At 41.5% G+C, this 56,359-nt stretch carries 60 protein-coding genes, 1 rRNA gene and 1 other RNA gene (1 of these 62 cut by a window edge); 23 read left to right on the top strand and 39 right to left on the bottom strand.

The window, feature by feature from the left end:
• From JWG45_RS10115 to JWG45_RS10050, 14 genes are all read right to left on the bottom strand, one after another.
• Nucleotides 1–1,036 carry the 5' portion of a suppressor of fused domain protein gene (locus JWG45_RS10115; RefSeq protein ID WP_205279626.1) on the bottom strand. The gene continues 98 nt to the left of window position 1, outside the view, so the window shows 1,036 of its 1,134 coding nt (coding positions 1–1,036); it begins with the start codon at nt 1,034–1,036; its stop codon lies off the left edge, out of view.
• A 254-nt stretch (nt 1,037–1,290) separates the two neighbouring features.
• A complete protein-coding gene (locus JWG45_RS10110; RefSeq protein WP_205279625.1) occupies nt 1,291–1,545 on the bottom strand; it encodes a hypothetical protein in 255 nt (84 codons plus the stop codon).
• A gap of 560 nt (nt 1,546–2,105) precedes the next feature.
• Complete coding sequence (locus JWG45_RS10105; RefSeq protein ID WP_205279624.1) at nt 2,106–2,336, bottom strand: hypothetical protein; 231 nt, start codon at nt 2,334–2,336, stop codon at nt 2,106–2,108.
• Between the two features lie 77 nt (nt 2,337–2,413).
• Complete coding sequence (locus JWG45_RS10100) at nt 2,414–2,716, bottom strand: hypothetical protein (protein ID WP_205279732.1); 303 nt, start codon at nt 2,714–2,716, stop codon at nt 2,414–2,416.
• 247 nt (nt 2,717–2,963) lie between these two features.
• Nucleotides 2,964–4,487, bottom strand: a complete 1,524-nt coding sequence (locus JWG45_RS10095; RefSeq protein ID WP_205279623.1) for a thiolase family protein — start codon at nt 4,485–4,487, stop codon at nt 2,964–2,966.
• Between the two features lie 39 nt (nt 4,488–4,526).
• On the bottom strand, nt 4,527–4,958 hold the full coding sequence (locus JWG45_RS10090; RefSeq protein ID WP_205279622.1) for a MaoC family dehydratase: 432 nt from the start codon (nt 4,956–4,958) through the stop codon (nt 4,527–4,529).
• Nucleotides 4,959–4,975: 17 nt separating this feature from the next.
• The gene (locus JWG45_RS10085; RefSeq protein WP_205279621.1) at nt 4,976–6,601 is read right to left on the bottom strand and encodes an acyl-CoA dehydrogenase family protein; all 1,626 of its coding nucleotides are present in this window, start codon (nt 6,599–6,601) and stop codon (nt 4,976–4,978) included.
• A gap of 1 nt (nt 6,602) precedes the next feature.
• A complete protein-coding gene (locus JWG45_RS10080) occupies nt 6,603–8,498 on the bottom strand; it encodes an AMP-dependent synthetase/ligase (RefSeq protein WP_205279620.1) in 1,896 nt (631 codons plus the stop codon).
• Nucleotides 8,499–8,996: 498 nt separating this feature from the next.
• On the bottom strand, nt 8,997–11,042 hold the full coding sequence (gene ligA, locus JWG45_RS10075) for an NAD-dependent DNA ligase LigA (RefSeq protein ID WP_205279619.1): 2,046 nt from the start codon (nt 11,040–11,042) through the stop codon (nt 8,997–8,999).
• Nucleotides 11,043–11,060: 18 nt separating this feature from the next.
• On the bottom strand, nt 11,061–12,032 hold the full coding sequence (locus JWG45_RS10070) for a M23 family metallopeptidase (protein WP_205279618.1): 972 nt from the start codon (nt 12,030–12,032) through the stop codon (nt 11,061–11,063).
• 44 nt (nt 12,033–12,076) lie between these two features.
• Nucleotides 12,077–13,462, bottom strand: coding sequence for a cytochrome P450 (locus tag JWG45_RS10065; protein ID WP_205279617.1), 1,386 nt, complete (start codon nt 13,460–13,462; stop codon nt 12,077–12,079).
• A gap of 221 nt (nt 13,463–13,683) precedes the next feature.
• Complete coding sequence (locus JWG45_RS10060; protein WP_205279616.1) at nt 13,684–14,007, bottom strand: hypothetical protein; 324 nt, start codon at nt 14,005–14,007, stop codon at nt 13,684–13,686.
• 19 nt (nt 14,008–14,026) lie between these two features.
• The gene (locus JWG45_RS10055) at nt 14,027–14,536 is read right to left on the bottom strand and encodes an RNA polymerase sigma factor (RefSeq protein WP_118966840.1); all 510 of its coding nucleotides are present in this window, start codon (nt 14,534–14,536) and stop codon (nt 14,027–14,029) included.
• Nucleotides 14,537–14,543: 7 nt separating this feature from the next.
• Nucleotides 14,544–15,098 carry a Spy/CpxP family protein refolding chaperone gene (locus tag JWG45_RS10050; RefSeq protein ID WP_205279615.1) on the bottom strand — a complete coding sequence of 185 codons (555 nt, stop codon included), beginning with the start codon at nt 15,096–15,098 and terminating at the stop codon, nt 14,544–14,546.
• Nucleotides 15,099–15,263: 165 nt separating this feature from the next.
• Between JWG45_RS10050 and JWG45_RS10045 the strand changes: the two genes are divergently transcribed.
• Entirely contained in the window at nt 15,264–15,956 is a 693-nt protein-coding gene (locus tag JWG45_RS10045) for a SanA/YdcF family protein (RefSeq protein WP_205279614.1), read from the top strand.
• 142 nt (nt 15,957–16,098) lie between these two features.
• Complete coding sequence (locus JWG45_RS10040; RefSeq protein WP_205279613.1) at nt 16,099–16,440, top strand: DUF4180 domain-containing protein; 342 nt, start codon at nt 16,099–16,101, stop codon at nt 16,438–16,440.
• Between the two features lie 33 nt (nt 16,441–16,473).
• Here JWG45_RS10040 and JWG45_RS10035 read toward each other — a convergent pair whose 3' ends face one another.
• Nucleotides 16,474–17,430: a GDP-mannose 4,6-dehydratase gene (locus JWG45_RS10035; RefSeq protein WP_205279612.1), complete on the bottom strand. Its 957-nt coding sequence runs from the start codon at nt 17,428–17,430 to the stop codon at nt 16,474–16,476.
• Between the two features lie 84 nt (nt 17,431–17,514).
• On the opposite strand from JWG45_RS10035, the gene JWG45_RS10030 reads away from it, so the two are divergent.
• Genes JWG45_RS10030 through JWG45_RS10015 form a run of 4 tightly spaced genes read left to right on the top strand, consistent with a single transcriptional unit; the run spans nt 17,515 to nt 21,908 of the window.
• A complete protein-coding gene (locus tag JWG45_RS10030; protein ID WP_205279611.1) occupies nt 17,515–18,519 on the top strand; it encodes an LIC_10202 family protein in 1,005 nt (334 codons plus the stop codon).
• Nucleotides 18,516–19,574 (top strand): glycosyltransferase family 4 protein, encoded by a 1,059-nt coding sequence (locus JWG45_RS10025; RefSeq protein ID WP_205279610.1) that lies wholly within the window; start codon nt 18,516–18,518, stop codon nt 19,572–19,574. The genes JWG45_RS10030 and JWG45_RS10025 overlap by 4 nt, the downstream gene beginning before the upstream one ends.
• Nucleotides 19,571–20,620 (top strand): glycosyltransferase family 4 protein, encoded by a 1,050-nt coding sequence (locus JWG45_RS10020; RefSeq protein ID WP_205279609.1) that lies wholly within the window; start codon nt 19,571–19,573, stop codon nt 20,618–20,620. Before JWG45_RS10025 ends, JWG45_RS10020 begins: the two co-directional genes overlap by 4 nt.
• On the top strand, nt 20,604–21,908 hold the full coding sequence (locus JWG45_RS10015) for a glycosyltransferase family 4 protein (RefSeq protein WP_205279608.1): 1,305 nt from the start codon (nt 20,604–20,606) through the stop codon (nt 21,906–21,908). The genes JWG45_RS10020 and JWG45_RS10015 overlap by 17 nt, the downstream gene beginning before the upstream one ends.
• A 424-nt stretch (nt 21,909–22,332) precedes the next feature.
• Here the strand turns inward: JWG45_RS10015 and JWG45_RS10010 are convergent, their stop codons facing one another.
• On the bottom strand, nt 22,333–23,148 hold the full coding sequence (locus JWG45_RS10010; protein WP_205279607.1) for an inositol monophosphatase family protein: 816 nt from the start codon (nt 23,146–23,148) through the stop codon (nt 22,333–22,335).
• Nucleotides 23,145–23,459 (bottom strand): YkvA family protein, encoded by a 315-nt coding sequence (locus JWG45_RS10005; RefSeq protein WP_069609023.1) that lies wholly within the window; start codon nt 23,457–23,459, stop codon nt 23,145–23,147. The genes JWG45_RS10010 and JWG45_RS10005 overlap by 4 nt, the downstream gene beginning before the upstream one ends.
• Before the next feature lie 75 nt (nt 23,460–23,534).
• On the opposite strand from JWG45_RS10005, the gene JWG45_RS10000 reads away from it, so the two are divergent.
• Genes JWG45_RS10000 through JWG45_RS09985 form a run of 4 tightly spaced genes read left to right on the top strand, consistent with a single transcriptional unit; the run spans nt 23,535 to nt 27,021 of the window.
• Nucleotides 23,535–24,401: a 5'-methylthioadenosine/S-adenosylhomocysteine nucleosidase family protein gene (locus JWG45_RS10000; protein WP_205279606.1), complete on the top strand. Its 867-nt coding sequence runs from the start codon at nt 23,535–23,537 to the stop codon at nt 24,399–24,401.
• Nucleotides 24,373–25,410 carry an SPL family radical SAM protein gene (locus JWG45_RS09995; RefSeq protein ID WP_205279605.1) on the top strand — a complete coding sequence of 346 codons (1,038 nt, stop codon included), beginning with the start codon at nt 24,373–24,375 and terminating at the stop codon, nt 25,408–25,410. Before JWG45_RS10000 ends, JWG45_RS09995 begins: the two co-directional genes overlap by 29 nt.
• Complete coding sequence (locus tag JWG45_RS09990) at nt 25,407–26,156, top strand: SDR family NAD(P)-dependent oxidoreductase (RefSeq protein ID WP_205279604.1); 750 nt, start codon at nt 25,407–25,409, stop codon at nt 26,154–26,156. Before JWG45_RS09995 ends, JWG45_RS09990 begins: the two co-directional genes overlap by 4 nt.
• A 22-nt stretch (nt 26,157–26,178) precedes the next feature.
• Nucleotides 26,179–27,021: a carbon-nitrogen family hydrolase gene (locus JWG45_RS09985; RefSeq protein ID WP_205279603.1), complete on the top strand. Its 843-nt coding sequence runs from the start codon at nt 26,179–26,181 to the stop codon at nt 27,019–27,021.
• Here JWG45_RS09985 and JWG45_RS09980 read toward each other — a convergent pair.
• Entirely contained in the window at nt 26,990–27,928 is a 939-nt protein-coding gene (locus JWG45_RS09980) for an RluA family pseudouridine synthase (protein WP_205279602.1), read from the bottom strand. The two genes, JWG45_RS09985 and JWG45_RS09980, sit on opposite strands and share 32 nt — an antisense overlap.
• A gap of 137 nt (nt 27,929–28,065) precedes the next feature.
• Here JWG45_RS09980 and loa22 point away from each other — a divergent pair, with 137 nt between their 5' ends.
• The gene (gene loa22 / locus JWG45_RS09975; RefSeq protein ID WP_205279601.1) at nt 28,066–28,653 is read left to right on the top strand and encodes an OmpA family outer membrane lipoprotein Loa22; all 588 of its coding nucleotides are present in this window, start codon (nt 28,066–28,068) and stop codon (nt 28,651–28,653) included.
• A gap of 369 nt (nt 28,654–29,022) precedes the next feature.
• On the opposite strand, the gene JWG45_RS09970 is transcribed toward loa22, so the two are convergent.
• The 4 genes from JWG45_RS09970 to JWG45_RS09955 all read right to left on the bottom strand — a co-directional run bounded on the left by JWG45_RS09970 (nt 29,023) and on the right by JWG45_RS09955 (nt 30,833).
• The gene (locus tag JWG45_RS09970; RefSeq protein WP_205279600.1) at nt 29,023–29,604 is read right to left on the bottom strand and encodes a hypothetical protein; all 582 of its coding nucleotides are present in this window, start codon (nt 29,602–29,604) and stop codon (nt 29,023–29,025) included.
• Nucleotides 29,605–29,802: 198 nt separating this feature from the next.
• Complete coding sequence (locus tag JWG45_RS09965) at nt 29,803–30,132, bottom strand: hypothetical protein (protein ID WP_205279599.1); 330 nt, start codon at nt 30,130–30,132, stop codon at nt 29,803–29,805.
• Nucleotides 30,129–30,362 (bottom strand): hypothetical protein, encoded by a 234-nt coding sequence (locus tag JWG45_RS09960; RefSeq protein ID WP_205279598.1) that lies wholly within the window; start codon nt 30,360–30,362, stop codon nt 30,129–30,131. Before JWG45_RS09960 ends, JWG45_RS09965 begins: the two co-directional genes overlap by 4 nt.
• 168 nt (nt 30,363–30,530) lie before the next feature.
• Nucleotides 30,531–30,833, bottom strand: coding sequence for a helix-turn-helix domain-containing protein (locus JWG45_RS09955; RefSeq protein ID WP_205279731.1), 303 nt, complete (start codon nt 30,831–30,833; stop codon nt 30,531–30,533).
• Between the two features lie 507 nt (nt 30,834–31,340).
• Here JWG45_RS09955 and JWG45_RS09950 point away from each other — a divergent pair.
• Entirely contained in the window at nt 31,341–31,508 is a 168-nt protein-coding gene (locus tag JWG45_RS09950; RefSeq protein ID WP_205279597.1) for a hypothetical protein, read from the top strand.
• Here the strand turns inward: JWG45_RS09950 and JWG45_RS09945 are convergent, their stop codons facing one another.
• On the bottom strand, nt 31,509–31,907 hold the full coding sequence (locus JWG45_RS09945) for a helix-turn-helix domain-containing protein (RefSeq protein ID WP_205279730.1): 399 nt from the start codon (nt 31,905–31,907) through the stop codon (nt 31,509–31,511).
• Nucleotides 31,908–32,310: 403 nt separating this feature from the next.
• Here JWG45_RS09945 and JWG45_RS09940 point away from each other — a divergent pair, with 403 nt between their 5' ends.
• From JWG45_RS09940 to JWG45_RS09900, 9 genes are all read left to right on the top strand, one after another.
• A complete protein-coding gene (locus JWG45_RS09940; protein WP_205279596.1) occupies nt 32,311–32,613 on the top strand; it encodes an LIC13344 family protein in 303 nt (100 codons plus the stop codon).
• Nucleotides 32,610–32,834 carry a hypothetical protein gene (locus JWG45_RS09935; RefSeq protein ID WP_232380623.1) on the top strand — a complete coding sequence of 75 codons (225 nt, stop codon included), beginning with the start codon at nt 32,610–32,612 and terminating at the stop codon, nt 32,832–32,834. Before JWG45_RS09940 ends, JWG45_RS09935 begins: the two co-directional genes overlap by 4 nt.
• Complete coding sequence (locus JWG45_RS09930; protein WP_205279746.1) at nt 32,824–33,006, top strand: hypothetical protein; 183 nt, start codon at nt 32,824–32,826, stop codon at nt 33,004–33,006. Before JWG45_RS09935 ends, JWG45_RS09930 begins: the two co-directional genes overlap by 11 nt.
• The gene (locus JWG45_RS09925; protein WP_205279595.1) at nt 33,003–33,227 is read left to right on the top strand and encodes a hypothetical protein; all 225 of its coding nucleotides are present in this window, start codon (nt 33,003–33,005) and stop codon (nt 33,225–33,227) included. Before JWG45_RS09930 ends, JWG45_RS09925 begins: the two co-directional genes overlap by 4 nt.
• Nucleotides 33,228–33,233: 6 nt before the next feature.
• A complete protein-coding gene (locus JWG45_RS09920) occupies nt 33,234–33,647 on the top strand; it encodes a hypothetical protein (RefSeq protein ID WP_205279594.1) in 414 nt (137 codons plus the stop codon).
• 171 nt (nt 33,648–33,818) lie between these two features.
• Nucleotides 33,819–34,415, top strand: coding sequence for a host-nuclease inhibitor Gam family protein (locus tag JWG45_RS09915; RefSeq protein ID WP_205279593.1), 597 nt, complete (start codon nt 33,819–33,821; stop codon nt 34,413–34,415).
• Nucleotides 34,412–34,648: a hypothetical protein gene (locus JWG45_RS09910; protein WP_205279592.1), complete on the top strand. Its 237-nt coding sequence runs from the start codon at nt 34,412–34,414 to the stop codon at nt 34,646–34,648. Before JWG45_RS09915 ends, JWG45_RS09910 begins: the two co-directional genes overlap by 4 nt.
• Nucleotides 34,632–34,817, top strand: coding sequence for a hypothetical protein (locus JWG45_RS09905; protein WP_205279591.1), 186 nt, complete (start codon nt 34,632–34,634; stop codon nt 34,815–34,817). Before JWG45_RS09910 ends, JWG45_RS09905 begins: the two co-directional genes overlap by 17 nt.
• A gap of 37 nt (nt 34,818–34,854) precedes the next feature.
• Complete coding sequence (locus tag JWG45_RS09900; protein WP_205279590.1) at nt 34,855–35,295, top strand: hypothetical protein; 441 nt, start codon at nt 34,855–34,857, stop codon at nt 35,293–35,295.
• A 308-nt stretch (nt 35,296–35,603) separates the two neighbouring features.
• Here JWG45_RS09900 and fumC read toward each other — a convergent pair whose 3' ends face one another.
• From fumC to JWG45_RS09835, 13 genes are all read right to left on the bottom strand, one after another.
• Nucleotides 35,604–36,998: a class II fumarate hydratase gene (fumC, locus tag JWG45_RS09895; protein ID WP_069605798.1), complete on the bottom strand. Its 1,395-nt coding sequence runs from the start codon at nt 36,996–36,998 to the stop codon at nt 35,604–35,606.
• 103 nt (nt 36,999–37,101) lie between these two features.
• Entirely contained in the window at nt 37,102–39,177 is a 2,076-nt protein-coding gene (locus tag JWG45_RS09890; RefSeq protein WP_205279589.1) for a hypothetical protein, read from the bottom strand.
• Between the two features lie 102 nt (nt 39,178–39,279).
• The gene (locus JWG45_RS09885) at nt 39,280–40,542 is read right to left on the bottom strand and encodes a malic enzyme-like NAD(P)-binding protein (protein ID WP_205279588.1); all 1,263 of its coding nucleotides are present in this window, start codon (nt 40,540–40,542) and stop codon (nt 39,280–39,282) included.
• Between the two features lie 47 nt (nt 40,543–40,589).
• Nucleotides 40,590–41,960 (bottom strand): tRNA uridine-5-carboxymethylaminomethyl(34) synthesis GTPase MnmE, encoded by a 1,371-nt coding sequence (gene mnmE, locus JWG45_RS09880; RefSeq protein ID WP_205279587.1) that lies wholly within the window; start codon nt 41,958–41,960, stop codon nt 40,590–40,592.
• Complete coding sequence (gene jag, locus JWG45_RS09875) at nt 41,953–42,663, bottom strand: RNA-binding cell elongation regulator Jag/EloR (protein WP_069605794.1); 711 nt, start codon at nt 42,661–42,663, stop codon at nt 41,953–41,955. The genes mnmE and jag overlap by 8 nt, the downstream gene beginning before the upstream one ends.
• A 33-nt stretch (nt 42,664–42,696) precedes the next feature.
• Entirely contained in the window at nt 42,697–44,580 is a 1,884-nt protein-coding gene (gene yidC, locus JWG45_RS09870; RefSeq protein WP_205279728.1) for a membrane protein insertase YidC, read from the bottom strand.
• A complete protein-coding gene (gene yidD, locus JWG45_RS09865; RefSeq protein WP_205273598.1) occupies nt 44,580–44,810 on the bottom strand; it encodes a membrane protein insertion efficiency factor YidD in 231 nt (76 codons plus the stop codon). Before yidD ends, yidC begins: the two co-directional genes overlap by 1 nt.
• Entirely contained in the window at nt 44,807–45,097 is a 291-nt protein-coding gene (rnpA, locus tag JWG45_RS09860; protein WP_332476469.1) for a ribonuclease P protein component, read from the bottom strand. Before rnpA ends, yidD begins: the two co-directional genes overlap by 4 nt.
• A gap of 40 nt (nt 45,098–45,137) precedes the next feature.
• Nucleotides 45,138–45,299 (bottom strand): 50S ribosomal protein L34, encoded by a 162-nt coding sequence (rpmH, locus tag JWG45_RS09855; protein ID WP_205273597.1) that lies wholly within the window; start codon nt 45,297–45,299, stop codon nt 45,138–45,140.
• A 244-nt stretch (nt 45,300–45,543) separates the two neighbouring features.
• A 5S ribosomal RNA gene (rrf, locus tag JWG45_RS09850) occupies nt 45,544–45,660 on the bottom strand.
• A 94-nt stretch (nt 45,661–45,754) separates the two neighbouring features.
• On the bottom strand, nt 45,755–47,506 hold the full coding sequence (locus JWG45_RS09845; protein WP_205279586.1) for an FG-GAP-like repeat-containing protein: 1,752 nt from the start codon (nt 47,504–47,506) through the stop codon (nt 45,755–45,757).
• A gap of 286 nt (nt 47,507–47,792) precedes the next feature.
• Entirely contained in the window at nt 47,793–50,132 is a 2,340-nt protein-coding gene (locus JWG45_RS09840; protein WP_205279585.1) for a hypothetical protein, read from the bottom strand.
• Between the two features lie 89 nt (nt 50,133–50,221).
• Nucleotides 50,222–51,475 (bottom strand): valine--pyruvate transaminase, encoded by a 1,254-nt coding sequence (locus JWG45_RS09835; protein WP_205279584.1) that lies wholly within the window; start codon nt 51,473–51,475, stop codon nt 50,222–50,224.
• Nucleotides 51,476–51,673: 198 nt separating this feature from the next.
• Here JWG45_RS09835 and JWG45_RS09830 point away from each other — a divergent pair, with 198 nt between their 5' ends.
• Nucleotides 51,674–53,566, top strand: coding sequence for an adenylate/guanylate cyclase domain-containing protein (locus JWG45_RS09830; RefSeq protein WP_205279583.1), 1,893 nt, complete (start codon nt 51,674–51,676; stop codon nt 53,564–53,566).
• A 20-nt stretch (nt 53,567–53,586) separates the two neighbouring features.
• Here the strand turns inward: JWG45_RS09830 and JWG45_RS09825 are convergent, their stop codons facing one another.
• Entirely contained in the window at nt 53,587–54,237 is a 651-nt protein-coding gene (locus JWG45_RS09825; RefSeq protein WP_205279582.1) for a DsbA family oxidoreductase, read from the bottom strand.
• Between the two features lie 289 nt (nt 54,238–54,526).
• Nucleotides 54,527–54,877, bottom strand: a transfer-messenger RNA (tmRNA) gene (gene ssrA, locus JWG45_RS09820).
• A gap of 173 nt (nt 54,878–55,050) precedes the next feature.
• On the opposite strand from ssrA, the gene JWG45_RS09815 reads away from it, so the two are divergent.
• Nucleotides 55,051–55,272: a hypothetical protein gene (locus JWG45_RS09815; protein WP_205279581.1), complete on the top strand. Its 222-nt coding sequence runs from the start codon at nt 55,051–55,053 to the stop codon at nt 55,270–55,272.
• A gap of 41 nt (nt 55,273–55,313) precedes the next feature.
• Here the strand turns inward: JWG45_RS09815 and JWG45_RS09810 are convergent, their stop codons facing one another.
• Nucleotides 55,314–56,216 (bottom strand): hypothetical protein, encoded by a 903-nt coding sequence (locus JWG45_RS09810; RefSeq protein WP_205279580.1) that lies wholly within the window; start codon nt 56,214–56,216, stop codon nt 55,314–55,316.
• Between the last annotated feature and the right edge of the window lie 143 nt (nt 56,217–56,359).

The raw sequence follows: 56,359 nt of genomic DNA, 5'->3' as shown, positions 1-56,359 counted from the left end.
CTTTTTCTTCTTCCGCAACCGGTATCAAGGATAAGAATCGAATCTGCCTTCCATTTTCGGAAATCAAACCGGTTAAATCGGGTGCTTCCGCATCGGAAGAAAATGTTTCCAGATCTCGAAATAGAATCGAAGTGAAATTGAGATACAACGCTTCCGGATCTTTACGAGACATGGAAATCGTATGACCGTTACCGAACCATTTCGCCATATTCCATGGAAAACGAATGAGCTCGCCGATGAGATGCGGAACCCACGATTCCGATCTTTCTAAACCTTCAGAACCGATTTTAACGGCTAATACCAGCTCTATACGTGCATAGTCCTCGTAATCCTTGTGAAAAAGCTCCACGGAGGGCATATTCTGAGCGCTCATTCCGATCGTAGAATAAATCCATAGGTCAGGATTTTTGGGTGAACGAAAACGAACGATCCCGAGTTGAGGATACTTTCCACCATCCGCCGACCAATATTTGTCGTGTTTGCCGAGTTTTGATTCTAAAAAGTGAAGACGTTTCTCTTGAATTTCTTTCCAGGCCCCTTGTTTGGAACGTGCTTCCCAAAAATTACGAGACGCTTGGACCCGATCGGGAATTACACCGAACTCAGAATTCCCCAGAGGATAAGCGGTTAAAGAATCCACTTTTGCATGAATCGAATAACCGTGAAATCCTTTGATTCCGGACCAGGGAGGAAGAAAGGCGTATAACGTCTCCTTGTAAAATAGAGCGACCCCGTCGCCTTCTTCCGTCCAGATAAAGTAAATATCTTTCTCTTCCAAAGCAGCGTGCGGTCTAGACTCGAGTACTTCCGTTTTCAGAAGAAGAGGCGCGAATCCGTCCGAAAGATCTTCTCGATTTCTGATCTCCGGAGCTTCGACCCGATTGCAGACCCAGACCGACTTGATTCCAAATTCGGGATTTTGTTCTCCTTGAAGATAAAGATAAACCGTTCTTCCGTCGTCTTCTAAAAACGCCGTGAAGGTTCCGTAAGGATTGGCCTCTTGATAAATAACTTTTGGTTCCATCGTCTGATTCATTGAATAACCTTATCTACAAGTTGTGAATCTTAAGAAAAACTTGTCGGAACTACGACAAGGCTTCTGTAAAAGTCGCGCGCTCCACCCTGATTTAGGGTGGAGGGGCGGGTGGTGGAAAAATTCCGGAGATTTTCCTCTATCACAGAATCATAATTTTGCAAGCACAAATCCCCTCGTAGGAACTCCTACAAAACCCCTTCTAGTAAAACGATTCTCGTTGCAGTTCCTCTCGACTTGTAGGTAAGGATATGGATTCATTGAATGGGGATATCCACGATTCTTTTTTTAAATTTTTCGAGGAGAATTTGGATTGCGGCCTCGGATCGATATTCGTTTAAAACTTCCGGCTGATAAAAGGAAGCGTTGAGAAGTCCGGTGAGTTCGATTTCATTCCAGGTTTTAAAAGAATCCAAGACCATCACGACTTCGTCTGAGATCGGTTCCTGGTTCTTTTTAGAGCGGATAAAAGTTTCTACGGCTCGGGTCGGAGTCATTGGTTTCTTATACATGCTTTCCTCGGTCTTTGGACAAGGTTCTAGCGGAATAAGAATGTTTCAACTCTCTAAAGAAGCGGTTCTACAAGGAGACTCGGAAAAAGGGCGGGTTGAAAAAATGAAAAACCGGGAGCACAAACACATTCCCGGTTCAAAATTACTCAAAAACTAACGATGGACGTATTGTTTAAGAGCACGAATTGGAATTCGTTCCCGGGAAACCCTGGTTTTATACTGCTCGAATAGAATTAAGAAGAGTAAGGTGATCAGAAATAAGTTTTCCATACTTACAGTTGACTACGATTCCTAAAAAAAATCGAATCTTTTTGGAAATTTTTTTCCAAAAAGATTTTTTCGAACCTTTATTTTTTGGAAATAAATTGACTGCTTTTAAAAAAAAGAAATATATTTTGGCACACTTTTTAAGCGAGAATTAAAAACCAACGAAGCAGATAAGGACGGCGAAAGAATTCCTTTCTTTTTTCAGATTCGGCATCAATTCTAAAAATATAAACCCTCGAATCTACGCTGAAAACAAAATCGCTTTTATGAATATTGCAGAGCGCAGATAGAATTTAGTTTCCTTGAAGAATCCGTTTCGCCGCAGACTTGATTGAATTTTTCAATTTTGTCCGATTGCCGGACGATAGCTTTGCCATAATTTCAATCGTCTTCACAAATTCCTCGGCGGCGAGATCTACCATATCCGAAAGACGGATATCGTTTTTTTTTACGGAGGAAGATAGAGGAGCTCGTTTTTTTTTCGGAGCCGCTTTTTGGATTTTGGTCTTTTTCTTTTGGACCATGATGAATTCCCCTCGGAAAAGAATGGTGGATACGGATTCTATTTATATGTTGGATCGAATCCAGCAGAAAGTGAATCTTATTCCAAAAATATTCCCATTACGCGATAACAGTCCATTTTGCTTTCCGAAATTTCGATCACGGAGCCGTCGGGACCGAATTCCTGCAATTTGATCTTATCCGGAAACCCGGTTTTAGAGACAGAATCGGAAACGACGAAGAATGTTGAATATTTTCGGAGATTCAGACAATTCTCGACCTTTCTTCCATGAAGGAACATGGTTCCGCTTTGTTCATTGGAAGAATCCGGAATTAAGATCAAATCCGAGCCGTTAAAGATTCGAATCTGGCCTGTCTGAATATTCTCAGCCTTAATATGCATAGTTCGATCCATTCCTGAGAGAACCTTCTCCCATCCATCCTTGGTTCGAATTAGCGAGTATATATCTGAAGAATGCTAAAAAGTAACCAGTCCGGAAATCTGAATAATAAAGTTCCACAATTGCATTTGAATTTAGAATTAGCTTTTCGTTTTCGATATCCGCAAAGGACAATACCCTTTTGACTGTTTTTTCTTTGCAGATTCTTGGAAAATATACTGACTTATGATCTTGAAAATTTCTTTCAATTCAAGATAAAATTCCTTTTAAAAAGCCGTTTTCATTTACAATTTTTAATTTCGAACGATCGATTTCCAGAGTTTGATCCGTTTTTAAGAGTTCTCCATTCTTATTATATGCGTTTACCATCACATATCTGCCCGATTTCATTTTTACAATCGCCAAAGAATAAGGCGCTTTCGTAAAGGAGCCGGGATTCAAGTTGACCGTTGTGGAAGAAAAAACCGTCCCTATCTCGTTCTCTTTCGCGCCATTTTGATTTAAAAAAAGTTTAGGACGTTTTACTGACTTTGCCTTCAGTTTAGAAGGTTTCGAAGAAAAGATCGCGACAGAATTGATACTATCCACGCCTCCGTTTCCACCCAAGAGGGATTTTTCAGGTCGTGTCACTTTGATATTGGGAACTTCTCGAGAATACAATCCATAGTGAGCCGCGAGATCAATGAGTCCTGTTGCCGCAGACATAGACATAGCAGCTTGATAATTTAAAATTCCGCCCATTTCATTGATCTTAATCTTTTTACCATTCTTCAGTTGCAACTCCCCGTTCTTTAGAGTTTCTGCAACTTCCTTCTTCGATAATCCAAAATACTCGGAGGACTGAAGAATAACCATTCCTGTAAAACAATCATAGATCCAAGCGTAATCGATATCTTCTCTTTGAATTCCGGCGGATGCGAAAGCGATTTCACCGGCCAATCCCGCCGGTGTCGTGAAGTCGCCTTTGAGCATAAAATATTCGGAATGCGCCGCGTGACCTGCACCGATGAGATACATCGGATCCAAATCTTTTTTTAGCTTTCCTTGTGTTTGGAGTTTCTTCGCTTTTTTTTCGGACATGAGTAAAGTTGCAAAGCCATGATCGGTTACGATCGCGATCATAGGAGTGGAATACGGATCGGCAATCGTACGAGAGATTTGTTTTTCGGTAATCTCTTGTTGATAAACGCTCGCTCTTTGATTGGAGATAGCATTGGATCGGAATTTTCTGGTGATCTCTTCCAGATCTCTTTGAACGATGCCGTGTTCGAACATCATTCTTTTCATAAGAAGTCCGTACATTGCGATTAATGTCGCGCCATAGTTGAGTTCGAAGATCGGATGACAAACGGTTTCGTTCAATCGTTTCAAATCGGAAACTTGTTTGAAGGCCGATTTAGGTATGTCCGCGGCCGCGACCAGAACCACCGCTTCCGGATCGGATTGAAGAATCATCCTTGCCTGTCCGATGGCACCCGTTACGCTCGCTCCACCCAAATCGATCAAATGGGAACGAAAACCGGTGTAACCAAGTTCGTTGGCGATTCGAACGCTATGTCCGTAACCGGACTTTCCCAAAGACGCAGGTTCGATGCTTACAAAATCCGTTAAATTACTCTGAAGAATCTCCGGTTTCATCTCTAAAAATTGAAGAAGATCGGATATTGATTTTTTATAATGTTCTAATACTTTCTTTTCACCGGACCAATCTTTATATTCTTCCGAAAAATCGCCTGCGATCGAATCGCTAATACCTAACAAAACAGGATTCATGAATTTGCCTTTTTGGATTTGTTTTCAATCATTCTAAGATTAAGAATTCGATTCGGGCGGAAGAACCTTACATTCTCCTTTTCCAATCGTTTCCCCTTTTTGGTTGGTCCAGAGAATTTTCATCTCCACCATTTTTAGTCTTTCGACTTTTGATTTTACTTCCACCGTACAAGTAACCGTATCACCCGGATAAACCGGCTTTCGAAACTTTGTTACTGTCTCCAATGCGACGGTTCCTAATCCCGGAAGTTTCATGCCTAAAACGGGAGCGAGTAAAGAAGCTGCCAGCCCTCCGTGTGCGATTCTGGTTCCGAACATCGTAGTTTTTGCATATTCTTCGTCCACGTGAAGCGGATTAAAGTCGCCGCTGATGCCCGCAAAAAGATAGATATCAGTTTCCGTGATCGTTTTCGAAAAACTAGCCTTATCTCCGACTTGGATTTCTTCGTAGGATTTCCCTTTTTGATACATTCAGAATTCTCCGTTATTTATGCGGAAACCGCAGTTGCGCCGAGGATTCCCTCTTTTAAGAATTCGATACAATGTTCGATTTCTTTTTCGGGAACGGTCAACTTTCCGAATGTTTTTAAAAGATCCGCTACGCCTTGTTCATCCAATTCTTTGAGATAACCAATTCCTCGGATGTAACGAGCCGTCAAATAATATGCAAGAATTTGAATATCTCTTTCTTTATCCGCAACCTTATAGTGATTGCTATCGTTCATCAAATCCCAGACGCTCAATTTAAGAATGGTCGTGAGGGTCAGAAGATCCGCGAAGCCGAATTCAAAAGGTTGCCTTTTTTTTCTTTCCGGATTCTCACCCACTACCTGAACGAGTTTATCCAGCTTCTCAATCAAATCTGCAACAGGAGTGTCCTTTGTTTTTTTCTCGGAAGCGATTCTTGTTTTTTCGGAAACTGCGCTTTCAATGATATTCTTAAATTTATCATAACCGCCGTAACTTGCCGAAATGATACTTCTTTGAACTTCCGAGGTGCCGCCACCGATGGTGCCAAGTTTGACGTCTCTGTAAAGTCGGCTTACAGGAACTTCTCTCATATACCCCATTCCGCCGAAAATTTGAACCGCATCCGATGCGACCTCTTCGCAAACTTCGGAAGCGTAAACTTTTACGATCGAGCTTTCCATAGGAAGACTTACATCGGGTTCGGAATCTTTTTTTCTGGCAACAAAGTAAATCACTCTTCTCGCCGCACAGAGATATGCCCAAGTCCTTGCGATTTTTTCTTTCATCGCAAAAAAGGAAAGGATCGGCTTACCGAACTGATGACGATTCCAAGCGTATTGTAAACAACTCTCGATCGAATATTCCATTCCGCCCATCAAGGCCGCGAGAAGAACGGTTCGTTCCCACTCTAAGGTGGCCTTTCCGATTCTTAAAAAACCGGAATTAAGAGGACCGAGTAAATTCTCTTCGGGAACGAACATGTCTTCGAAGGAAAGTTCCGCAGTCGTGGAAGTGTTATGCCCTAATTTTTTTAAAACTTTGGAAACTCGAAATCCTTTCCAATTGGATTCTACGATAAATGCAGAAACGCCCATCGGCCCACGAGATTTCGTAGTTCGTGCCATTACGATGAACACTTGACCAATTGGACCGTTCGTTATATACATCTTGCTTCCGTTAAGAATAAAGCCGCCTTGCGTTTTTTCCGCGAACGTTCTCATACCCGCCGCATCGGATCCCGAATCGGGTTCCGTCAAACCAAGACCGGCTATCCATTCACCGGAGGCAAGTTTCGGCAAATACTTATCTTTCTGAGCGTCCGTTCCTTGAAAAAGAATCGGGAGGGTGCCGATGATCATATGAGCGCCCCAAGAAAGACCGAAGCCCGAGTCCAGCGAACCAGCGTTAAACGCTTCTTGCGCCAAACAACACTGGAAACAAGTTCCTCCTTGTCCTCCGTATTGTTCCGGAAGAGGAATTCCGAGCAAACCCATACTTCCCATTTCTTTCCAGAGTTCGCTATCCCAAGTGCAATCTTCGTCTCTCTGTTCCACGGTAGGAAGCGCTCTTTCTTTTGCAAATTCCTTTACAGTAATATAAAAATCTCTATCTTCACTTTCTAAATAAGGGTTTAAAAACAACATGTTACTTAGTTAACTCCAATATTTCTTTTTTAAAATTCTCTAATATTTCATTTCGTTTCATTTTTAAGGTTCGAGTCATTTCTTTGTCCGGATCAAAAGGTCGAGGAACCACGTAAAAAGCGTTTTGTGGAATCAATTCGAAAGCTTTAAATCCGCTTTTGCGAGAAATTCTCGTTGAAATTTCTTTCTTAAAAACTTCTCGGACCTTCGAATTCTGATTCCACTGAGTAGGATCTTCCGGAATCCCTTCTATCTCGGTTTTCATTCTATCAAAATCAGGCACAATTAAAACAACAAGATGTTTGTTTTCATGGCCGGTCACCATGACCTGATTGATAAATGGAGAATTGAGAAGTTGATCTTCGATGGGAACCGGCTCTATGTTCTCTCCTCCCGCAAGCACGATCGTATCTTTCGCTCTTCCGGCAAAAGATAATTCTCCGCGATAATTCACGCGCATGATGTCGCCCGTATCGAAAAAACCGTCTTTGTCGAAAACGACTTCGTTGAGTTCGGGACGTTTGTAATATCCCATAAGAATCTGCTTGGACTTGAGCCAGAGAGTCCCCTTTTTCACACTTCCTTTTGGAATCGGATTTCCGGATTCGTCCTTCAATCGATACTCATAACCTTCGACGGGAATACCGACCGTGCCCGAGGACGGTTTTTTCGGATTCCGGATCGAGGTAACGGCGGAAGTTTCCGTCATTCCATAACCTTCGAGTACGATCAGACCTATCGCGGATAAGAATTTATCGACGACGCTTGGAAGAGCGCTCCCCGCCGATACGGAGACCCGCAACCTTCCTCCCAACGCCTTATGAACGGAGGAAAAGATGACAATGGCGAAAAGTTTGAGCGGAGACAAAAACGTGAGTTTGAAAAAGGCAACGAGCCTTCTCGTTATATCGCTAAAAAACTTCGGTCTTTCGATTTGGAAGTCGTATCCGAAAAGGATCGATTTGTTAAGCGACCAGATCATTCCAACTTTTAAGAAGAAGTGAAACAAAGCTCTTTTCAAAGGGGATTCTTTGGAAACCTTCGCCATAATTCCGTTGTAAAGGGATTCCCAAATTCTAGGAACGGATGGGAATAAAGTCGGACGGAAATCCCGGAGGTCTTCCTTCAAAGACGTAATATTAGAAATTAAGAATGTAACACCGAGCGCTACGGTACAATATTCGATCGCACGTTCGAAAGCGTGCCAAGGAGGAAGCAAACTTACGCCCGAATCCTCTGAAGTCAGCCCAGCAAATCGGACAACTTTTTCAATCGCTGAAATCCAACCGGTCTGATTGAGCATCACACCTTTGGGCGCCCCTGTAGTTCCGGAGGTGTAAATCAGGGTTGCAAGTTCATCGGGAGACTTTTCCTTCAAACGATCGCGGATCGCATTCGGATGACTTTTCAGATAATCTCTTCCGGATTGAATCAAACTCAAAACACTATCGGATCCGGACTTCAGTTCTCCGTTATCATCCTCTAAAACAAAAACCTTTTTGATTCCTGGAATTTGAGAAGCGAGTTGTATCAGTCGAGCTTTGTCTTTATCCTTCTGAACCAAGGCATATCTGCTTTCGGAATGATTTACGATATAGAGAATATCTTCGTCAACGACATCCGTTCCTCTCGGAACACAAACCGCGCCGGAGCTGATGATCGCTAGATCCGCAACAAACCAGTTCACGCTTGAATCGCAAAGATAGACGATCTTATCTTCCTTCGTTATACCTTCTGCGATAAGACCGGCCGTCAATTCATCGACTTGATTTTTGAGAATGGAAAAACTTCTTCCTTGAATTCCGTTTGGAGTTCTTTTACAAAAAGTTTCTTTATTCGGAAAACGTTGGGCCGTACTTTCCAGTAAATCGTATAAATATTTAGATTCAGTTTTCAAAATCATTCCCCTCAAAAAAAGAATATCCGCTTCCGGCAGAAAGAATAGAAATCGAAGTCAACGTATCAAGTTCTTTTTGTGAAGTCCGAATAAATTGAAATAAAATAAACGAATGTTCATTTTTTAACAAAAGACCATAGCTCGATTCAAGTACAAAACCAACTTTTGTAGGTTTTCTAACAATTAAAAAAGAATCTTAGAAAAGTAGAAGATCAATTCTTAGAAAGAAATAGAATGCCAATTAGCGGCGAAATCCTATTGGAAAGAATTCAATTTATTTTAAAGAAACAAAACTTACAAATTCAGAATGTGGAATCGGGTTGATTCTTTACTCTGAATTCTCCTTTGGAAAAACGACGTTTCAAAAGAGGATCTTAATAGTCCCGAAGGCCAGTGAGATAAGATATAAGTGTAAAATCAGAAGAAAACTGATACGAGAAAGAATTCTATTTTATGTATGACCACGAACCATGAAATCGACGAAAAAATGGAACCGAATTAAATCGAATTTCTAAAATCGATTCCTTCCGATTTTAGCAGATCAAGAAACTGATTTTCATCAAAGACGGCGATTCCTAGTTCATTCGCTTTTTCTAATTTAGATCCGGCCCCTGGACCGGCCAAAAGATGGGTCGTTTTGGAACTCACAGCGCTTACTTTTCTTCCTCCGTAGTAAACAATCAAATCCATCGCCTTATCTCTCGGCTGAAAGTTTTCAAAAGACCCTGTCACACACCAAGACTGACCGGCAAAAGGCTGGTGATCGGCGACCTGAACCGGATCGGCTTTCATCTTTAGTCCGGCCTTTTTAAGCCTATCGATCAATTTTAGAATTCTCTTATCTACAAAATTCTCTGCGAACGCTTGAACCGTGGAAGGCCCGATTCCTGGGATTTCCAATAACGATTCGATCTTCTCAGTTTCTTTTGCAATACTTAGGATTTGATCCATGGAGTCGACACCGTGTTCGATCAAAAGTTCGGTCACTTTATGACCAATCTCCGGAAGACCGATCGAAGGAAGAACGAAACGAAAGTCCTTTTGTTTGGAGTCCTCGATTCCCTTTAAGATAATCGCTACGCTCTTTTCCCCAAAACCTTCCTCTTGTGTAAGTTTTTCTTTCTGATTCTTAAGATCATAAAGATCCGCGATCGAACGTAGGTAATCATGGTCATATAAAAACTCGATCTGTTTGTCTCCAAGTCCTTCGATATCCATCTGCTTTCTTTGACAGAAAAAGATGATTCCATTCTTCACACGATCCGGGCAATCGGAGTTAGGACAAAATAAATCCACCAAACCGTCTTTCTTGATCGTTTTCGTTTTACAGGAAGGACAACGATCGGGAATCTTAAAAACGTCTTTGCCTGGAGTTACGACTTCTTCCACTGCGGGAATAATCTCTCCTCGCTTGGCGACCCTTACGATCGCACCGATCCCGACCCCGAGTTCGTCGATATAGTCTTGGTTGTGTAAGGTGGCAAACGTTACAGTAGTTCCGCCAAGACTTACCGGTTCGATTTCCGCCCTCGGCGTAATCTTCCCCGTGCGACCGACTGCGTATGTGATATCTACGATTTTACTTTCCTTCATCACAGCGTCGAATTTATAGGCGCGAGCCCAACGCGGAGAATGGGAAGTATAACCCAACGCATCCCTTTTCGAAATATCATTGAGCTTGATTACGAGACCATCGGTCGGAAAACCGAGGCTTTCCTTTTTCTTTTTAAAATCCTTGATCGTCTTTGCGATCTTGGAGCCGGCCACATAGACAGTATCCGGCGCCAAAGGAAATTTTAATTTTTCCAATTGAGAAAGAATTTCTTGATGTGTTTTCAGTTTTTTTGTCTGGTTCGGAAAAGCCGCGTCATAGGTAAAAATTCTCAACGGTCTTTTTGCGGTATCGGAAGAATTTTTTTGTTTGATCGATCCTGCGGCGAGATTCCGTGGATTTGCGTATTTACCGGAAGAGAGTTCGTTAAATTCTTCGAAGTCTTTATAGGTCATAAAAACCTCTCCGCGCAAATACACACTTGTAGAATCTGGTAAACGAAGCGGGATATTTCGAATCGTCCTTATATTGTCCGTTACGTCGTCGCCGATTCCTCCGGAACCGCGCGTTACGCCGTTCTGCAATATTCCATTTTCATAATAGAGAACTATCGAAGCTCCGTCGATTTTCCATTCCACGGAATAAACGCCTTCCGGATCGGTTTTATTGACCCAATCCAAAAGTTCATCGTCGTTATATGTATTGATCAAAGAAAGAACGGGAAGTTTGTGTTGGAATTTTTCAAAATCCTTATCCAAATCGGATCCCACAACCAAAGTAGGGCTCGCCGGGTCTTTCAGTTGAGGGAATTGTTCTTCGAGATCCTGCAATCGGCGAAAGAGTTTATCGAATTCGAAATCGGAAATCGTCGCGTGATTTTTTACATAATAAGAATGCTGATGAAGACGGATTTCCTCCATCAACCTGGCTATTTCTTTCTTAGCCTCTTTTTCCGAAAGAGATTTGTCCGCGTTCTCTTTTTTCTTAGCCATATCGAATTTGAATCGAGATTAATAGACGGGAACTTTCAGGAATTCCATCGGATCGGTACGATTGGATTCTCCAAGCCATACTTCATAGTGCAAGTGTGGGCCGGTAACGTTTCCGGTGGATCCGACCGTAGCAATCAAATTTCCTTTTCGAATCTGTTGACCGTCTTTTACGAAAATTCTCGTACAATGTCCGAAAAGGGAAAAATAACCGTTTGCGTGTTGTATCACGATGTGATTTCCGTAACCACGATTGGAATAGATTACTCTGTGAACTTTACCGTTACCCGTAGCATAGATGGGAGTGCCGGGAACGTTTGCGAGATCGATCCCGTCGTGATATTCCATATAACCCGTTGTAGGCGAACGTCTTGTGCCGAAATAAGAAGTTAAGTTGTAAGAATAAAGCGGTTCTCCGAAAGGAAGTGCATCCATGATATCATATCTTGAATTGAGAAAGTCATAAACACTATCCATGAGGGGACGTTGTTTATCCATATAAACTCTCGCGGTACGATAGCCGTAAATTTCGGAAAGATAACTTCGTCCCAACATCAAATCTTTGTCGGCGGCTTCTTCCGTTTTTAATTCTGCGAGAGCGATCGATTCGATATCCGATTCGTCCGGAAGTTTGAGCATCTCGTCCCTTTCTCCATCGACAAGGGAATAAATTTCCTCCAAACTTTCCGTAAGAGCGAGGAAATCATCCTGAACTCCTTCCAGTTGTTCGGAATATTCAATGTATTCGTCGAAGTATTTACCGTAAACCTGCGCAAGCGCGTTGATTTGTTTTCTTGTATTGTTATATTTTACGATTCCGAAAACCGCGATTCCTAAGATCGAAACCAAAAGGCTGAATAAAAAGAAGATCGTAAAAACCGATATCTGAAAATGAAATGATTTATCGAATCCATGAGGGATCAAAAGTACTGTGAGTCTTTGATGACCCTTTTCCTTTACCTGATCCAGTCGTTTGCGGATTTCCTTTTCCATGGGAATAGACTCCAGATAAAGAGTCTATTCCGGGGAAGTATAGGTCAAGTGGAAACCAAATCCATCCACATTCCGTGTTTTGGTCTTAATGTGACTAAAGGTTCCAATTCGACTTTATGACCGGGAACCGGCCTTAAATCGTATTTTCTGGCGATCATACTTAGAATGAGAATTCCTTCCGTCATCGCAAATACGTTTCCGATACAAATTCTCGGACCACCACCAAACGGAATGTAGGCATATTTCGGTCTGTCTTTTGAGTTTTCTTCGGAGAATCTTTCCGGCCAAAACTTTTCGGGTTCTTTCCAGAAACGCGGATCTCGGTGAATCGTGTAGATACAAATGGAAACATTGGTTCCGGGAGGAACCTTGTATCCACCGACCTCGTCCCAACCCAACGCGGATCGTTCGACCGTCCAGGCAGGTGGAAAAAGCCGCATCGATTCTTCCAAAACCATTCTTGAATAAGTCAGAGATCCGACGTCTTCTAAAGAGGGAATCTTCTCTCCCAAAACATTCTTCGCTTCCGCTTTGAGTTTGGAAAAAACATCCGGATGATTGGATAAAAGATAAAAGGCCCATGTCAGTGCGTTTGCGGTTGTTTCATGTCCCGCCAGAAGAAGTGTAATCGCTTCGTCTCGCACCTGTTCGACGCTCATCTTTTCACCGGTTTCTTCGTCCTGGATTTCCAAAAGCATACTAATCAAATCATTTGAAGGATTTTTTCTTCTCTGGTCGATCAGTTCGTAGATAACTTCGTTCATGGATTCGATCGCGTTTCGTAATCTTCGATTTCCGGGAAGAGGCCAGTGAATCGGAGGAGGAAAAACCATCGTCAAACGTTTGGTGACTTCCTGCATGGCGATTTCGACATTCGTTGCGATGATGTCCGAATATTCTTTTACGTCGGAGCGAAACAAGGTCTTACCCACAATCGCAAATGTAAGTCTCATCATTTCTTCAGAAAGATCGACCCCAAGTGTTCCGTTTTTTTGTCTGGATTCCCATTCCTGAAAAATGGTTCGGGTTTCTTCCGCCATTATATGAGTAAACTCTGATATTCGCTGACGATGAAACGCGGGTTGAATCAGCCTTCTTTGTTTTTTCCAGAAATCTCCTTCGGAAGTTAAAAGCCCTTTTCCGAGAATTCTTTTCAATTCGTCGTAGAAGACACTCTTATGATAGTTGGCGCTGTTTTCCTGAAGAACATGACGGATGTCTTCTGGACTCTGAATCATAAAAATTCTCGTTTTACGAATTCCGAACAAAACCACGTCTCCGTGTTTTTTCTTCATGTCTTGGAAGAATCCGATGATATCTCTACGCATCCTATAAAGATGACGCAGTGCAAAGAAACCGTAAGAACCCGGCGGGGATTCGATCTTTTGAGAGTCTTTTTTTGGGGAAAGACTGGAGTTTAATGAAAACATTGGATTCTCCAAGTTTGATTTTTTTCCGGAAGAATCCGGACTCCAGCCGAGACACTGGTAATCTTAGAATTCCATAATTCTAAGATTACTTTCGATTTTTATTTTTGAAAGGAATTTGAATTCCTAAAACTTTCAGAAGGTCAACTACACTTCAATACAAAAAGAAACCAATATAATCGGAATAGATCCGAACTTTGATCGTATTTCTTTCGACTTAGCAATTATCTTCGATCTAAGGAAGCCTCAATCAGAGTATCCACATCCAATGAAACTGGCATCGTCGTGGATTCGGCTTCTACGGCCGTTCCGTAAATTTGCTCCTGAACCCAAGAATGTAACTCGTTTCGAGCTATGCTGTTTTCATCCGTTTCAAAAAAGGAGAACCATACAATGGAACTCGAAAAGAAAGCGGATAAGAATGTGATCAACGCCAATTGAATCATCTTCCATTTACGCTTTTTATAAACTCCATCACAGATTTTAGAACTCCAAACCTTACTACAGAGCCTGTCTGAAATTTCTTTTTCGAATCCGTTCGATTTCATGCTGTCTTTATCCTATCTCTCACTTATCAACGAATATTTTCTTTAACATCTGTTTTCCTCGGAACGCTCTGGACTTTACCGTTCCCTCCGGAATACTGAGTTTCTCCGCAATCTGCTGTTCTTTGTATCCTTCCCCGACCAAACTCAACACGGATTTATATTTCCATGGAAGCATCGCTAAAAGATCTTTCAATTCAAAATCGGTAAAGCTCGCGGAAGCGGCTTCTTTTTCCTGAATGGAATGATCTTGGATGACTTTTTCTTTCAGCCTGCTTGCAAGGGCGGTTTGTCTGGAACGTTTTTGATTCATTCTCAGAGATTCGTTTCTTGCGATCGTATAAAGCCAAGTGCTCACCGCAGAGTCTCCGCGAAACTTGTTTGCGGAAAGACTTTTGTAAGCCCGAAAATAAGTTTCCTGAACTACGTCGTCAATCGAGTCGTGAAATTCTTCGAATAAATTTTTCTTAATCGCAGACAATACGATATGTTTTGTCGAATCGATCAGTTCGGTAAATTCTTTCTGGTCCATGAATACCTCAGTGTAGGATTCCCTGTATTGGTAGTATAATTCTTTCCGGAGAAAAAAGATTCACGGGGAATCCGTTTTCTTGGCGAGTAGAAGGCTCTTTGATTTTGGACTTTTGGTCCCTGGTAAGTATTTTTTCAATAGCAAGACGATGAGAAATCTGATTGATTCTAATTTCGGTCGTATATCTCCCGATTTCGATCAAAAGTTTTCTGATCTTCGTTAAGTCGACGTTAGGCTCCATCAAAAGCCCCTCGAGTTCGATTTCGATCGGAGAAATTTTCTGAAGCCATCGAAAATGCGCTTGTTTGTGTTTCTCGTTGATTCTCGAGATCTCATCCAACTGTTGTTCCGAAAGAGCAAACCTTTCACGGACCGTATCCACATTTCCGAAGACCAATCCAAAACTTCTTAACTGGCGAATCGGCGCCAATTGACGAACCGGAGCCGGAGTGTTGGAATCCGTTCCGGACCGAAGCCCCATCAGTTCTTGGGAAAAAATAACCGCCGGCGCAAGAAAGCAACCGGCGACGGTCATTCTGACAATTGAATTCAGGAGATTCATGAGGTATTTGCTCAAATTATAAGACCCGTAGCCCGAAGGTTAGTTTCCTGTTTCGAAATTTTTTACCGGTTCCCATCCTTTGAAAAGAAAAAAAGGGGTTTCACACTTGAATTTGGCTTGTAAGGGACTAAAAAAACAATCCTGATTTTGACGGATTGCAACTCCGTGTTTCGCTTAAAATTCTTTAAAAACCCTAAATTTTATGTCTGGTCCGGGTTCGTTCTATTTCTTCTGATTGCCGCGCCGATCGCCATCGATTTCAGTTTCGAAGAATCGTATCTTCACGCCGAAAAATTCCAGAATCACAGATCCGCCAAACCGGCGACAGTCGCGGTCGTACCGGGCGCCTCGGTTTACAAAAATGAACCTTCTCCCGTTCTAAAAGATCGATTGGATTGCGCTCTGGAATTGTATCACCAGGGAAAGGTCCGCAAAATTCTTCTCTCCGGCGACAACGGCTCGATTTATTATAACGAAGTAAAACCCATGCTTCTCTACATTCTTAAAAACGAAGTAAATGAAAAGGATATATTCGTGGATCACGCCGGCTTTCGAACGTTAGACACCTTGGTCCGCGCGAAGGAAATTTTTCAGGTTAAGGACCTGATCTTTGTCAGTCAGAGAGTTTATCAGCCGAGGGCTGCGTTTCTCGCAAATAAAATCGGACTCAAGTTCCAAGCCTTCGAAGCTGATAGAAGAATTTACACAAGCGGACCTTTTAGTCGATCCCGTGAATTTTTCGCCCGCACTTTGGCTTGGGTCGATATGAATCTATTCAAGACAAATCCGAAATATTTGGGGGATCCTTTTCCGATCGAGGGAAGCGGAATCAAAACCTGGAAAGGCTCCGTCCTTTAAAAATTGAACCGAAAGAAATCTTAAAATCAAATTTATATTCTATCGAATTGGAAATTTTTTTTTCTAATATAGAATTTATAAAATTAGCTTATCGAATCGAGCGAGACGAAGGTGACGGAAGCTCGAATCCAAAAGGAGAATCATGAAAGAAATCGAAACGGCAAAGGGAACGATCCTGTTCTTCAATGAAGAAGACCTTAAGATTCAGGATGTGAATTCTTTTTTGGAACTCGTTTATTCCGCAAAAGCCGACACGTTTGCTTTCAATCGTTCCAGTTTTCCAGATTCTTTTTTCGATTTAAAAACAGGCTTTGCGGGAGAAATTTTACAAAAAACCTCCAATTATAAAATTCGAATTCTCATCGTTGGAGACATTTCGAAATACAATTCTAAGAGTTTTCAAGACTTCGTCTATGAAAGCAATCAGAACGGAAAAATTATCTTCTGTGATCTTTTGGAGACGGGAATCGTTTTGTTAAAGTAAACTTCTCTCGGGAAAAAAGAATTTTCTAATTTATTAAATCTGAGTTCCAACCCAACGATAAACGTCTCGAATCGTATCTTCCAATCCGAACTTCGGAGTCCATCCTAACTTCCGAAGTTTGAGATTGTTTCCAGACAAACGTCTCATCTCCGCCGTGCGGAAACGGGAAGGATCCACTTCAACGGGAATCTGTTTTTCGGAAACGGTTATAATTTGATCGAGAACATCCCGAATGATAACTTCCTTTCCGGAACAAATATTGTAGATTTCGCCCGGTTGCCCTTTTTCGGAAAGAACTCGATAAGCATGCACAACGTCTCTCACATCGAGAAAATCCCGAGTAGAAGTCAAATCTCCGACCAAGATCTTCCTTTCGCCTTCCGATTGTTTGGCGGAATTCCAAACCTGAGCGCAAAAATTCGGAATCACAAAGTTCAAACTTTGTCTCGGCCCCGTATGGTTGAAAGGTCTCGCGATCACAACTTCGATCTCCGGGTTCCAACGATGGTATTGAAGGCAATAAATTTCGGCGCAGGATTTGGAGGAAGAATAAGGATTGAGCGGTGCTGGAATTATCGACTCCAAAACGGGAAGATCCTTTTCGGAAACATTTCCGTAAATATCGGAAGAAGAGATATAAACAAAACGAACTTTCTTTTTTAAACCTCGAAGAGCTTCTAAAATATTCAAAGTGCCGTGGACATTGATTTCGAGTGTCTCGCCCGGATCTTCAATAGATCGCGGAACAAAGGGTTGTGCGGCTAGATGAAAGACTGCGTCCGGAGAAAAATCTTCGATGATTTTACGAACCTCTTCTCCGTTCCGGATATCGCAAATTGTAAAACGATACGTTTTTGGAAGCTCGGGATCATCTTCCACATTCGGTCCAGGAAGAATTCCGATCCCTAAAAATTCCGAATAAGAATCCTTTAGCTCTTTCAGCAGGTAAACTCCTACAAACCCAGCCGCTCCTGTAATAAGGCATTTCATAGAATTCTTGCTTTTCCGTAAAAATACTGTTGTTTTAGAAAATGAATAAAAAACAATCGAATAAAATTCTCTCTCCCTTTGCGCATGGAAGATAAATTTCAGGAACTATTCGAAATCAGAGATTCCCGGATCAACGTCCGGGAAATTATGGAAGAAATAGAATCCAAACTCAAAAAAAATCCTTCCACAAAGGAAGACATCGACAAACTCACTCATTGGAAATTCTCACCTCCCAGTCCGGAAGGTTATCGAGATTTTGATCCGGCTGAAATCGCACATCTTTTTGAAAAAGGAATTGCCGCACCCAAATTTTCCAATCCAAAACTTTGGTTTGTACGCGGACCTTTGAAATGGTTGTTGATCCGTTTTGCGGAATTTTATTCCTTCTTAGATAAAAAACTTTCCGAAAACAGAACTCGAGCCTTTTACAGCGTCCTACACGAATTGATTTTGATCCGGTCCGAGAATCAAAATTTAAAACGGAAGATGGAATCCTTTTATTCGGAATTTTTAGAATGGAATCAAGCCATTGGAAAAGAAGTGAGACCAGAGTTTCTGTGGGCGAATGAAAATCTCTATTCAGAAGACACGATCGAAGAAAGTGAAACTTTTTTGTTGGAATCGATCGAACCTTCCGAAAACGTTTTGGTTCTTTCACCTGGTTGGGGCAAAATTCTAAAACAACTTTTGAAGATAGGGGCTCAGTTCGAATCCGTAACCTGGAACCGTTCCTGCGAAGAATTCATCCGCACTTCGATTACAACAAAAATCAAACTGGAAGAACCGGGCTCCATTCCCAAAAACTGTTTACAATATTCTAAAATTATAATATCCGAGAACCTTTCGATTCATCCGCATTGGTTGATAGAAAAGGCGCTTCGTTCCTTGAGCCGCAGCGCTTCTTCCGGAACGGAGATCCGTTTTCGATTCTCCAATGAAAATTCGAATTATCCTTCTCCGTTTTTGCCTCTGAGACTCACAAGAATCCAGGAACCGTTAATTCGAGACTATCTGAAACAATTAGGTTTTAGAAACATCATAGAAAAAAAATCGGAAGACGGATTCACAATTCTATCGTTTAGAAAATGAAAGTCTATCAGCACGTTACAGAGTTCCGGGACGGAGACGGAATCGGAAACGATATCAAAGGTATTTCCAACGTGCTGAAAACATTAGAAATCCCGAATTCGATTTTTTGTCTTAAGAACCTATCGAAAGAAAACTATGAAATCCAAGTTCATCCTATCGGGCAGGAATTCAAACGGGAAGACGTTCACATTCTAAACTACGGAGGATGTGGATATCCTCTCGATTGGTTTCGCGATCTTCCCGGAAAAAAGATCATCCGCTATCAGAGTTTTACTCCTGTTGCCTATTTTAAGAATTTTGTAAGTCCCGAAATTTATAATACGCTTCAATTGGAGGAAAAACGTTCCCTTTTAGAATTGTATTCTCTCAAAAATGAAACCGATCTGTTTTTACCCTCTTCGGAATTCAACGCAGAGTTTTTACGATCTTTGGGAATCGAAAATCAGCTCATATTGCCGATCGTGAGGAAGTACAAAATCAGAGAAACGTTTCCGAAGGACAAAAGAGAATTTACGATCGGTTTTATCGGAAGAATTTCTCCGAACAAAAAAATGGAAGACCTTTTAGAACTTCTTCCTTCGATTCTCAAATTTAGACAAAACGTCCAACTTTTGATCTGCGGAAACGTTCCTCCCGTCTTCAAAGAATATTATATTTTTCTTAAAAAGCTCGTTTTACAGAAACGTTTGACTGGACATGTTCAAATTCGCTTAAACGCGAACGACGAGGAAATGGAATCGTTTCTAAACTCGATGGATCTTTACGTTTGTATGAGCGAGCACGAAGGATTCAACATTCCGGTTTTGGAGGCTTTCGGCGCCGGAGTTCCCGTGATTTCCTATTCTGCGGGAGCGACACCGGAAACGATGAAAAACGGAGGAATTCTTTTTAAAAATAAATCCTTCGAATCCATGACTTTTTTGGCCGGGTTGATAGATCACCTCATCGAAAAAAGAGACTTAAGAGAACGGATATCTCAAACCGAAAAAACCGTCATCGAAGAATACAATCGTTTTTCTTTTGAAAATCTTTTTAAAGAGCGGATATTGGTATGAGATCCGTTCAACAATTTTCGGCGGGTTTCAATCCGGGAGATGCGATCAGTAATGAGATGCTGGAGATCCGCAACTACTTAAGAGAATTAGAATATAAAGGCGACATTTATTCCGAAAATATAGGGGCATCCAAACTTCCATTTGTAAAAAAATATAAAACTTACAAAAAGTCCTCGAAGGATATATTATTCTATCACCACTCGATTCATTCGGGAGTTTTCGATTTTCTGAGAAGTTTCCGGTCCCCGAGAATTCTAATTTATCATAATGTCACCCCGCATCATTTTTTCGAATCCTACGATCTCAAGATGAGTTATCTCCTGAAAAAAGGCAGAGAGGAACTCAAAGAGATGAAGGATCGATTCGACCTTGTCTTCGCTGTTTCCAAATTCAATCAAGCGGAGCTGCAAGAATTAGGCTTTCAGAACGTGGGAATTCTTCCGATCACATATCAGCTATCCCAGTCGATCCCAAAAGCTGAAAAGCCCGTAACTCCGATCAAAAAAATTCTTTTTGTGGGAAGAATCACACCGAACAAAAGACAAGACGATTTGATCCGGCTCGCACACGCTTACAAAACTTTATATTCGGATCAGTTTCAATTCTACCTCGCTGGATTTAGTTCCAGAGAACTTTTTCTTTATAGGGAGGAATTGGAAAGAATGTTGGACTTTTACGATTTAAGAAAGAACGTTTTGATCACGGGATTTCTTTCGGACAACGAGCTGAATCATCTCTACCAAGAAGCCGACGTTTTTGTTTCCATGAGTGAGCACGAAGGATTTTGTGTTCCCTTGATCGAGGCGATGGTTCATAAAATTCCGATTCTCGCATACGCGGGAGGTGCGGTCCCGGAAACATTAAACGGAGCGGGAATTCTTTTTAAGAAAAAGAAGTTTTCGGATTTGGCTGTGTTACTCAATAAAATTTTGACAAATTCGGATTTTAAGAACCGAATTCTAAACGGACAAGATTTGCGTTTGGAAGCATTTAAGAACGTAGAATCGAAATCCGTCCTTAGGAAAGCGATTGAAAACCTCTCTTAAAAAAATCGCAGTCGTTTCCCCCATCTTTTCGAACCAAGTTTCGGGAGGATCCGAAAAACTGATCTTTCAATTCGTGGAGTTATTGGCAAAGGATTACGAAATCACAGTTTTAACGACTCGAAGCCTCGACTACGTCTCTTGGAAAAACTCGATTCCCGTTCAAGGAAGTCAAACTTTCCAGGAAACAAATCACCTTACTAAACCGATCCGTGTCGAAGAAAGAACTTCCTCTCTCGGAGGAACGTATAAAATTTTTCAGTTTACGGTTGAAAAGAGCAGGAACATCGACAAGTTCAACCGTTTCTCCAAAAAAATTTTAGAAGAACCTTCTCTTCAAAATCGGGAAAGTGTAAATCACTGGATCGAGGAACAAGGCCCCTATGTTCCCGAAATGATTCAATTTATCGAATCCAGAAAAAGCGAGTTCGAAGTCTTTTTTTTCGTGAGTTATCTCTATTATCCTCTCGTTTTTGGATCTCCTTTGGTCGCGGAAAAATCGATTATCATTCCGACATTTCACGACGAAGCTCCCGCATATCTTCCGATTTACAAGGAAGTTCTCACCGATTTGAGTTCTTATTCTTTTAATACTCCTGAAGAATTGGAAGTCTTTCGAAACATTCTCGGATTTACCCCGAGCACGTACTCGATCACCGGGATGAACTTGAATCTGGATAAGAATACTTTCGCATCCGTTTCGGAGAGTTTTTCGAAAGAAAAAGATTCGAATTACGGAAAACAAGAGCCGTTTTTATTATATGTAGGCCGTGTGGATTTAGGAAAAGGTTTTTTGGAAATGGCCGAATGGTTTTTAGAATGGAAGAAGAATTCGGAACTTCCGCATAAACTCAAAATTGTGGGAAAAATCGCTTCGAAAATTCCGACTAAAATATTAGAAAATCCGAATGTAGAATTTTTAGGTTTTGTGGAGGAGAAAAGAAAGATCGAACTTCTTCAAAATTGCGCTTGTCTGATCAATTCCTCTCCTATGGAAAGTTTTTCCATCGTTTTGATGGAGGCCTGGTTGGCCGAAAGACCGGTGCTTGTAAACGGAAAATCGGAAGTTCTAAAAGGTCATTGTCTAAGGAGCAACGGCGGTCTTTTTTACTCGGATAAAAAAAGTTTCTCTGCGACCGTAAATTATATACTCGAGCATCCGACGGATGCGTTAGAAATGGGAAAGAACGGAAAACGTTACGTCGAACAAAACTTCAACGCCGAAATCGTTCGGGAAAAACTACTTCGTTTGATAGAAAAGACCATTCAAAAAAAATACGCCGGAATTTGATACGAAAAGTCCATTTGTTTTTTAAGATGAAAACTTTGCCGTGGCGTAATTCCGACCAAATCGTTTCTAAAAATGCTTGATCCGGACGTAAGGTTCGATTTTGAAGAAAATAAGGCGTTCCTAAGTTTTCGAACTTCTGCCTTTTCTCATTCTTAGAAATTTAAAAATTTATAATATACTGTTTTCGATCTATAAGCGGGGTTCACGGTAAGAGTTAAACCGTTCCCCTGGATTCGTGATTTCCACATTCGTGATCGTAGTTCCGGCAAAATCGTTTCTAAAAAAGATTGATTCGGACGTAAGGTCATATTTAGACGAAAACACCGCATATTCTATGTTTTTCGAACTTCCGAGCTTTTTCACCTTCGCAACATTATAAATCTATAATATATCTTTTCGATCCCTAAGAATTTATCGTCAAGTTCTAAGTTAAATTATGAATATACTCGCTCATTCCGTCCAACATCTTTTCGTGTAGGACTCCGTTACTTGCCACCAGATTAGGAATATAAGGAGTAAAAATATTTCCGTCATACGTCGATAATTTCCCGCCGGCTTCGCTGAGAATAACGGAAGGCGCGGCCACATCCCAAGGCTTGAGACCTTCTTCCCAGAAAGCGTCAAACCTTCCTTCCGCAGTCCAACAAAGATCCACACCGGCGGAGCCCGTTCTTCTCACACCTCGAGTTTTGAGTAAAAAATTTCTATAATAAAACATCAAACGATCGATCTTCTTTTCCCGATCGTATGGAAAGCCAGTACACAAAAGAGATTGTTTTAGGTCCTTCGTTTTGGAAACGTGAATCTGCTTTTTATTCTTAAACGCCCCGAAACCTTTTCTCGCGTGGTAAACTTCTCCGGTGCCCGGAAAAGGAACGATACCCATCACAACTTCACCCGTTTCTTGATTTTCCAAACCGATACAAAGACAATACAACGGAAGCCGATGCGAATAATTTACGGTTCCGTCTAACGGATCGATAATCCATTTGAAAATTGAAGTCCCTTTTTTATCCGTTCCTTCCTCGCCGAGAATGCTGTCCGCAGGAAACATTCTTTCAATCTCGGAAATGATTCTTTCCTCCGATCCTTTATCAGCCTTCGTAACTAAATCGATTTCTCCTTTGTAGGCGATTCCAAGATCGCTCTCTTCCTGCGTCTCTGCTAAAAATTCCATAACCTTGGGAACAAAGTTGAGGAAATGTTCGTATCTGATTTTGATTTCGTTTTCTAAGCTCATTCTATCTCCAGCTTCTTTCTCGCTCTTTCGCGATGCTCCGCACGAATTGCGGATTGAACACTTGCCAGTACGGCGGCAATCACTCCCGCGTCATCCAGAAATCCCGCGCCGGGAATAAAATCCGGAACTGCATCCAAGGGGGAAATAAAATAAGCTAGCGCTCCGGCGATGATGAGCTTGGTTCTGAGAGGAGTTTCAGGATCCATCATGGAATAATAAAGCGCTACCAGATCTTCCGTAAACGGAATCTTGGAAACAACGGATTTTAATTTCGGCCAGAATTCTCTTTTTACCTTTTCGATCAGATCCATAATAAGCTCCTTTTCCGGACGGAAAGTGATTTCTCTCTTGTCCCAAATTCTGCTTCCAGGTATCAAGAAAGAAAGATGATTTTTATTTCCACAGCTCTTTTCCCGGAAGCAAAACCTTTGATAGAATTTCTCGGTCTCAAAATTCTCAGAGGAAAATCCGCGTTTCCAATCTATCAAAATGAAAAATACACTCTAATCATTTCCGGAATCGGAAAAATTTCCTCGGCCATCGCGACTTCTTTTTTGTTAAGTCGGTTTGAAAACACGATTCAAGAATCGTCTTGGATCTTTAATTTCGGAATCAGCGGTTCTCCAAAAGAATACGCCTCCATCGGAGAATCTTTTTTAATACACAAGGTCACCGACTCGGGTTCCGGAAAAAACGCGTATCCGGATATTCCTTTTAAATCCCCTCTAAAAGAATCGAAGCTTGTAACCGTAGACAAGCCCGTTTTTGAAAAAGAATCTTCCGATCATAAAAACACGTTAGTCGACATGGAAGCTTACGGTTTTTTTCAGGCCTCAAAGAAATTTTTTACTTCCGATAAGATTCGGATCGTAAAAACGGTTTCCGATCATTTTACAAAATTAGAATCTTCTTCCGGTTCTGATCTTACCGATATCGTCTCGGAAAAAATTCAAGTCGCACTTCCAGACATTCTTTCCATCCTATCGATTCCGATTGTTCCCGAAAAAATAGTTTTTCTCGATGAGAAAGAATTGAAAACCCTCCGGTCACTAACCGAATTTTTTCGTTTATCTGAGACGGAAACGATTCAATTGAAGGATTGGATGCTCGGTTATAAAATTAGAACCGGAAATTCTTCCGAAGACGGGTTTATTTTTTTAAATCAAAACTTTCATCCTGAAAAGGAAAAAGTAAAAACGAGAGAAGAAGGAAAAAAAGGATTGTATGCGCTCAGACAATTTTATCAGTCCTAAACGTTTTTCCCATATTTATCTGGAAGAATCCGCAAAGGACCATCCAAAGACGAAGGAAATTCTTTCCAAGTTTCCGGAATCGATCGTGATCCCGATCGATTCTTACAAAGAAGTTTTTAATCCTTCTTCTCAGAGTTTTCAAACTCAAAAACGAAGCCCAAAACTGATCCTGGCAAAAAGGAAAGAACAGTTTTTATATTCCGGCTCCGGCGTAGCACCTGACTTCGGTTATCAATTTTTCTATTACAACGCTCTGGTTCTAAACTGTCTTTACAACTGTTCCTATTGTTATCTCCAAGGAATGTATCCTTCCGCAAACTTGGTGGTCTTTGTAAACAACGAAGATTATATTCAGGAAACCAAGGAACAACTGAAATTATCCAAACCTCTTTATCTGTGCATCTCCTATGATACCGACCTTTTGGCCTTGGAAAGTACATTAGGATATTGTAAAGAATGGATTTTATTCGCAAATTCAAATCCGGATCTGATCTTAGAATTGAGAACCAAAAGCGCGAACTTCAAATCGATTTCCCATTTAAAAGCGACGGAGAATATCATTCTCGCATGGACTCTTTCTCCGGAATCCGTAATAACCGAACACGAACCTTTGACTCCAAGGCTTTCCTCGCGATTGAAAAACATCAAAGAAGCCCTGGACGCAGGTTGGCAGGTTCGTCTTTGTTTGGATCCGATTCTGGGGATTCCGGATTGGAAAAAAGTTTATTCTGAATTTGTTCAGAAAATCTTTGAAGAAATCGACGGAAATCGTTTGAGAGAAATCAGCCTTGGAGTTTTTCGAATGAATTCAGATTACTTTAAAAATTCTAAAAAGAGAAGACCCGATTCTTATTTATATTATTTACCGATGGAAACTCACGATTCTATCAAGTCGTATCCGGAAGAATTAGAAAATGAAATGTTCGCAGAGGTTGAAAAAGAATTGGTTCGATTTGTTTCCAAAGAAAAAATTCATAGGTTGGTTGCAAGCGAGATGGAATCGAAATGACTGAAACTTCAAAATCGAACGGCTTCTCCGCAGTTGTCACCGGCTCTTCGAAAGGAATCGGACAAACGATTTCAGAATTCTTAATCTCCAAAGGATATCGAGTTATAGGAATTGCAAGATCACAACCGAATTCGCTTCTTTTAAAGGATTCTTCTTTGTATCGTCATATTCGAATGGATCTTTCCCAAACCAAGGAAGTGATTCGACTTCCCGAACTTCTCAAAGAAGAACCCGCATTGAAAATTCTTGTGAACAACGCAGGCTTCGGAAATTTCTCTCCTCACGAAGAAATTCCGATCGAAGAATTGGAACAAATGCTTCTTGTGAATTTTGTTTCCCCCATTCTTATCACCAAATTGTTGTTAAGAGATCTTAAGAAGAATGAAGGTTGGATTTTTCAAATTCATTCCATTGCCGCAGTCAAAGAATCTCTGAGAGGCGCCGCGTATGCTGGAACCAAGGCTGGACTCAGGCATTTCGGTTTGAATTTGTTTGAAGAGATTCGAAAATCGGGAGTCAAATTAGTAAGTATCAATCCGGATATCGTCGATACTGAATTTTACGATCGTCTTGACTTTGGGAAGGACGAGGATCCGGGTTCGTTTCTTTCCGTGGAAGAAGTTTTAAACGCAGTCGAGTTCGCTCTCGACGGAAGGGAGAATCTCGGTTTTGCGGAAATTACGATCCGACCCAGATATCATAGAATTTCTAAAAAACCGATTGTTCGAAAGCATGATAAAATTTGAACCGTGATAAAAAGGTGAAAAAATGAATCCAGGAGAATTGAACGTTGCGCTTGTTCAGTGCGATCTTTCTTGGGAAAATCAAGACGCGAACTATAATCACGTTCAAAACCTAATTCTTTCCACTCTGGATAAGAAGAAGGAAGAAAAACCGGATTTGATTCTTCTTCCGGAAACCTTTGCCACGGGATTTACGATGCGCTCGGAAAGAATCGCCGAACTCGACGGAGGCCCGACCGAAACCTTTCTAAAAAAAATCGCCGAAGAAACGAAGGCCTATATCTGCGCGGGTTGGATTCGAAAGAATCCGGAAGGAAAACCCTTCAACACGGTCAGCGTCGTAAAACCCGACGGCGACATTGTATTAAGATATTCTAAAATACATCCTTTTACTTTCGGCGGAGAAGACAGACATTATTCTTCCGGTTCCGAAATTCTAAGCTACGATCTAAACGGCTTTCGAATCACTCCGTTTATCTGTTATGACATTCGATTTCCGGAAATCTTCCGAAGAGTCGCTGGAGAGACCGATATTTTCACAATTCACGCAAACTGGCCGATTCCCAGAATTCATCACTGGGAATTGATTCTCAAGACTAGAGCCGTTGAAAATCAGGCCTACGTTTTTGGGGTCAATCGGATAGGAATCGCAGGTTACAACAAAAGTGTTCATCACAACGGACATTCTCTTGCGGTGGCGCCTAACGGAGATTTTCTGGACGCGGGGGAAGAATTGGAAACGATTCTATTCTACAAAGCCGAAAAGAAATCGATTTTAGAATACCGAGAATCGTTTCCCGTCTTGAAAGATAGAAAAGATCCGAAAACGATACAAGTCAGATCATCGGAGCATTCTTCTCAAATCTAAGAAATCGTTCGGTCAAAGGAAGAGTCGCTTCAATCAATTCTCCCGTAAACGGATCTTTAAATTTTAGGAAAAAAGACAATAAAAGAAGTCCGTAAGATTCGAACTGAGCGCCCGCTCTCGAATACAATAGGTCGCCGACGACAGGACATCTTTGACTTTGGAAATGTACCCGAATCTGATGAGTTCTTCCCGTTTCCAATCCAACTTCCACAAAGCTGAATTTTCGCCCGGTTCTCGAATTGATATATTTTAGAACTTTATAATGAGTCACGGATCGTCTTCCCTTCGGAGAAATGGTCATTTTAAGTCTCTCCACAGGATGACGAGAAATCGGAAGATCGATCGTTCCCGATTCTTCCGGAGGATGACCTTGCACCCAAGCGTAGTATTTTTTTTCGATTTCCCTTCTGCGAAAAAGTTCGGATAACCTTCCATGAGCTCGATCGTTTTTTGCGATTAGAATCAATCCTTCCGTTGGTTTGTCCAAACGATGGACGATTCCCGGTCTGGCCTCTCCTCCAGCCTTAGAGAGATCCCTGAAGTGATAGAGAAGTCCGTTCACAAGACTCGGAGAACGATCTCCTGGTCCACTGTGACTGGCGATTCCCGCCGGTTTATGAATGATGAGGAAATCCTCTCTTTCTAAAATTACCGGCAAGGACATAGAAACCGGTTCCAAATTCAATGGAGGTCTTGGAGGAACTGAGATGGAGAATAGATCCCCTTCTTTCACCTTGAGAGAACTCTTATCTTGAGTCTTATCGTCTTGATTCCGAACATAACCGGATTCTATCCATTTTTGAATGGATGCGCGGGAGACTTCGTCTCCTAAAGAGAGTTTCAGAAATCGATCGAGACGATTTCCAGAAAATTCTTCCGTGACCTCTGCTTTTAGTTCTAAGTTCATTGAATGGGGGAAAGGATCCAGATTTTTACTGCACGCGTTTTTAGCACTCTAAAAAAACAGTTTCCATTTTCCTTCCTAAGCCTTAATATGACACACTGAAACCCAAAACCCCTTAGATCTTAAGGAAGGATAGAAACATGGTCAAAAAGATTTTGAATCTGATTCTGCTCGGTGCAATTGCATTTTCTTTCACTCTTTGCTCCTCCGCTGAAAAAAAAGAAGAAGCTCCTGCTCCGGAACCGACTCAACAAGAGCAGGGCGCTGCAGCAAATAGAAGTGTGGACGCAAACTCTCCGGAAGCCATTGCGGATTCTTTGAACGAAAAGTTGAAAGAATTCAGATACCCGGACGGACTGACTCGTCCAGGATTCAGCTACAAGAAAGCGGATGTAAACGCTGGAGATTTTAGCGAGTGGTCAAAAGTAAACGCTCCAGTGATCAAAGAAGGTCTTGGAAAACTTCCTGATAGCTACGCTCTCGAAATTACGGGACATACGGATGCGGTAGGGCCCGAGCAAGCAGAAGGCGACAAAAAAGGTAACATTTTTTATTCAGAACTTCGTGCAAACGCAGTAAAACAAGCTCTGATCAAACAAGGAATTCCTGCAAATCGTATCACCACGAAAGGCGCTGGTTCTTCTGAGCCTGTTTCCGGTTTGGATGCAAAAGATGCTAAAAACAGAAGAGTAACCTTCCGTTTTGCGGCTTCCGCTCCACAACAATAAACAAATCAGAAATCTGATTTAAGAGGGCGATGAGAAATCATCGCCTTTTTTTATCTCAGAAGCATTCAATTTTTCTAAAATTCCATTTCGCACTTCCGTTTCCATTCGACAAAGTCGAATTTTACGAATCTTTTTTTCAATAAAATATCAGAAGAAGAATCGGTTAGGGTAAGGTCTTATTTTGTCTGAGCGCGAAATCCATACGTTTCTCTTCGAACAATCCGTTGACTTCCTTTATCATTCTTGGACTGGAAGATACGGGCGAATCGATATCGTATTTGAACGAATAAAATTCCAAATCCGTTTCGGGAAACGTGGACGTGATACGATTTGATCAAATCAGAACCCGTCCTCATCACATCTTAAGGTTCAAATTTTTTCGAATATTTTCTCTAAATAAAAAATGCTTGGAACACCGAGGTCAAACAATTCATCCAGATCGTATTGAATCAAGTGCCCGTAAGGATCGATATATCGAGGTCCGACTCCGAATGGATCTGAAACTTTTAAATATTTTTTACCTTCACTGGATTCTACGATTCCAATTCCGCGGATGATATGTCCTTTCTGAGTAAGATAGGTTCCCAAACCACAAGGATAATTTCCCGTCTCAAAATACCTGCAAAGCTCTTCCTTATTCCCTTTTTTCTTTACGATCCGGAAAGAAATTTCATTCGAATTCATCAATAGATTGAAATGTTCCGCGTGATCAAAAGAATCATAAACGTTCTTATGGTTTTTAATTGCCCAATCCTCCAAAAGAGCATAGTAATTGTACGTTGTTAAACGAATAAAATCAGGGATTCTATAAATCAAACCAATATAAACGATAAAGTCCTGGAAAACGTTTCCCATACATTGCTGATAATCGCGAAGAAAAAGACGCGGGGTCGTCGGATCCTTTCTTTGCGGATTCCAAGGTGCGATCGGATGAGATATATAAGAGATCATTTTGTATTTCCCCTTCGTTTCATAAAATACGTCCTTCCTATCGGGGCGGTTTTATACGTAAAAAATTCCGAAGGAAGGGTTGATTCCAAAATTCTGACTCTTTCTTCTCCGAATTATTCCGACCGGCCCATTTCCGAATCTATCATTCTTTTGAAAGCCAATAGAAAGTGAAAACTTCCTCAACATTCATTTCGTGTTTCATAACTTTTCATTTTTAATATCAGGTTTTGGGAAAGAGCCGGAATCATTCGAACCGTTCATCGTTTCTATGACATTTTCAAAAACGTTTCTCTTAAAATTCAAATCTTCGTTTACACGTTTCCCTAAATACAAACTCCCTGCGGTTCCATAAAAAATAACGAGCCATTGAATAAGATCCATGTGCAACGGCCTTAAAGAATCGGGGGAAAAAATCGAAAGAACACAAAGCGCTATCAAATATAGAATGACTAAGATAAAAACGATCCAAGTTCTGAAAGTAGTGTCCGATCGCTTTCCGTTTCGATCGTCTCGCCAAAGAAACTTCATTCGCTCGTCCTCGCCTTCGCGGATGTAAGTTTGATTAGGTCTTTTACGTCCGCTTTGATTTCTGCTAAATCTTTGGATATGGAGGTCATCTCCGTTTCGATCTTTACGATACGAATTTCATGGTCCTTATACATAGTGTTGTACTGAAACACCGCGGAGATTAGAAAGCCGAGGATTACAAGAAAGTCTTTGATCCCCAGTTTTATCTGACTCAATTTCGAATTCTCCATTCTTCCTCGCAAAAAATGACCCGCACGGCGGCAGGCTAACTACTCAATCGCTTCGATTGTGATGAGAGAATAACATAGAGTGTTTTCGAAAACAAGGGACGAACTCGATTCTATCGGTCGAATCCGCCGCTATTTTTTTGAAGAATTGGGACCAGGGACATTTCAGTCTTAACGGATTTGTTTTTTTGTTTTGAGGGAATGAGAAACCTTATCCAGATCGGAAACGGAAAATCTTCGAACTCTTGGGCTCCATTGTATAAAAGGAATTTCGTGATCGATCACATATTGTGTGAAAGTCCTTACAGAAAGATTGAGATATTTAGCGGCCTCCTTTGTCTTTAAAACATAATTTTTATCCTTTTGACTCGGTGATTCTTGTTCTTCCTTAAGCGAATTACCGCCTTTTTGACTTGCCTGCTGAACCGCTTTTAGCAAAGAACCTCTTTGACTGTGACCTGTGATCTCTGACATAGGAAGACGGTTTACTTCTATGTCTTCGCTTTTGTCAAGCGGTAAACGAAGGATACATTGGTCCCAAATAGGAAACATAAATTTAGAATATTCTAAATTTAGAATTCTTCTGAACGCTTCACTTTTCGAACTTTCTGTTTTTCAAAGTTCGGATTTAATTTTCAAATCCTTTCCATAAAACGCTTCGATTTGAATTTTAAAAAAACGAATCCTCCGTGTTCTATGGACTTAAAGAATGTGGAAAAGCGGTTTCGACTTTGGTTTCGAAAAGTCGAAACCTTTTCGTTATTAAAGATTAAGATTCTTACAATGCGCGGAACTCCGGCTAAGAATGAGACATATTGAAATTATTGTCCTCTTACCTCTCAGCAAAAAGGATTCCATCGAATTTCCAAAGAGTCGTTGAAAGTGAACAAAAAAAGGACACACTTTCGGATTAAGGATGGATTTTGTCGGGGGTGAAAAATATACTAAACGTATATATAGCGAAATTGTTGGAGCAAGAATTTGGAGACTACGAAGGATTTACGCGATTATCTTTTTTGGGAAGTGGAAGAGACTCTTAGAAAGTTCGAATACGACTTCCAAGTATCTCCAGAACCGATCCAAGTCCTAAGACATACTTACGCACTCGAAATCGTAAATCGTGTTTTCGCAACTCTCGAGAAAGAATAATTATTTTTTACGGCGGAATTTTTCGATCACAACATTCAAAGCTTCTAATTCTGTATCCGGAACTTCTAGAAGATTCTCCAGTAATCCTTCTATCTGAGGTCTCGCTCTAATCTTCCTTAAGATCGTTCTATAACGATCCGTTTCTCGATCCGACTTTAACTCCGTATCGGAAAGCAACATTTCTCCTTCCCCGGCTATCAGCCAAAGCGGATTTACATTGTGTTCCGCACGAAGTTTCACCAAGGATTCTTGCGAAAAACTTTTTGCTCTTTCATTGATAAGATCACTGATAAAGGCAGGTTTCAACTCTATGGATTTTGCAAACTCAGCCTGAGAAATCCCCAAAGTTTCTATGAGTTTTTTCAATCGTTCAGAAAATTTTTTATCCGCTTTATACATTTCTACCGTATTTTTTACTTGACCAAAATACATTTTTAACGTATGGTCGTTTCAGACGGGACGATCCCGCCCAGGTTACATTTCGCTTTTAAAAACCGAAGTTCGGTCACTCGCACTGCCCAAGCCTCTCAAACGGAAGCGAAATCGCAATCACAAAAAGGAGTCGATGTGATCTTCACGAATAAAGACGGGCGCAAGGAATTGATCTATGTTACGCATCGAGTGAAAAACTCGGCTGAATTCGTAAGAGGAATAAAAGGAAACTATAACTCCCTCTCTAAGAATTTAAACAGAAATCATTCAGACTCTATGATTCGAAAAGAATTCAAAAAGTGGAATGTTTTATTTAACATTGGTCAGTCGTCTCGATCCTACAATCAACCAAACAAAGGAGAATAGAAGAATGAAAGAAGTTACATCGCTAACACTAGATCGAAGACAAAGTTTTCTTCGAGATAACCTGAACCCTATAGTTCTTGCCGACATTGAGGACAAAATGATCGGCCAAATTGCCGAATACGTCAAAGAACAATTTCCGACCTTCGATTGGAGATGGGACGATCATTCAGAGATGGCGGACAAAGCTGTCACTTCGCTTTTCTTAGTTAAGAACGACATCGTCCAAATCTGCGAAAAAGATCAGAATAAGGTTCGGGAGTTTATCAGTATTCTTGAATATATTTTGGAGGAGGAATACGGAGAATGATTCTAATTAAGGAGCGGTTAACGTTATTAAGAAGGGGACTTCTTCTTTCCAAACTCTATAAAAAGGACGGAAAAAGAAGAACCCATTTCGAAATTATCGAAAGTCTTTTGAGCAGATCCGCGATTATAGACGCCTTTCTCCAGGACAACAAGCTTGAGGGGGAATTTTCAGAATGGATCAATGAACGAAAAATCAAGGAGAATTTGGAATATGAGCGTTGAATTATGCATCGGATGCAATCGGAACGTTTCCCTCTTTCAAACGGATCTCTGCGAAGAATGTCTAAAAGAAAACTTTCAAGATCTGACTCGGAACATCGATAAGATTCGACCTTCTTGTTCTAAATTTTCTCCTCCCGTAAGCAAAAAGAATCCATGTATGAGGGCTGTATGAATCTTACTAAAAAACAGAAAATTCTAAAATTAATCCGGGCTGACAAGAACATCTTCGAAGATTGCTGGAAAGAAGTTCCCGAACACATGATTCGTAAATTAAAAGCGGATGAACTCGCGGATTATATGAGCCGCCACATTCTTCCCGTTATCGAAAGAAGAAACGTTCGAACTTCTTACCTTCACAAAGCACTTTCTAAAAAGGAAATCGCGGTCGCGTAAAATAAGATGAGCAGTATTAATCCGGTTAGATTTCTCGTGAACGGGGAAATCGTTCATTATAAAAGATTCTGGAGAAGAGGACGATCCTTATCGCAACGTTTGGAACAGATCGTAATCGAATCCAAATTAAATCTCAGGGATATAGCTTTCAAATATTCAATTTGCGCCGAAGACGATTTCGAAAATAAAGCGGGACCTATCTATCGCGAACACCTTGCCGATGTGATCAAGGATATTCGAAATACGACACGTTATGTGATAGCGATTGAAAACTCTTGGAAACTTCCGATTGAAACGATTCGAAAAATCTATCAAGAAGATAAAGAAAGGGAAAAACAAGGGCAGTCTTTGGACCCTGATTCAATAAGGGAATTTGCAATTTGGTATTCCGGCGTTCTTAATTCTATCGGCGTTCGATAATAGATAAATTTAAAAGGAAAACCACTATGAAGGGATCAAATAGACAAACGAGTAAAATCACAAAGTCGGGAAGGAAACAAATCTTCCGTAAAAAGAATTCCGACAGTGAAAGTTCTACCTTTTTCAAGAAACGGAGTTTCGGTTGAGATGACTTCAAAAAAGGAGGGATTTATGTCCAAGTCAAAAAAAACAATCAATAAGAATAGTATTTTAGATTCACGCGATAACAATTTCAAAGATAGAACCGAGCTCTCTCAAGCAATACAATTGCTTGGAGAGATCAAACGGGAAAGAGATCGAATCAAGAGCAAGGTAGACGACCGGATCAGCAGACTTCAATTAGATCTTCAGAAAAAGATTTCACCACTGGATATAAAAATTCAGAGCATCGCTTCCGGCATAAAATATTTCGTTGAGCGTCATAAGGAGGAACTCTTTCCGAATTCGGATTATAAAACGTGTAAACTGAGCACAGGAGTTTTAAAACTTCGCAAAACTCCCGCCTCGGTAAAAACCAAAGGAACTCTAAAATTTTTTGAAAGGATTCTTTCCGAAAACGGACTTCTGGAAAAATTCGACACCTTGATCTTTAAGTTGAGCGGCTTATATCTTCGGGTAAAATTAGAACTCAACAGAGAACAGATTCTAGCGGAGCCGCTCAAAGCCATACAAAAGATCCACGTTGAACTTAACGAAGAATCAGAGCGTCTCTACATTACACCTAATGAAACGGAAATCGAAATCGAAGCCGTCGAGGATGCGGCATGATGTCGAAACAAATAAACAAGGAAGCCGATTGGGCAACGTTCATCGCATTTACGAAAAGATTTTCGCCTTTCACACACGAAGAAGTTCAAAGTCTGAAAGTAAAGATAGATCCTCTGAGTTTTACGATCGAAACTTCAATATGTTCGGAGTACGTAAAGATTCTCATAGAACGTTATTTTAAAGGCACGGTATGGAAAATTCAACAAGGAGAAAACAATGCGGTCGATGTTTAAGGCTCAACTCAAAATTCAATTCGAAGACTTGGAATTCAACGATTTTACCGATGCGGTTTTGGACGAATTCGGAATGGTAAACATTGCAACGATGACTCTCTATGCGAAGAGGAAATTGGGAGTTTCGCAAACTACGATAGAAAAAATTACGAAAACAAAAAGAAACTGACCTCTTCGTTCTTAAGTCTTGAAAAAGGAGAAACAAAATGGATCAGATCATATATAAGAATCTGAAAAACTATAAGTATCAACTGATGAAAAGTTACGAATATCAAACCCCAATACACTCGAGCTCCTTTCTCCAGATCGGCGTCCCTGAGGTAAAAATTTTTGTCGAACTTTCCAAAGAAGGTCTTTTGAAAATTGAATCCGGCTATGCTTGGGACGGTCCGAGCGGCCCGACGATCGATACAAAAACTTTCATGCGGGGCTCCCTCATTCACGACGCTCTTTATCAACTGATGCGCGAAAAAAAATTAGATCGCTCCCTTTATCGCGAAGTGGCCGACAAAATTCTCAAAGAAGTTTGTCTGAAAGACGGTATGAATTCCTTTCGCGCGAACTATGTTTATCAGTCCGTTCGTCGGTTTGGAGAGTCATCGGCAAAGCCAAAAGATGACACAAAAGAATGGGAGGCGGCTCCTTGAAAACGGTCGAATCGGTAACTTTGGTAATCGGATATGCGGCCTTTTGGACGTTGTTTGTCTGGTTTTTCGTAGGCGCGATCGCCGCATTTTTTTGGTTTTTCTTGGTGTGGAAGCGAAAAGGCCGAGAAAGAAAATAAACCTTTTATTTGATTTTTATCGTCAATCGTTTAAGAAACGATTTTTCTTGTGCGCATTTCACATCAGATTTATCCATCATTCTAAATTTGGAAGATAAGAGAATCCCTGAAGAAATAAAAAGCCCGTTCTTCCGAACGGGCTCGTTCACAAAACCGAATGAAATTCAATAATCAATCTACGGAAGGAGAAATCATTTTTTCCGGAAGAACCCACTGATCAAACTGCTCACTTGTCAAGAGCCCCAATTCAATTCCGGACTCCTTAAGAGTGCTTCCTTTTTTGTGAGCGTTCTTCGCAATTTTCGCCGCATTATCGTAACCGATATGAGGATTGAGAGCCGTAACGAGCATCAGAGAATTATTCAAATGTTCGTTGAGTTTTTCTTTGTTCGGTTCGATTCCACGCGCGCAGTGTTCTTCGAAAGAAACGCAAGAATCGGAAAGGAGTCGAATCGAATTCAAAACGTTATGGATAATCAGAGGTTTGAAAACGTTTAACTCAAAGTTTCCGGACGCTCCTCCTATATTGACCGCAACGTCGTTTGCGATTACCTGCGCCGAAACCATCGTCATTTGTTCGGATTGAGTCGGGTTCACTTTCCCAGGCATGATCGAAGAACCCGGCTCGTTTTCAGGAATACTGATCTCGCCGATTCCGCAACGAGGACCGGAAGAAAGCCAGCGTACGTCGTTTGCGATTTTCATCAGGGAAGCGGCAATCGTTTTTAACACACCGCTTACTTCTACGAGAGAATCGTGAGCCGCTAAAGCTTCGAATTTATTTTCGGCGCTGACAAAAGGAAGTCCGGTTTCCTTTGAAATTTGTGCCGCCGCTTTTACGGCGAACTGAGGATGCGTATTAAGACCGGTTCCAACCGCAGTTCCGCCTAACGCAAGTCTGTAAACGGAAGGAAGAACCGCCTTCACTCTTGCAATGTTGTATTCCAATTGCTGAACGTAACCTGAGAATTCCTGACCTAAAGTCAAAGGGGTCGCGTCTTGAAGATGCGTTCTTCCGATTTTTATAATATTCTGAAATTCTTCCGTTTTCTTTTTTAAAGTATCTTTGAGTTGCACAAGTGCGGGAATCAATTTTTGATTCAGTTGTTCCGCCGCCGCAATATGCATAGCGGTAGGAAATGTGTCATTGGAAGATTGGGCTTTGTTTACGTCATCGTTCGGGTGAATTGGTTTTTTCGAACCTTTTACGCCGCCTGCGATTTCAATCGCCCGGTTTGAAATGACTTCATTTGAATTCATGTTCGTTTGAGTACCGGATCCGGTTTGCCAAACAGAAAGCGGAAAGTGTTCGTCCAACTTACCCGAGATCACTTCATCCGCAGCTTGGATAATGAGATTCTTTTTCTCTTCGGTTAACAATCCGAGCTCTGCGTTTACGATCGCAGCGGATTTTTTTAGAACGCCCAAAGCGCGGATCATTTCCCTTGGAAAACGGTCGTTCCCGATATGGAAGTGATGAAGGGAACGTTCCGTTTGCGCCCCCCAATATTTCGAATCGTCTACAGCGATTTCACCCATTGAATCCGTTTCGATTCTGGTTTTCATGAAGCCTCCGAATGGTTACAAGTTAATTAGAATATTATTTTTCCGCAGAGGATAGAAGGTTCTTAAGTAAATCCTAATATGATTTAAAATCAAATAAGAATCGTCATTCTTCTCGGAATCGTCTCAGAGTGTCCGCAAGCGCGGAAAACTCAGGTTTTTTTGCGGAAACATTATCGAGATAATCCAGAGTGGATTGAATCCAAGTAGGATCGGATTCTAATTCTCTTCGAATGAAAACGTGCCGAACCTGATTCATCGCTCTGATTTCCAGATATCTCCGCTTCTGGTCATAGTAAATGAGGTCGGCCACTTTGTCTTTTCCGAATTCGGGAGAAGCAACCGCAACCACAACCTCATCCAGCCAAATCAAACCGTTGTTCTTACGATCCACGTAATCGATCGCTTTCTGAAGTCGAGCGGGGACTATCATTTCCTTTTCTTTCGGTCCAACAATCACACCCAAAGAAAGTTTCTTTTTCGGTTTAGAAGAATCTTGTGGAGGATTATCAGGATCAGAAACTTTCAGATCTTTTCGAACAAAACCTTTGTTCGAAATCTCTCTTTCTTTTGGAGCAACTGAAATTCCAAAAAGACTCAATATGAATTCGATGATTCTTTCTAGGATCGATTTCGAGGCTCGTTCCGTACGGATTCTTTCCTTTTCAGTATCTTCTTCCCATTCTGCGATCGCTTTACTCAGTCGTATTTGTTCGTCAACGGCGGCTTGGCCGTCTTTTAAATCCGAAACTTCTTTTAAGAATTCGTAAATTCCTCTTGGATATCCGTTTTGTCTAACAAGATTATGAATCGAAGTTCTTCTTGGCCGAATGTCAGTGAATGCGCGCAAGATCATACTCTTCGCTAAGATCTGAAGACCAATTACCTCGCCACCCGGCCCTTTTCGTTCTTTTTTTAGAAAATCTTCTCTTGCACGAATCCGTTCCAAAACTTCCCTGAACAGTTCGTTACGACTCATTCCTACGGAATTAAGAGCGACTTCGTCGACTTCGAAATTGGAAAGATCAAAATGAACCGGTTCTTTCGATTCTTTAAAGCGAAATAGATTTTCGCCCGTGATAAGATTGATCAATGATTCTTTTTTAAGATTGGAAAGAGTCCGAATCGTTTGAATTAAGATTTCGTAAGCCTTGATAAAATCTCCGCCGCCGACCCAATTTTTTCCGGACATAAACGCGGGATGTTTTTTTAATTCCTGCGCGTATCTTTCCGCCTGTTCATTTCCAGTAAGTTCGATCCAGGAAGATTCTTCCGTAGGCAGGATATGTAAAAGAATTTTACGGGCAATGACTGTGAACAACTCGAAGATGACTTCCAACTCCGTGGTTCTGCCTTGTTCGTCTTTTTCTTTCGCGTGTCTGAAACTCAGAAGCTCGTCCAAGGAAGGTTGGAAAAGATGAAAGCGGGGATGAAGTTGCAAAAGAGGAGAACGGGATCCTCTTTTTTCTAGAACCGGTAAAACCTCGGGTTCTACTTTTATAGTGGAAAGTTGATTTAGAATTTCTCCGGGCTTTTGATCCAACAATTGAAAAATATTGTTAAAAAGATCGCCTCTTACTTGCAATCTACTCAAAAGAGATTCAAGTGAAAGAGATTCCAAATTTTGCATAGACTTTTCGAGAAATTTAGAATCCGAAAGATTAATCGGCATCCCTTTATCGTCAACGTTGATGTAATTTTGGTGAACCCAGTCTTCGATTTCAGAATTCTTAGAAACGTTTAAAATAAACTGATCTCTTGCGTGCAACATTTCTAAAACCGAGGCGACACTTTGTAAAAGGCATCCTCGTTTTACTTTTACGATCTGATCGGCCTTTAAGGACGCGGGACGAATGATAACGCTGACGATCTGAAGTTCTCGGATCTCTTTTTGGAAATGAAGATACTGATAGGATTGAATTCCTCTTCTTTCCTCGAGAAATTTCAAATCTTGCAGTTTGAGGTGTTGAAGCTGTTCTATCTTTGTAAGCGCAAACGGAGAATGGTTGAAAAGAAAATAATTCTCAACTCCCTTCTCCACCAAATCGATATCTTTAAAAGCTCCCGGATTAAATTGAAGCATCAGGACTTTGAGTTCCTGATCGGTGATCATATCCTGAGTATCCTCCGTACTGATAGCGGAGGTTTCGGGAGTAGGGACTTGATTTTCAGATTTGGACATAATCCACCGTACCCGATTCAGGGTATATTGTTAAGAGACTTTAGAAATTGGTAAAAGCCTCGTATCTTTATAAATATCGGATTTCGAAAGTGAGAAAAAAAATCAGCTTCGGATAATTCCTTCCAGAAATCCGAGATATTTTTCTCTTCCAGGATATGGAATTCGAGCGGATCCGCTCGCAACCGCGGCTTCTGCAACGGCAGGAGCAACGTGAAAAAGGACTCGTTTATCAAAGGGTTTCGGAATCAAGTATTCCGGACCAAATTGAAATTGAACCCCGCCGTAAGCTAAACTAACAGCCTCAGGGACTTCTAACCGAGCCAATTCCGCGAGAGAACGCGCGGCTGCCAATTTCATTTCGAGAGTGATGTGGCGAGCCCTTACATCGAGAGCTCCGCGGAATATAAAAGGAAAACCTAATACGTTGTTCACCTGATTCGGATTATCGCTTCTTCCGGTTCCCATGATTAAATCGGAACGGACAGCTTTGGCAACCTGATATGGAATTTCCGGATCCGGGTTTGCTAAAGCGAAGATTACCGGATTCTTAGCCATAGAACGAACCATATCCTCATCGACCATGTCTTGTACGGAAACACCGACAAAGATATCGGCTCCATTCATCACGTCTTTCAGAGTTGTAGAATCCGTTTTTTGAACGTATCTTCTCTTCGACTCGTTGAGATCGGTGCGATTGTGATGGATCACACCTTTCGTATCGACTAAAAAGATTTGTTCTTTTTTGATTCCGATATGTTGAATGAGTTCAGCGATTGCAATTCCTGCGGCACCAGCGCCGCAGATAACGACTTTAACGTCTCCAGCTTTTTTACCGGTGATTTCAAAAGAATTGAGAAGGCCTGCAACGGTAATAATCGCGGTTCCGTGTTGATCGTCGTGAAACACGGGGATGTTCATTTTTTTGATGAGTTCTTCTTCGATATAAAAACTTTCGGGAGCTTTGATGTCTTCCAGATTGATTCCGCCGAATGTCGGCTCGAGAAGTTTCACCGCGTTGATAAATTCATCGGGATCCTTCGTGTTTACTTCGATATCGAAAACGTCGATGCCCGCAAATTTTTTAAAAAGAACCGCTTTTCCTTCCATCACGGGTTTACCGGCAAGGGCTCCGATATCTCCGAGCCCGAGAACCGCAGTCCCGTTTGTGATGATGCCGACTAAATTTCCTTTGTTTGTATATTCATAAACGAGATCCGGCGTGTCTTTGATTTCTAAACAAGGATAGGCGACACCGGGAGAATAGGCGAGGGAAAGGTCATAAGAATCCAGAGTTGGTTTCGTTGGAACCACTTCTATTTTTCCCTTAGGATGGAGCGAGTGATACTGTAGTGATTTTTCCCTCATACGATATTTCCCATATTTTTGAATTCAGACCGTGAGACCATAACATTTCATTTGCCAACGCAGAACTTGCTAAAGATTCTCCCTAAAATTTCTTCGGTATCCACTCGGCCGTTTACTTCGCCGATCTCGGTAAGTGCGTAGTCGATTTCTTTGATATAGATTTCTGCGGGTGCGCCTTCTGCGATCAAATGCAACGTGTTGTTTAGACAGCGGACGATGGTTTCGAAATGATATCGCTGTCTTTCCTCCAAGAGGACATAATCCTCGGAGTGACCGAGACTTCCGGCCCTTTCCTTGATCGCTCCGAGAAGAATGGAAATGCCATCCTTGGTCTTACAAGAAATTTCGCAAAGAGTGAGGTCTTCTATGTTTGAAAAAAGATTCGGATTCCAAGAAGAATCACGGATGTCGATCTTGTTCGCGACAAGAATCGAACCCGAAAGACGAACACGATTCTTATCAACATATTGTTTCCAATCCACTTCTTTGGAAGTATCGACCAAAACGAGTCTGATGTCTGCGGATTGAAATTCTTTCTCGCTTCTTTCGATTCCGAGTTTTTCGATCGTGTCTTCGGTCTCCCGAACGCCGGCAGTGTCGACGAGTCGAACGGGAATTCCTTCAAGTAAAATTTCTTCGCTAATATAATCTCTGGTGGTTCCCGGAATTTCGGAAATGATGGAACGATCTTTTCCTAAGATTACATTCATCAAACTCGATTTGCCCGTATTCGGTTCCCCATAGAGAACGATTCTAAGTTGTTGAATTAATTTTTCTGCGGAATCCGATTTCTGAATCACGGCCTGACACAAGGTTCGGACTTTTTCGATTCTGGCTTTTCTTTCTTCCAAGGATTCGTAGGTAAGATCTTCGGTTGAAAAGTCGATCTCTGCCTCGCATTCCGCTTTGAGAGAAATGAGCTGGCTTCTCAGGTTCGAAGTAAAACGAGAGACTTCGCCGAATACATTTTTTTGAGCGAGCTCGAGTTCAAAACGAGAACGAGCCGAGATCAAACGACCGATCGCTTCCGCTTCGGTCAGATCTAATTTTTCATTTAAGAATGCTCTGCGAGAAAATTCTCCTTGTTTCGCAGGACGGGCGCCGGCCCTGAAGATGGCGTCTAACGCTTCTCTTAACAAGATCGGATTTCCGTGAAAATGAAATTCGCAGAGATCCTCTCCGGTATAAGAATTGGGAGCTTTGAAGTAAAAAAATAAAATCTGATCTACTTTTCTATCTCCAACTTGAAACACGCATTGAATCGCAACTCGAGGTTGGATTTTATCAGGAGATAGAAAATTATTTTTAGAAAAAAGAAATGAGGAAGAAATCGTAAGGGCTCCCGGCCCGGAGATTCGGATGATACCGATGGCTCCGGATCCGGAAGCAGTTGATATAGCTGCTATCGTATCATTCAAAGTTCGCTTCTTCGAGAAGGTCGTTGTTAGGACCTTTCTCAGCAACGTCTTTGTATTTGTGTTTATCTTTCATAGGAATGATTCTTACTTTTTTGTAAGTTCCGTTCCCTTCGGATCTCGTGAATACTTTCTCATTTTCTTGAAGAGCCATGTGAATGATTCTTCTTTCAAAAGGATTCATTGGTTCTAAAAGTTTGGATTTACCGGTTTTTGCAACGGTTGCCGCTACGGATTTTCCAAGACGAACCAAAGATAATTCTCTTTTGTCCCTGTAGGATTCGATATCCAGAACGATTTTTCTTCCGTGTCTGATTTTAGAATCCACCATCAAGTTGAAGATGAACTGAAGAGCGTCTAACGTAGCTCCTCTTTTTCCAATCACTAAACCGGATTCTTTGCTTGCGATTTCGACGTAGATTTTTCCATCCACGTCGCCCATTCCTACCACTTCGGCTTCGATTCCCATTTTTTTAAGAACGGTGAGAACGACCCCGTGAATGATTTTCTCCGCGGGAAGATCCCGAGAAGTAACGTAAGCCCGGACTACTGCCGGCTTTTTTTGTGAGATTCCGAAAAAGCCGCCTTTTCCGGAATCAACGGTTTCAAAACGAACCTCGTCCGAATTCAGTCGGAGGGTTTTGAGAGTGTAATCTTCGGCTTCGGACTTCGATTTGGCCTCTGCTTCAAAGATGTAATTTTCCATGTGTTTATCCTCGATAATGAGTTCGTTGCGAGATCAGGCTTTTGCCTTTTTCTTTTCCTCGGTCTTTTTCAAGTGGTTTGTAATCCACTGTTGAGCGATGGAAAGAATGTTTTGAAAAGTCCAATAGAGTGTAACACCGGAAGGCATGTTCCAGAAGATATAAAGCATCATTACCGGCATTACATACATTAGCATTTTCTGATTCGGATCCATGGAAACCGAAGTCATCCTTGTTTGGAAGATCTGAGTTCCAACCATCAGAAGTGCGAGAAGATTTAAACCGAGTCCGGTTTGTGTAAAATATGGAATCGCAGGAGAAGTCCAAATTACGTCCGGTTCACTAAGGTCTTTAACCCATAAGAACGGAGAATTCCAAAGATCAATTGTATCAGAGAAAGCGGTATAAAGCGCGATAAAAATCGGAATTTGAATCACCATCGGAAGACAACCCCCGACCGGATTGACGTTGTTCTTCTTATAGAGCTCCATCGTTTTTTGCTGACGCAGCTTAGGATCGTTCGCAAATTTTTCGTTGATCGTTTTGAGCTGAGGACTGAGTTCCTGCATCTTCTTCATACTATCCGCTTGTTTCTGATTGAGTGGATAAAAAACGAGTTTGAAAAGAATCGCAAAGATGATGATACTCCAACCGTAGTTAGGAACCGTGAACTGATAGATTTTTTTCAGAACCCAGATGATTCCGTTTCTGAAAGGGGTAGTCATTCCTTGGTTGAAAGATTTATTTAAGTCGGCGCTTAGACCCGCAAAAGGACTGTTCTTAGCTTGGTTCGGATCGAGTTCGGGATTTCTAAAAACCATTCCTTCACTTTCACGAACGCCCACATAAGTCCCGAAGTCCATATTGTAAGTTTCACCGGGAGTTAATGAAATATTATCATACAATAATACGGCCCCGGTTTCATTTTTCGTTCTGTTGTCCAAAACGACACCCTGTGGTTTATGATCGAGAGGATCCGCAACTGCGATAAAGTATCGAGAACCTGTCCCGGCAAAATCAACGCCCGATTCTACGTTTGTTTTTACGCTGAAGCTTTCGTCGGCTCCGGAATTACCCGTAAAGAAATTTCCAACCGAGGACCAAAATCCAAGAGAAGAACTTCCGTCCAAAGAATCGTTAAAAGATCCGCCGATATGATAGAAACGAAAGAAGTTTGCGGTATCACGATCGTTTAGGGCTCTGTCTTTCGGAAGAGGACCAAGACTACCGAAGGTTCTCAGGTACTGAGTATTTTTCTGGGAAGCAAAGGAAAGTTTTTCTTTTGTAAGGTTTACGATGGAAAGTGAGATTTTAAAATAATTCTCACCGGGATAAAAACGGAAATGTTTTTTTAGAAGAAAGGTTTTGTCCGGAGATACGGCGCTAAAAACCACGGAAGAATTGGCTTTGTCTTCTTCCAATGAAAAAGAAATATCGTTCCAATCGGATTCCGGAAGTTGATTTAAAGAATTTACGAAGTTAAAATCGAAACCCTTGTCTCGGGAAAGTTCGACCGCTTGATAAGATTTACCATCGACGTTAACGGTCTCAGGATTTTTACGAGCGACTTGCATCAAATCACCGTTAGGTCCTACATAATCTTTTACATAGAATTTGGAAATTCTTCCGCCTAAGGAACTCAACTCGACAATGTAAGAATCCGTGACAATTCTTGCTTTCTTTTCGTCGGAAGGAGCGACCTTAACTTCTTTCACCGGAGCGGTGATCTGAGCCTCTTTCATCTTTTCGATTTGAGTTTTGTTTTCTTTTTTGATATCCGAAGCTTTGTCCGAAGTAGCTTCTTTCGTTTCGGGAGCTTTTTTAGGAGGAGCGGAAGGGAAGAAAAAATAATTCACTCCCATCCAAATTCCCATACTTAGAATCAGAGCTAAAAATAATCTACTTTGTCTATCTTCCATCATTTCGTCCTTTTTATGTTAGGTGGTAAGGGATCTTCGAATCCCCGAGAGAGAGGATTGCATCTCAAAATTCTCCAAGTACTCAACTGCAATGCGCGGAAAAATCCGTATTCTTGAAATGCTTGTGCTGCATATTCTGAACAACTTGGGGTAAATCGACAGGCTGGAGGGAGTAAAGGAGAGATTAGCCGTTTGTATAGCTGAATCAGTTTGATTGCAAGTTGGTTCATAAGATTCGGTTGATCAGAGAGACCAGAATCTTAACCAGCTCCCCGTGGGTTAGATCCAAAATTTCTTTTTTGGCTAATATTGCGATATCAAAGCCCTTTAGAAAATTTTTCTCTTCCTCGTGTATGACCGATCTTAGTTTCCTTTTGATCCGGTTTCTTTGAACCGCAGTTTTTACCGTACGTTCCGGACAGTATAAAAAACGATTCTTAGATAAGGAATTAACGGTGAATACTAGAACGATCGGGAAGCGGGAGACTCTTTTTCCAGCCTTAAAAAGAGATTGTATCTCCTTCCTGGATTTTAATGTCTCTTCGATGGCTTAGTTCTTAGAATTTTTTACCGAGTTTTTCGTCGGAAACAGTGAGCTTATGTCTGCCCTTCTTTCTTCTACGAGAAAGAACTTTTCTTCCACCGGAAGTAGCCATTCTCGCGCGAAATCCGTGTGTTCTCGCTCTTTTTACTCGGCTGGGCTGGTAATTTCTTTTCATACTTATCCCTGATTGGCGTTAATGATTGCGTAAATTTCTTCTGTTTAGAAGAATCCAATACTCTTTCTAACAGAAGCATTCTGAAAAAAGTCTAAGTCAACCATTTCACATCCGATTCTGATGTGAATTTGTCTTGATCGGGATTTCTTATATTCTTAGGAATTTCAGGGAAAACCCTGAGGAGAAGGCCCGAACGACCGGAGGAGGATTGTTCAGAATCAATCCTCTGTCCTAAAATAAAAAAACCCGGCAACGTCCTACTCTCCCATGCAGCGAACCACACAGTACCATCAGCGATGAGAGGCTTAACTTCCGTGTTCGGGATGGGAACGGGTGTGGCCCTCTCTCTATAGTCACCAGGAATCTTAAAGTCAGATTCGCGTACCGGTTTGTGCGGTCAATCTTAAATTAATAAAAAAGATGAAAATTCTTCTGAATTCTTTCGGATGTTCGTTTTAAGAATTTGGAAAACGGCATTGTAGATGTTCTCGATCCTCTCTTCGAAAAAGAATCATTTTCCGTGGATAAGGATTCTTCTCGAGGAAGTTCTGATTTTTCGTTTTCCAATTCGATGCGATCGAATATCCAAACTGGCTGGCAGGTTCTCCCGTAAGAATCGTATTCGCGTTCGGAGCTCCGACACTCGGAATGCCCGAGGATGAGCCTGAAAAAATATAAGCCCTTCCCGTATTTCCTCCACCCGAATATCCATAAGCCCCAATCGCTGCATCCGAACAGCCGTCTCCGTTTGCATCCACGAGGTTAACAAAAATTCCAAATTGATCCCCTATCGTTTCTCCGACAAAGGTTGTATGTGCGGTTCCGCCGCTCTGAAGATTTTGACTTGAGATCCCGGAAGATCCTCCGGAAAGAAAAAGAAACGAATTCCCCGTAGCAAGACCGTAGGCTCCTACAAGCGCATCGGCAGATCCATCCCCGTTCACGTCTCCTAAGGAAACCGAGATCCCAAAAAAACTTCCCGCGCCTTGCCCTGTAAGAATCGTATTCGCAAACCCCGATCCGGAAAGATTCTGATTTGGAATCCCGGATCCCCCATTCGAATGAAAAACATAAGCTCTGCCTTGATTTGCTGTGTACGATCGGGCTCCGATCAAAGCGTCTTGAAATCCGTCTCCGGTCACGTCACCCAAGGAAACCGAAATTCCAAATTGACTTCCCGTTTCCCCGATTAGAATCGTATTCGCCGTTCCACCTGTGGAAAGATCTTGCCCGGAAATTCCTCCGCTCCCACCCGAATGAAATAAATAAGATCTAGAAATTCCATCGGCTCCCACTAAAATATCTGAGTATCCATCCCCGTTTGAATCTCCAGTCGCTACCGTAATCCCGAAACGTCCGTTGATCACGGACCCAATGAAAGTGGACTTGGCGTTGGAAAGGCCTCCGGTCGGAACTCCGGATGCTCCGGAAGAATAAAATACATCCACTCTTCCGGTGGAAGTAGAATAACCGTAAGAACCGACGACTACGTCCTCAAATCCGTCTCCGTTGATATCCCCCATAGCGAGAGCGCCTCCGAAAAACATCGTCGAACCGGCCGAGAGTGTCGCACTCGGAGTCGCATTCGTAAGAATTCCGTCACCGCCTAAAGAATGATAGATTAGAACCTTATCCGCACCCGCGTTCGGGGCTCCAACAACAGCATCTGCGTAACCGTCTCCATTGACGTCTCCTAAGGCTACGGCCCATCCATATTGCCCGGCCGGAACTCCCGCTATACTCGTTTTTGCGGAATTTGCCGATTGAGAAACGATTCCCTCAACTCCTCCATAAAATAGGTAGGCCTTTCCCGTTCCGGCGCTGAATTGATTCGCCCCGACGAGTACATCCGGAAAACCGTCGCCGTTGACGTCTTGATTGTTTCCCTTTCGAATCACAACCGTCCTTTGTGCGGAAAGTGGACCGGAGCGGATCGTAACCTTATGAATCGAATTTTGCTTCCAAGAATCAGCCCCCTTTGGTAACGGAAAAAACCAGGTGTTCTCCGTTACCAAAGCGCCTTGAAAGAAGCCATCATCGAACGAAACCTCTACGGTGGATGCGAAGGGCGCCGTATTTCCCGTTAAAAAACCGGAATTTAAAACTCCAAAATCTCGAACGTTACGAATAGAAGGTGCCGTACAATTTGCAGCTTGGCCCAAAAGACATTGGATGATTATATTTTCATAATATGCCCCGGAACTCATATCACCCGGATTCAAACTTCGAATACGCGCACATCCGGAAAGAAGAAAAAAACATGCGAGGACGATTATTTTTTTTCTAAAAAAAGAGGTCGTGTTCGAATCAAAAACGATAGAGGATGTCTTTAAATTCGAAAAACAATTTTGGAAGAAGAAGTTCAGAGAGAAATACAAACCAACGTTCACTTGTTTCAAATTAGGTCCAAAAGGACTTTTAAGTCAATTCCAATTCTTTTAGAATAAATCAAACGAAACCATAAAGCCGGAATACTGGCCGAAAATGGAAATTTTATTTCTTTTTTCTGCTCGGGAGATATTTATAATATTCCACTTCGATCGTGTTAATTAAGAAAGTATAATATTTTACGAGCTTCTTATCGTATTTTTTTTTCTGGGCTTCGTTCCGCAAGAATTCGGAAATCTGATCCCGAATCAAAGGCGCCTTCAAGTCGTTATGATTTAAAATGATAGATCCCGGCATTCCCTGTGGAACCAAATCGTCAGGAATGATGATGGTCGCAGAATTCTGCAACAAAGCGTATTCAATTGTTGAGGCGACTTTTTCATCGTCCTTTTCTCCCTTTAGATGGGCCACGCTATTTCGGATGTTATCCAAATTCTCATAGATTTTCTTACGCAACGAACGGGAATCGTGAATCTTATCCGTGATCTTTGTAAAACGACTTGGAAAGACGAATCTCTCGGCCCCTTTTGCAATCAAGCTCACTTTTTTTTCTTTGGGGGTTTCGCCTTTTGTATAAGTATGTTCCTCTTCAGAGTCTTCATTCCCGGCATAAAAACCTTCAGCGGAAGAGGAAGTTGCCGATCCGTATTCTCCCTTAAAACCCGAACCGAGCGAAGCCGATCCTCCGGCTCCGAGGATATCCGATTTATCCTTATCTCGAAAATAAAAGGCGAGCATAAAACCTAAAAACAAACTTACCGGAATTCCGACGAACAAGATCCCTGTAGTTTTAAAATGGACGGATGCGATTAAGAATAGAATCATACTCGCGACAAAACCCAACATACCCATCGGAAGATTAAATTTTTTGGCGAATTCCTGGGAGCGCTGTTTTTCCGCTTCGATTTGTTCGATCGCTTGGATTCCTTGCTGCAATTTGACGATGCTATCGGCTTTCAACTTCGCGTTTAGACCCGGATGTTTTGGATTGCTGAGAGTCGTATTGATTTCTTTCGCGATATCCAATTCTTTTTGGAAGGAAGGATTGTTAGCAGCCATTCCGCTTAACTTATGTAAGACGGCAGCCATATAGCCCGGATCGACCGCGTAGATCTCGGAGGTTTGATCCGGTTTTTCAATCACCTTCATTCCGAATTGTGCGGCGATGTCTTTTTTTAATTCTTCAACCATGGCCGGATAACGCGTTTCGTCCATCAACCCCGAAGACTTTAATTTTTGTTCCGGTGAGAATCGATAAAGGGTTTGGTCCTGTAAGGTAGTCTCCGCGATCTTATTCAAAATTCTTGTTTTAAGCGATTTAAAAACATTCTCTTCTTTTCTTTGAACCAACTTATCCTTTTCTTCGATCAATCTAGATAGAATTTGAATCGAAGCTCTGCAGGTTTCGGCAATTTTCTTTCCAAGTTCGTCTGTCTCACGATCGAAAGGATAATCGTTGATAAGCGAAATTAGAGCCTTGACCTTTTCGCTGTTTTGCCTTCTTCCAGGTTCCACCAGTTGAACGTGGGTCTGTTCGAATTCCGCAATTCTCGTTTTGAATAGGGTGTAACCCGCCCTTTCACTCAGCTCCTTGAGATAAGGAATAGCGAATTTTTCAAGGGCATCCGCCTGACAACGATAATGCGCGATGACTTCCGGTTGGTTTACATAGGAACCGTCCGGGTTCAGCTGAAGGTCATCCAGGATAATATGATAATCCGGAAGAATTTTCATCACATAATTCTTCTTGAGCGAATAAGTAAGAAAGTCCCTTAAAAAATCGGTCATCGGAATATAGCTGTAAGGCTGAAAACCCCGTTTGAGCAATGTGGAGAATTCGGCTTCGATCGAAGCCAATTTTGGGAATAACCAAATTTTGCCCGCTTTATTTTTATGAAGCAAAAAACCGCCTGGGTTATCTTCGTCCGGAAGTTTCGGCTTTTTAGCACGATTTTGAAGAATCAAATCGATCATCTCTTCCGAGAATTCAAAACAAGCGACTCGAAAAGGAGTTACGTCGGTCTTTGTTTCTTTTTGCGGACTTGCGATTGCGATCCTTGCCAAAACCTTGGCGCCGTTGCGGACAAGAAATGGATAAATATAAGCGGATTTATTTTTTCCCTTTTTCTCGTAATCGACCAACTGTCTCAAAGCAAAATCTACACTCTGAGGCGACTTTGATTGTTCGCTTAGATTTCTATACTTATTGAGAAGTTCGGAAAGCTTGTCTAACGTTAGTAGATAGGAGGGGTGGATTCCCTTCGAACCGTGTTTTTCCGTTTTTTTATGCCAATCTCTTAGTTCGTCTAAGATACAACGAGCGGTGGCGGAAAGTCCGACCGCGCCTTCGTTTAAAAAAATATAATCCGGCATAAGAGACTGGATTTCCACCGGCTTACTCGCCGCCAGTTCTTCAAAGCTTATGTCCTGTTCAGTACTTTCCATTTTTTTTAACAATATAACAAGGTGATTTCGATAAATTAAATCTTTCTAAGTATCCAGTCTTCCATTCCGAATGGCAGGACGAAACCTTTTTATTTGGAGAATTTTTCCAATACTCGGCCGATTCTCAAAATTCCTTCTTCGATTTCCTTTTCTTCTTTCACAAAACTCAAACGAAAACATTCCTCTCGATGAGACCAGCTCTGATCTGAGCCTGGGAAAAAAGTTTTCCCAGGCACGATGATCACACCCGCTTCTTTTAGAATCGGATATAACTCGGAAACCGTAAGTTTTAAATTCTTTACCCAGACCCACAAAAAAAACGCCCCATCGCTCTGATGAATTCTATAATCCAAATTCGAACTCCAGTTTTGACGGATAACCCCTCTTGCAAACTCCGACTTTTTTTGATAGTAAGGCAGAATAACGTTCTTACATAAACGTCTCCATTCTCCGGAACGGAAAAGTTCGAGAGCGATATACTGCCCCGGACTGGCGCTCGTCAAATTGATAACCGAATTGGCTTTGTGTAAAAGTTCTATCGTTTCCGAATCGCCTAAAACGAATCCGGTTCTCACACCGGGAAGTCCCAACTTGGAAAGACTGAATCCCTGAATCATCCCGGGCTTGTGAATAAAGGAACTTTTTTCGAAAACAACCCCCGGAAAAGGATAACCGTAGGCGTTGTCGACTAACAACGGTATGTCGGCCTCCTTCGCCCTAGTAATGAGAAATTCCAATTCAGCATCGGTGATCACGTTTCCGGTAGGATTCGTGGGTCGGGAAACGCAAATACAACCCGCTTGTTTCCTCCAATCGGAGAAGGTTTTAAATTTTTCCTTGTCGATAAAATATTTATAAGAATAAGAATCGATCTCCTGAATTATCGGTTGAAAGGATAAAAAGGAATCCTTTTCCAAAGTTTGATCCGTATAACCGATGTATTCAGGAAGGATGGGAAAAAGAATTTTTTTATTTCTGTCATTTTCAAATTTGCCTGAGAAAAAATTCAACAAAAGATAGAATGCGTTCTGACTTCCATTAGTGATCGAAATTTGGTTTTCGGAAATACGAGTCCCGGATTCTTCGGATAAGATAGATGCTACACATTCTCGTAATTCTTGGATTCCTGCCGGAGATTCATAGCTTCCTAAAATTCTTTTTAGACTTCCAGATTCGATCTGTTTGGATAAAATCTCTTTCCAAACCTCCGTGACCTCGAGAATCGAGGCGGGATTTCCTCCCCCAAGCATACAAGCGCCCGGTGGAGGATCGCCTAAATCGTGCATAAGTTGTCCGATTCCGGTTTGCTTTTTGAATTTTTGTCCAAATTGAGAATATTGCATACCGTACCAAATTTCTTCCGAACTCTAAAGCAGGAAACAGAATCTAATCGAAAAGAGAAATTTTGTAGATTCTTTTTACAGAGAATCGGATCGTCTTCTCATTCCTTTTATGGTTGCGAAAATCGCCATAGACACTTTTGCAGAATTTAAGATCAGAATTTATAAAAACAAATTTCTTACGGGAACCAGAGAATCGACATGGAAACGAATCAAAATAAAATCAAGTCCAAGGAAATCCAAAACCTTCGTGAATTCTTAGAACAATATCCTTGGGACGAAGAATGGACCCGGTCCGGAAAACCGTTAGACGTCCTCTGGGAATTTGAGTTAGCCATCGATTTAGAATCTCTTTGGCCTTGGCTCATCGATACGTCTTCGTTTAACAAAAGAATAGGTATTCCCGAAATGAAATACGAGGAAAGGGAAGGAAAGCTATTCGGTCGTTCTAGAAACGCCGGCATTCTGATGGAATGGGAAGAAGTTCCTTGGGAATGGGAATACTGTAAAGGTTTAAACAATGCAAGAATCTACAGCAAAGGCCTCGGTAAGTATGTTCGATGCCGTTATTTAGTGGAAAAGCTTTCGCCTAACAAAACGAAACTCACCGTTTATTTCGGATGGATCCCGAGAGGAATTCTCGGAAAGCTCATCCTTCCGATCGGAATGAAACAACTCTTTCAAAGTTATCAAAAAGGACTTTTAGGACTTCTCAAAGATATCGAAACGAGAAAACAAAACGATTCGATAATTAATCTTAACAATAGGTTAAAAGAATCGGAGCCCGTTACCGAAAACCTCAAGCTAAAACAAATCAGAAACAATTTAGCGAAGGAAGGAATCGACGAAACTCTGATCGATCGAGTGATTCATTATATTCTTTCCGAAGACGAAAACGAACTCTATCGGATTCGGATCAAAAAATTGGCTTTGGATTGGAAAATTCCCTTAGAAAGTCTTCTCCTTCTTTTTTTACACGGTTGTAGACAGGGTTTGTTTACGCTTTCCTGGGACGTAATCTGTCCGCACTGTCGAGGAGTTCGATCCGAACTCAATAACCTGGGGGACGTACCCTCCCAGGACTCTTGCGATGTCTGCGGGATCGATTTTGAATCTTCAAAACTCAATACGATCGAAATTACGTTTCACATTCATCCTTCCATAAGGGAAGTTCAAAAAAGATTCTTCTGCGCCGCGGAGCCTGCTACAAAGTCCCATATCCGTTTTCAAAGGACAATTCAACCGGGAACCGAATATATTACAGATTTATTATTAAAGGACGGAATCTATCGTCTCCGAATCGCGGGAGAAAAAAAATACAATCTCCTAGAACTACAGCCTACCGCGAATGAAACGATTCGGTGGACAGCGGACCAATCGGAGCAAGAACTCACTGCAAGACCCGGACCGAAGGTACAAATTTACAATAGCGAACTGTCGCCCAGAACATTCGTCATAGAAGAAAAGAAAGAAGACGCTTACAGCCTAAGACCCGCGGAATTGTTTAACTTCCAAGACTTTCGCGATTTATTTACGGAACAGGCAATCGCTTCGGATCTTCAACTCGATATCGGAGTCCAAACAATTCTTTTTACCGATATCGTTGGATCCACTCGATTCTACATTTCCGAAGGAGATACCGGCGCCTTTAAAGAGGTTAGAGAACACTTCGTACAAGTCTTTCGAATCATTAAAGCAAACAAAGGTGCCGTAGTAAAAACGATTGGAGACGCGGTGATGGCTTCGTTTTCAACTCCGTTGGATTCTTTATTAGCCTCCGTTGAATTGCAGAAAGTATTTCAGATTTCTCCGGAAAACCGAATCCAAATTCGAATCAGCGTACATACTGGTCCTTGTTTGGCGGTAAACCTAAACAGCAATATCGATTTTTTTGGGAACACCGTAAATTATGCCTCAAAACTCCAAGGGATTACGGATGCAGGAGAAATCGCTTTTTCGGAAGCGATCTTTCGGGACAGCGAGATTCGGAATTATCTGAGAGAAACCGGTTTAAAAGTCAGAAAGGTTCCTTTTCAATTACCTTGGTCAAAAGAAGAAGATGTCGCATACAAATTAGCATACGACTTTAAATGAATCCGAAAAGAAGCGCTTTTTTACGGCGCTTCTTTTTCCAGCTGATCAAAAACTTGCAGGAAAAGATTCGATTCTTGTGCGCCCGAAACCGCGTATTTTTCGTTAAAAACAAAAAACGGAACTCCGGAAACGCCCAATTGTCTTCCTCTCAATTCTTCTTCTTGAACTTCTTTTAAAATAGATTCGTTTTCTTTTATGTAGTTGAAATCGTCCTCATTCAAACCGGCTTCTTTCAAACTTTCCAAAATCACCGCAGGGTCCGAAAGATTTTTTCCTTCTGCAAAGAAATTTTTGAAGAAGATTCCGGTAAGTTCGGAAGCCTTCCCCTTGTCTTTAGCTCTTCGAATCAACGCATGTAATAAGAATGTATTGGGTTGATGACCTTGTTGTTCCGTTGAAAAAGGAAGCCCCTCGGCTAACGCGATATCGGCGACTCTCTGAACCATCATCTTGACCCGCTCCGCAGAACCGAACTTACGGCTCATGTGTAAAACTCGATCTTCCCCTTCCTCGGAAAGATTAGGATTGAGTTGAAAGGCCTTCCATTCTATTTCAATCTTATCATTGGGATGGGATTTTTTGCGAAGTTCGATCGCGTCCTCGATTCTTTTTTTTCCGATATAACACCAAGGACAAACAACGTCCGAATAAATCGAAATTTTAGTTTCCAATTTCTATCTCCTCAACTCCCAAAAAGGAAAGAATAAATCCAATGATCATGGTTCGTTTGTAAGGATGTGAAAAATTTTCCCGAACAACCTAACAAAACTTGGATCTTATAAGTATCAGACTGTTGTAATACAAATACGGTTTAAACATAAAGTGTTAAGAATTCGAATTTATAAAAGAAGGTCTAAATGGAGAATTCAGGGACATTTCATTTTTTCGAAAAAGGAAACGAAGGAAGCCGGAAAAATCCGAATTCAGAGAATTCTAAAATCAAGACGAAATGAATGAATGCGATGGAGACGGCGGGGTTCGAACCCGCGTCCTATTGCGCCCCAGATTAGCCTCTACGTGTGTAGTCTATGTATAAAGTTGTCGGATCGAGTTTAACCCACAGACAGGACTCTCTCTCCTATTCAGCTCAAATACGATCTCTCTCAGGAACCGAAAACCAAAAGAGACGCCTCCCGAAAAGTGTCAGAACGTTTGGCCCTCAGGAGAAAGAACCAAGGTTCCGTAGCAGAGATTAAGCTGCTAGGGCTAATTCGTTATTAGCGGTTATTGTTTGAAGGTTTTGAGAGGAGCCTACAACCTCTACACGCCACATAATCCCTGACAACAACAGTCGAAACCAATTTCGTCCCCGAGTTATCTTTTTATTAGACTGTCAGAATTCAGAAACTCGGATGCTCTCGCAAGTTTTTTATCAAAATAAGAATTTTATAGGCAAGAAAGAATACTTCGTATTAAAAAAGGAGAAAAAAGAAGAATTGAGATGTTAACCATATAACTAATTCATTAAAAGGGGTGCAAATACTATGGATCAAATCAAGGATAAGATTTCCTCGTTTGGAGCTTTTCTTTCCTTCGCGGGAATCGTTTCCGGAGCTTTGAGTTTCTTCAACTACAACTTAAAGATTCTTATGTGGATCGACAATTGGGGAGTGGCAACCGGTTGGGCAATTCGGGCGGGTTTGGTAGCCGTCGGCGTAATTTTATATTTCTTAGGAAAGATAGGAAGAGATTCCGCAACTGCTTAGTACAAGAAAAGGGCTGCCCAAAATAAAAAACGGTGGCCCTTCTAAAAATAATAAATCGCGGAAAACTTCGATTCCGATTCCCCTACTTCCGGTCTAAATCGACTTCCGAATTTAATCTCAAAAGAACCCCTCTCTTTGGAAGCAATTTCTTTCTTCTTTCCAAGAATAGAAATTACTTGAGTTACTGAAAAATCCAAAAGTAAAACGGATATCAATCCTGTGGCGGCCCTCTCTCTTCCTTCGTTGATTTTTTCTTGAGTGGTATATCCGCCTGAAACCGGATCCTTTACTAAAGAGGCATTTTCATAAATAAAGACCAAACTGATAAATTTCGGATTTTCAGAGGAAACATTGGTATCGAGGTTTCTGTATGCGGAAAAAAGATTTACCGGATCATCAAAAAAGCGGGCCGTCGGTTTCGAATAAACGGATATCATGTGAACGAGGTAAAGTTCCGTAAGAGAAAACAAAGCCCCCAAGGAAGGATATCCTAAGCGATAGAGATTGGACCATCCCGGAATCAAACTCGGAAGCGACTCCAGAATCGATTGTTTCACAATCGCAGAGTTACTGAGAAGAGGCGACCGTCTCTCCGAATTCGTTTTCGAATCCTTGGATAAATCGTTCCCGTTACCGGCATTCTCATCCTCTGATTTCGAAGAATCCTTTGACACACCGTTCCATAAAACCGGAATCGACTTAATGGATTTAATCGAATGAATGGGTATGTTCACGACGGAACCCGTTTCCGATTCGATCGTAACCGAAAACTTTCCCAATACGGTCTTAACGTTCTTATACTCGATTCCGTTTCTAAGAATGACGTTATCCGCATATAAATTCCCTAAAAAACAGGGAAAAAGGGGAGAGACACAAAAAATAAAAATGAAAAATTTGATATTGGCTTTTTGCCGATACAACTCCGATCTCGATTGATTTCGCATAGTTTTGTTAAATTTCTCGATACACAAATCGAACTGATTGATAGTTTCAGCGAATTGTTTAAAATGATCGAGTCTTTTATTCGAAATCGATCGAGTCGACCGCATCCACCGGAAACAATAGATTTCCGTCCGATTTTAAAAGA

Origin of the sequence: Leptospira ainlahdjerensis (assembly GCF_016919175.1) — a bacterium.
GTDB lineage: Bacteria > Spirochaetota > Leptospiria > Leptospirales > Leptospiraceae > Leptospira > Leptospira ainlahdjerensis.
This window is presented reverse-complemented; position numbering and strand designations above follow the sequence as displayed.

Coding starts and splice junctions, on each gene's coding strand:
- JWG45_RS09980 (WP_205279602.1), bottom strand. CDS start 27,928: ATGAACTTAGAACTAAAAGCAGAGGTCACGGAAGAATTTTCTGGAAAT.
- JWG45_RS09835 (WP_205279584.1), bottom strand. CDS start 51,475: ATGCAATATTCTCAATTTGGACAAAAATTCAAAAAGCAAACCGGAATC.
- JWG45_RS09970 (WP_205279600.1), bottom strand. CDS start 29,604: ATGATCTCTTATATATCTCATCCGATCGCACCTTGGAATCCGCAAAGA.
- loa22 (WP_205279601.1), top strand. CDS start 28,066: ATGGTCAAAAAGATTTTGAATCTGATTCTGCTCGGTGCAATTGCATTT.
- yidC (WP_205279728.1), bottom strand. CDS start 44,580: ATGGAAGATAGACAAAGTAGATTATTTTTAGCTCTGATTCTAAGTATG.
- fumC (WP_069605798.1), bottom strand. CDS start 36,998: ATGAAAACCAGAATCGAAACGGATTCAATGGGTGAAATCGCTGTAGAC.
- JWG45_RS09890 (WP_205279589.1), bottom strand. CDS start 39,177: ATGTCCAAATCTGAAAATCAAGTCCCTACTCCCGAAACCTCCGCTATC.
- JWG45_RS09955 (WP_205279731.1), bottom strand. CDS start 30,833: ATGTCAGAGATCACAGGTCACAGTCAAAGAGGTTCTTTGCTAAAAGCG.
- JWG45_RS09915 (WP_205279593.1), top strand. CDS start 33,819: ATGTCCAAGTCAAAAAAAACAATCAATAAGAATAGTATTTTAGATTCA.
- JWG45_RS10065 (WP_205279617.1), bottom strand. CDS start 13,462: ATGTTTTCATTAAACTCCAGTCTTTCCCCAAAAAAAGACTCTCAAAAG.
- jag (WP_069605794.1), bottom strand. CDS start 42,663: ATGGAAAATTACATCTTTGAAGCAGAGGCCAAATCGAAGTCCGAAGCC.
- JWG45_RS10070 (WP_205279618.1), bottom strand. CDS start 12,032: ATGGAAAAGGAAATCCGCAAACGACTGGATCAGGTAAAGGAAAAGGGT.
- JWG45_RS09990 (WP_205279604.1), top strand. CDS start 25,407: ATGACTGAAACTTCAAAATCGAACGGCTTCTCCGCAGTTGTCACCGGC.
- ligA (WP_205279619.1), bottom strand. CDS start 11,042: ATGGCTAAGAAAAAAGAGAACGCGGACAAATCTCTTTCGGAAAAAGAG.
- JWG45_RS09840 (WP_205279585.1), bottom strand. CDS start 50,132: ATGGAAAGTACTGAACAGGACATAAGCTTTGAAGAACTGGCGGCGAGT.
- JWG45_RS10060 (WP_205279616.1), bottom strand. CDS start 14,007: ATGAAATCGAACGGATTCGAAAAAGAAATTTCAGACAGGCTCTGTAGT.
- rpmH (WP_205273597.1), bottom strand. CDS start 45,299: ATGAAAAGAAATTACCAGCCCAGCCGAGTAAAAAGAGCGAGAACACAC.
- JWG45_RS10105 (WP_205279624.1), bottom strand. CDS start 2,336: ATGGTCCAAAAGAAAAAGACCAAAATCCAAAAAGCGGCTCCGAAAAAA.
- JWG45_RS10035 (WP_205279612.1), bottom strand. CDS start 17,430: ATGAAATGCCTTATTACAGGAGCGGCTGGGTTTGTAGGAGTTTACCTG.
- JWG45_RS10055 (WP_118966840.1), bottom strand. CDS start 14,536: ATGGACCAGAAAGAATTTACCGAACTGATCGATTCGACAAAACATATC.
- JWG45_RS10040 (WP_205279613.1), top strand. CDS start 16,099: ATGAAAGAAATCGAAACGGCAAAGGGAACGATCCTGTTCTTCAATGAA.
- JWG45_RS10000 (WP_205279606.1), top strand. CDS start 23,535: ATGATTTTTATTTCCACAGCTCTTTTCCCGGAAGCAAAACCTTTGATA.
- JWG45_RS10025 (WP_205279610.1), top strand. CDS start 18,516: ATGAAAGTCTATCAGCACGTTACAGAGTTCCGGGACGGAGACGGAATC.
- JWG45_RS10010 (WP_205279607.1), bottom strand. CDS start 23,148: ATGAGCTTAGAAAACGAAATCAAAATCAGATACGAACATTTCCTCAAC.
- JWG45_RS09960 (WP_205279598.1), bottom strand. CDS start 30,362: ATGGAGAATTCGAAATTGAGTCAGATAAAACTGGGGATCAAAGACTTT.
- JWG45_RS10020 (WP_205279609.1), top strand. CDS start 19,571: ATGAGATCCGTTCAACAATTTTCGGCGGGTTTCAATCCGGGAGATGCG.
- JWG45_RS10095 (WP_205279623.1), bottom strand. CDS start 4,487: ATGAATCCTGTTTTGTTAGGTATTAGCGATTCGATCGCAGGCGATTTT.
- JWG45_RS09945 (WP_205279730.1), bottom strand. CDS start 31,907: ATGTATAAAGCGGATAAAAAATTTTCTGAACGATTGAAAAAACTCATA.
- JWG45_RS10005 (WP_069609023.1), bottom strand. CDS start 23,459: ATGGATCTGATCGAAAAGGTAAAAAGAGAATTCTGGCCGAAATTAAAA.
- JWG45_RS09885 (WP_205279588.1), bottom strand. CDS start 40,542: ATGAGGGAAAAATCACTACAGTATCACTCGCTCCATCCTAAGGGAAAA.
- JWG45_RS10090 (WP_205279622.1), bottom strand. CDS start 4,958: ATGTATCAAAAAGGGAAATCCTACGAAGAAATCCAAGTCGGAGATAAG.
- JWG45_RS09920 (WP_205279594.1), top strand. CDS start 33,234: ATGAGCAGTATTAATCCGGTTAGATTTCTCGTGAACGGGGAAATCGTT.
- JWG45_RS09935 (WP_232380623.1), top strand. CDS start 32,610: ATGATTCTAATTAAGGAGCGGTTAACGTTATTAAGAAGGGGACTTCTT.
- JWG45_RS10050 (WP_205279615.1), bottom strand. CDS start 15,098: ATGAATCTCCTGAATTCAATTGTCAGAATGACCGTCGCCGGTTGCTTT.
- yidD (WP_205273598.1), bottom strand. CDS start 44,810: ATGAACCAACTTGCAATCAAACTGATTCAGCTATACAAACGGCTAATC.
- JWG45_RS09845 (WP_205279586.1), bottom strand. CDS start 47,506: ATGAGTTCCGGGGCATATTATGAAAATATAATCATCCAATGTCTTTTG.
- JWG45_RS09925 (WP_205279595.1), top strand. CDS start 33,003: ATGAATCTTACTAAAAAACAGAAAATTCTAAAATTAATCCGGGCTGAC.
- JWG45_RS09965 (WP_205279599.1), bottom strand. CDS start 30,132: ATGAAGTTTCTTTGGCGAGACGATCGAAACGGAAAGCGATCGGACACT.
- JWG45_RS10110 (WP_205279625.1), bottom strand. CDS start 1,545: ATGTATAAGAAACCAATGACTCCGACCCGAGCCGTAGAAACTTTTATC.
- JWG45_RS09910 (WP_205279592.1), top strand. CDS start 34,412: ATGATGTCGAAACAAATAAACAAGGAAGCCGATTGGGCAACGTTCATC.
- JWG45_RS10100 (WP_205279732.1), bottom strand. CDS start 2,716: ATGCATATTAAGGCTGAGAATATTCAGACAGGCCAGATTCGAATCTTT.
- JWG45_RS09815 (WP_205279581.1), top strand. CDS start 55,051: ATGGATCAAATCAAGGATAAGATTTCCTCGTTTGGAGCTTTTCTTTCC.
- JWG45_RS09810 (WP_205279580.1), bottom strand. CDS start 56,216: ATGCGAAATCAATCGAGATCGGAGTTGTATCGGCAAAAAGCCAATATC.
- JWG45_RS09900 (WP_205279590.1), top strand. CDS start 34,855: ATGGATCAGATCATATATAAGAATCTGAAAAACTATAAGTATCAACTG.
- JWG45_RS10085 (WP_205279621.1), bottom strand. CDS start 6,601: ATGTTGTTTTTAAACCCTTATTTAGAAAGTGAAGATAGAGATTTTTAT.
- JWG45_RS09830 (WP_205279583.1), top strand. CDS start 51,674: ATGGAAACGAATCAAAATAAAATCAAGTCCAAGGAAATCCAAAACCTT.
- JWG45_RS09985 (WP_205279603.1), top strand. CDS start 26,179: ATGAATCCAGGAGAATTGAACGTTGCGCTTGTTCAGTGCGATCTTTCT.
- JWG45_RS10030 (WP_205279611.1), top strand. CDS start 17,515: ATGGAAGATAAATTTCAGGAACTATTCGAAATCAGAGATTCCCGGATC.
- JWG45_RS09995 (WP_205279605.1), top strand. CDS start 24,373: ATGCGCTCAGACAATTTTATCAGTCCTAAACGTTTTTCCCATATTTAT.
- JWG45_RS09905 (WP_205279591.1), top strand. CDS start 34,632: ATGCGGTCGATGTTTAAGGCTCAACTCAAAATTCAATTCGAAGACTTG.
- JWG45_RS09940 (WP_205279596.1), top strand. CDS start 32,311: ATGAAAGAAGTTACATCGCTAACACTAGATCGAAGACAAAGTTTTCTT.
- JWG45_RS09930 (WP_205279746.1), top strand. CDS start 32,824: ATGAGCGTTGAATTATGCATCGGATGCAATCGGAACGTTTCCCTCTTT.